Here is a 41852-nt window from a genome sequence, read left to right as displayed (position 1 = left end):
GGAGCCTATCTCTCGTTTGATCGGCTCTGCGCTGAGGTCCATCGCCTGCTCGGGGACTATGGCACGGGACGCACGATTAATTATGCATAATCACTTAGCACTCACAGACCCGGGCTTCCAGGCCCAGCCTGTCCAGAACAGTGATTCGACCGCGATGGTAGGAAATCAGCCCGGCCTTCTGTAGCTTGCCAGCCGACTCGGTAACGCCCTCTCGACGAACGCCAAGCATATTGGCGATCAGTTCCTGGGTCATGATCAGTTCATTGGTCGGCAAGCGATCCAGGCTCAGCAGCAGCCAGCGACACAGCTGCTGATCCAGACTGTGATGCCGGTTACATACCGCCGTCTGGGCCATCTGGGTGAGCAGTGCCTGGGTGTAACGCAGCAGCAGGCCCTGAAGGGGGCCGGCACGATAAAACTCGTCCTTGATCACCTGCCCCTTGACGCGATAGGCGGTCCCGGCACTCTGCACGATGGCACGGCTCGGGGTGGTTTCGCCGCCCATGAACAGCGAGATGCCAACAATACCTTCGGCACCGACGACGGCAATTTCTGTCGAATCACCATCTTCCATGACGCAGAGCAGCGATACGATAGAGTCCGTCGGAAAATAGACATGGCGCATCACCTTCCCCGACTCGACAAGCGAATCTCCCAGCGTCAGATCGACCCGCTCGAGGTGAGGCGCCAAGTTCTCGTATTCATCCCTTGGCAGGGCCGCCAACAAGTGATTCTGACGGGGGTCATGTTGCAGGGTCATGACCAACACTCCCGTATACCGCACGCCACCCCCGACAAACAGGGCATGAAGAAAAGGCGTTTTGGATGATGAAAGATGGCGCGGGGCAGCCGCTCTAACCTTGACGGACTCTCCCCAGCCGCCGACACACCCGCAGGAAACGAAGCAGGCACTTTGTACGCTAACGCACGGAAGCGTCTACGTCACGCGACTAGGCTCTTGCTTGATACAAAATCCAGGCTCCAAGGTCGCAGTTCAGGCAGTTCCATCCCGTTACGCTAACACAGGCGGTAAAGGAATCGACCCATGCGAGTGCCAACCATCCTGTTGATCACGCCTCCTGTCTCACGGACTCGACCGCACCACCGGGCCGAGCCGCTCCTGGCTCACCTCCTGATTCACTTCTGGGCGTGTGACCCGTGGGTCATGCGTGTTTCCAGGCCGAGCCCATGAAAGACGACACAGCGTTTCAGGGCTCTGCCTGGCCCCCGCCACCCGCCGTCTCATGCCACACTGAGGAGTCGTTTCGGCATGATCACTCCTCGAAAGTAGCCACTCTTTCCGAGCGACAAGCGAACAGCGCCTCGAGTCAAGACGTCACAGCCGCTCTGGATGCCGAGAAGGCATGGTCTCGGGTAGCGTTGAACACCATTGGTGATGCCGTCCTGACCATCGATCTTCAAGGGTCGGTCACCTACATGAATCGCCTGGCCGAAACCCTGACAGGCTGGTCGGCATCTGGGGCACTCGGCGAGCCCCTGTCCCGAGTGCTCCACCTTGTCGATGGCAAGACACATCAGAGGGTCATTACTCCTGGCCGATGTGCCATCGAGGAGGACAGAACGGTAGGCCTCGCCCTGGATTGCGTGCTCGTCCGACAGGATGGCAGCAAGCTGGAGATAGAGGATTCGGCAGCCCCCATCCATGATCGGGAAGGGCGAGTCACAGGCGCCGTGATCGTGTTCCACGACGCCTCCCAGTCACAGGCCATGCTGGAGAAGATGGCCTATCTGGCGCAGCATGATGCGCTCACCGGCCTGCCCAACCGCGTCCTGCTGATGGAGCGGATTTCACAAGCCATTGGCCTGGCCCGACGACACCGTCACCTTAGCGCCCTGCTCTATCTTGACCTCGATACGTTCAAATCCATCAATGACTCGCTCGGCCATGCCGTGGGTGACAGCCTGCTCCAGGCCGTTGCGGCTCGCCTTCAAGCCTGCATGCGCAGCACCGACACCCTCTGTCGTCAGGGGGGAGATGAATTCGCCATTCTGCTTGCCGAGATCAGGCAAACCGAAGGAGCCACCAAGGTGGCGGAAAAGCTGCTTGACGTCCTGGGCAAGCCTTACCGTATCCAGGGTCATCAAATCCTGATCACGCTGAGCATCGGCATCAGCCTCTACCCGCGTGATGCCGAGGATGCCGATACCCTCATCCACAATGCCGACACGGCCATGTACCACATCAAGCGAAATGGCCGAAATGGACACCAGTGTTTCATGGCCGAGATGCATACCCTGCCCATTGAACGAAGGCGGATCGAACCCGGCCGACAGTGGTTCTTCCAGCCATCGCAATGCCTATTCGATTTTTAGCCGAAGCTCGAGGGGCGGTGCCCGGGCTCCCGTCTTCCGGAAAGTCTCTGACGCTCTCACCCGCTCCGCATGCGTACACACTCGCGGCACGGGTCAATAGGCCGGTCGCCACTAACGACAAGCGCTACGTACGCTAACGCGCAGATGGAAAGCCACCGATGGCATATCCTCAAAACAGGTGAGGCAAGGAAACAGCAAGGGAACGGCCAGTACAGGGAGTTACACCATGCGTCGCACGGATTGCGGCGCCACTATTACACGAATTATGCCGCAGCATCCTGAGCAGGATAATGCGCCGCAGAGGAGAGTTTCATGAACAACATCGTCTATATCGTCGGCGCAGTCGTCATCGTAATGGTCGTTCTTTCCGTCCTCGGTCTTCGTTGATACAGGCGAGAAACGAACCGACTGGCGAAACAACAGGAAAGATCCAGCGGGCGCCTGCCTCCGAAAGGCGAGATGATCGCCAGTCGCGCAGGCATAGCGGCAGAGAACCAAGTGGACCCCATCGACAAAGCGCCCTCGCTTCATGGAAGCGAGGGCGCTTTGTTGACAATATGGTGGGTCGTGTAGGATTCGAACCTACGACCAATTGGTTAAAAGCCAACTGCTCTACCAACTGAGCTAACGACCCGGTGCTTGCGGAGAAGCATACAGGTTCGGATGTGGTGGGTCGTGTAGGATTCGAACCTACGACCAATTGGTTAAAAGCCAACTGCTCTACCAACTGAGCTAACGACCCTTCCGAACGGGGGCAGATATTACTGATCTGCCCCCGTCATGGCAAGCGCTTTTTGCCGTTACTCTCAGGGCCGCGCCAAGCTCAGCGCCCGCGCTGGCCCTTCGGCGTACGCATCACCTGCACCGGCCTGCGCTTGTGCTTGTCCCGGCTCCAGCGGTTCTTCTCGTCCGGGGTCAGCTCAGGCACCTTGCGCGCCTCGAGACCGGCCGTCGCCGCCAGATCATCGATCTCGTCCTGGGAAAGCTCCACCCACTCGCCGGCCTTGGTTCGCTTGTCGAGGAAGATATTGCCGTAGCGCACCCGCTTGAGGCGGCTGACGGTCAGTCCCTGGGACTCCCAAAGCCGACGCACCTCACGGTTGCGGCCCTCCATGATCACCACATGAAACCAGGTGTTGATGCCCTCGCCGCCGAACTCCTGGACGTCGGTGAAGCGCGCCGGGCCGTCATCGAGCATCACGCCCTCGACCATGGCCTTCACCTGCTCTTTCTTGACGTCGCCCATCACGCGCACGGCATATTCACGCTCCACCTCGGTGGAGGGGTGCATCAGCTTGTTGGCCAGTTCCCCATCGGTGGTGAACAGCAGCAGGCCGCTGGTGTTGATGTCCAGGCGGCCGATGGCGATCCAGCGCTCGCCCTTGAGGCGCGGCAGGCGATCGAAGACGGTGCGCCGTCCTTCCGGATCCTTGCGGGTGCAAAGCTCGCCTTCGGGCTTGTTGTACATGATCACCCGGCGCGGCACCTCCTCGGCGCCGCGCAGGGTCACCGGGCGGTCGTCGACGGCCACCCGGTCGCGCATCTCGATGCGGTCGCCCAGGGTGGCCACCTTGCCGTTGACCTTGACCCGGCCATCGGCGATGGCCGTTTCCATCTCGCGACGCGAGCCCAGCCCGGCGCGCGCCAGGACCTTCTGCAGTTTCTCGGTGGTAGTGCTCATCGCTCGTCATTCTCACTGGGTGTGGATTCCGTCCCCGGGGTGGCGTCCTCGTCGACGCGGTCCCGGGCACGTTCGGACAGGCGGGCCTCCAGATCGGCGAAGCTCAGCCCTGTCCGCTCGGACGCCGTCCCGGCGTGGTCATTATCGTCGGCCCTCCCGGCCGTCGTGTCGGTGGCCTGTGGGGCCACCTCGCCGCCCGACTCGGGCGCGGTTTCGTCTTCTGCCTCGGGCGATTCGTCGACCCCCTCGTCCGCCTGGGCCAGCAGCTCATGCTGGGGAGGCGGTGCCTCTTGCTCCTCCAGAACAGGCTCCTGAAAGTGCTTGAGCTCGTGCATCGGTGGCAGCTCATCGAGAGTCTTGAGACCGAAATCGTCGAGGAAGCTTCGCGTGGTGGCGAAAACCGCCGGACGCCCCGGCACGTCGCGGTGGCCCACCACGCGGATCCAGCCGCGATCGAGCAGGGTGCGCATGATCGAACCGCTCACCGTGACGCCCCGTACCTCCTCGATGTCGCCACGGGTCACCGGCTGACGATAGGCGATCAGTGCCAGGGTCTCCAGCAGCGCCCGGGAGTATCGTTGGGGCCGCTCGTCCCACAGCCGCGACACCCAGGGCGATAGTCGCGGCCGGATGCGCAGCTGGTAGCCCGAGGCGGTCTCGATCAGCTCCATGGCCCCCCGCTCGTGGCGGAGACCCAGGCGCTCCAGGGCCTCGCGTAGATCGCGTCGCGCCGGGCGCTCATGATCATCGAAAAGCCCCTCCAGGCGATCCAGTCCAAGTGGCTCTCCGGCCGCCAGCAGCGCCGCCTCGAGGATATCGTCCAGCGCATCGGGATATTCCATGGCGGTCATGGGGACTTGCTCCCTGCCGGATCACTCAAGGAAGGGTCGTCGAAGGCGCTCTCGCCCCCCGCCTCCTCGAGAAACGCCTCCTCGGGCCCCTCGTCCCGGCCGGCCCTGGCCCGCACATGGATCGGCGAGAGCGACGCATTCTGCACGATCTCGATCATCGCCTCCTTGGCAAGCTCGAGGATCGCCATGAAGGTGACGATCACCCCGGCGCGCCCCTCCTCCAGGGTGAACAGCGCCTCGAAGGCGGTGTAGTGCTCGTGGTCCAGGCGTTCCATGATCGCCAGCATGCGCTCCCGGGTAGAGAGCCCCTCGCGACTGATCTGGTGGGCCTGATTGAGCTCCGCGCGACGCAGGATGCCGGCCAGGGCCCCGAGCAGCTCGTCGAGCTCCACGTCGGGGTGGATCACCCGCGCCTCCAGGGCCGGCAGGGCCGCCCGAGCCGGGAACCAGTCGCGCCCCAGTCGCGGCAGCTCGGCCAGCGACTCGGCGGCGTGCTTGAGGCGCTCGTACTCCTGCAGCCGACGGATCAGCTCGGCCCGCGGGTCCTCCTCCTCCTCGCCATCCCCGCCCTCCTTCGGCGGGCGCGGCAGCAGGGTGCGCGACTTGATCTCGGCCAGCATGGCCGCCATCAGCAGATACTCCCCGGCCAGCTCGATCTCCATGGCCTTCATCAGCTCCACGTACTCAATGTACTGGCGGGTGATGGCGGCCACGTCGATGGCCAGGATATCCAGGTTCTGGCGGCGAATCAGGTAGAGCAGCAGGTCCAGCGGCCCCTCGAAGGCCTCGAGGAAGACGCGCAGCGCCTCCGGCGGGATATAGAGATCCTCCGGCAGCTGGGTGATCGGCTCGTCGAACAGCCGCCCCAGCACTTCGGCATGGCCGGCCGCGGCATCGGTCTGTTCGGGGCTGGCGGTATCGGGGGTGGCGCTCACGCGGCGTGCCTCTCCGGGGACGCAGGATCAACGGGGCAGTCTAGCAAGATGCCTCTTGCGCAGACAGACCCCGTCAGCCGATTGTCGCCTCACCCGTGCTATCGCTTTCGCGGCAGACGCGATCACGACCGGATGTCTTGGCCGCATAGAGCGCCTTGTCGGCTCGCTCCATGGCGCTGTCGGAGGTATCTTTCGCGCTCAATGCCGCCACCCCCAGGCTGATGGTCATGCGGATACTGGCATCATCTGACGCAACCTGCATTACAGCCACCGCCTGGCGGAAGCGTTCAGCCAATGTAACGGCACCCTCGAGCGAGGTATCGGGCAACAGGATGGCGAATTCCTCGCCCCCCAGACGACCTAGCACATCGGGAGTACGAAGCTGCTCCCGCCCTGTGCTGACCAGCGCCTTGAGCATGTCGTCTCCGGCGGCATGACCGTAGGTATCGTTGATGCGCTTGAAGTGGTCGGCATCAAACATCACCAGACAAGCGTCTACCTCATGGCGCTTGACGCGGGTCAGCTCGGCTTCCAGGCAATGCATGAAGTGGCGACGATTCGGCGCCCCCGTCAGCATGTCCACGGTGGCCAGCCGCCGGAAGCGCGCCTCGCTCTCTTCCAGCTCCAGTTGAAGACGCTTGCGCTCCGATACGTCGGAGATGTAGCCGTGCCACATCACGCTGCCATCCTCCAGTCGCTCCGGCGTGGCACTTCCCTCGACCCAGAGTTGGTGGCCCTTGGGAGGGATGACGCGATATTCACAATGCCAGTGCGTCAGCGTCTCGGCCGACGCCTCGATTGCCGCCTTTACCTTGGCCTGGTCGTCGAGATGAATGGTGCTGAAGGCCGCCTCATCGCTGTGTGCCAGTTCGTCGGGGGTTACCCCGTAGATTGCCAGGCTGGCCGGACTGGCATAGGGAAAGCAGCCCTTGCCCTCCGGGGAGAGCTGGTATTGATAGATGAAGCCGGGCAATTGCTCAGCCAGCTTTTCCAACCGCTGGCTGAGGCGAAGCGAAAGGGTGATGTCGAGAATCGCCCCCACGACCTTGACGGGGTGCCCCTCCTCATCGCAGATCAATCGTTTCTCGCTCTGCACCTGAAGGTAGTGGCCATCCTGATGGCGCAGGCGGTAATTGAGCTGGATCGGCCCTTCTCCCGCCAGCATGGCCTTCACCTTGTCCATGATCACGGGGGCATCGTCGGGATGGAGCAGGGCTTGCCAGGCGGGCCGACCCAGGAGTTCGCTGCGTGCGTAACCTGTCAGCCTCTCTACGCTGGAACTGATATAGATCGGGATCAGTTCAGGTGTCGGCTGGCACTCATAGATCACCACCGGGCTCGCCTGGAGCAGCTGATCAAGAGACTCGAAGGCACCGCGACTCTTTCGCTCGGCCTCCTTGAGCGGAGTGATATCACGCGCAATCGCCGCCAGTTCGATAACCTTGCCGGCCGCATCCTCCACAGGCACCAGCATGGTCTGCCAGTCACGTACCCCGGCCGGCAGGTCCAGACGCTCCTCGTATTGGACGGGACGACTGAGCCGAACACATTCGAGGTAATGTGCCTTGACGGCAGCCGCCTGTGACGCGTCAAGCAGCGTATCCGGGGTCTGGTTTCGCAGGGCCTCGAGGGGGATGCCGGTCTGTAACCGGTGAGCAGGATTATTGTAGCGAAAGACGAAGGTGTCGTCCGGCTGCACCCTCACCAGGAAGATGGGGTCCGGGGCACTCTCCATGAAGCGGCGGTGCAGCATCAAGGTGCTGCTCAATCGCTGCTGCTCGGCCATTTCGCGCGTGACATCCCGCGCAATGCCGAACAGGCGCAGCGGCTCAGTGTCTGCTCCTCGCATCAGCCAGGCGCGATCATGAATCCAGACCACGTCGCCCTCGGGCCTGAGGATGCGGTAGCGCCGCTCGGTTTTTCCTTGTTGCAGCAGACACTCGTGGGAAGCCGCCACCTCCTCACGATCGTCCGGGTGCACGATGGTCAACCAGAGATGCGGGTCATCCTTGAACTCCTGAACCGGCCGCCCGAACAGGGTAACGGCGGCGGGGTTGAGGTACTCGAGCTGGAGATGGGGATAACCGACCGCCCAGATCACGTCCTCCACTTTCTCCACCAGGCTCGCGAAAAAATCGTCTGGTAGCACCTGACCCCCATCATCCTGTGACATGAGTCCGCTTGACTCACGGTGGCATTCTACCAACCCTTGCCGCGCGATACCTGGCGACCAACGTATCATCGAGACTCCCCGTTGTCTTACTCGACACCCGTGGCCGTGCGATAGCGCCCCCTGTAGTCGAAGAGCTTCTCGCGTACCTGCCATTGGCGCCCTACCTTGCGGCCCACCACGAAGTCGCCGTCGCCCAGGCGGCGGCGCTCGGCGATCAGCTCGGCGGGGGTGGTGGGGCGGAAGGGCACGCCCGGGGCACGCAGATGATTACGGAGAAAGGCCGCGGCGAAGGCGGCGCGCTGGGCCGGTGTCTCCAGCGCGAACCACTCGGAGAGCGTGGCACCATCCTCGTCGTGATAGGTTACCTTGAGGCGGGCCATGCCGCGGCCGTTGACGGTGGCCTCGAGCTGCATGCCGGCGACGCGCAGCACCCGGGCGTCGCGCAGGCGCAGCGCCTCCTTGAGCTTGTCGTCGGCATCGATCAGAAGCTGCGTGCAGCCATGACAGCTCCGGGCGGCGATATCGTTCTCGGCGCCGCAGCCGGGGCACACCTTGAAGCGAAAGCGAAACGAACATTGCTCCATCGAGGGCATCGTCGACGTTGATTTTTCGCTTTTCGCGCGGGGTCGGGCGCGACTAGAAAGAACCAAGCCCTGGCAGCGGCGGCCGAAGTGCTCGATTACCAGGTCACCGTCACGCTTGCCCCAGAAGAGATTGGCATGGCCGCAGGCCGGACATTCGACCTGCACCGGTTCAGCATCGCTGGCAGGCCTCGGCGAACCCACTTCCGGGGCATAGAGATCCCAGGGATTGCCGGCATAGTCGAGGATCAGGCAGTCGCGCTTGCCCGGCTCGAGACGCAGGCCGCGACCGACGATCTGCTGGTAGAGGCTCACCGACTCGGTGGGGCGCAGGATGGCGATCAGGTCCACGTGGGGCGCATCGAAGCCGGTGGTGAGCACCGCCACGTTGACCAGATACTTGAGCGCGCGGGCCTTGAAGGCGCCGATGAGCCGCTCGCGCTCGATGGAGGGCGTCTCGCCGGTGACCAGCGCCGCCTCCCCCGCCGGCAGGTAGCCGAGGATCTCCTCGGCATGGGCGACACTTGCAGCGAAGAGCATCACCCCCTGGCGGTCGCGGGCGCGCTCCACCACCTCGGCGATGATGCCCGGGGTGGCCCGGTGGCCCGCCACGAAGCGGTTGAGCTCCTCCTCCCGGAACAGGCCGCTCGTCCCTGGCGTGAGCGCCGAGAAATCATATCTCTCCACCGCCGCATCGATGCGCCGCGGCTCGGCCAGGTAGCCCTGCTTGACCATCAGCCGCAGCGGCTGCTCGAAGACACAGTCGCGAAAGAAGGCATTTTCTTCGCCGCGCACCATGCCGTGATAGTGACGGTGGTAGATGAAGCCCTGACCCAGCCGATAGGGGGTCGCCGTGAGGCCGAGGATCTTGAGGTGCGGGTTGGCCGCCCGCAGGCGATCGATCACCTGGCGATAGCTGGAGTCCTCCGCTGGCGACACCCGATGGCACTCGTCGATCACCAGTAGCGTGAAGCTTCCATTGTCGAAGTGCTCCAGCCCGCGCACCACCGACTGCACCGAACCGAAGACTACCTGACGGCCGGCCTCCTTGCGCCCCAGGCCGGCGCTGAAGATGTCGGCCTCCAGGCCATAGGCCCGGTACTTGGCGTGGTTCTGCTCCACCAGCTCGCGCACATGGGCCAGCACCAGTACCCGCCCCCGGGCCAGGCGCGCCAGCTCGGCGATCACTAGCGACTTGCCGCTACCGGTGGGCAACACCACCACCGCCGGATCACTGGAGCCGCGAAAATGCTCGACGACCCTGCATACGGACGCCTGCTGGTAGGGGCGCAGGGTCGGGGGCGCCAAGCCAGAAGGGTCGGAAATCGCCGGCCAGGGCACTTGCTCGCCATGCTGGCCGGCAAGCATCAGCCCAGCCAGACCCGCGCGTTGCGAAACAGGCGCATCCAGGCACCGTCACGGGTCCACTCGGCGGGACGCCAGGAGTTGGTAACTGCGCGCACCACCCGCTCGGGGTGCGGCATCATGATGGTGACGCGTCCGTCGGGCGTGGTCAGGCCGGTAATCCCCGAAGGCGAGCCATTGGGATTGGCCGGATAGCGGGTGGTCACCTGGCCATGGTTGTCCAGGAAACGCAGGGCGACCTGGCTGCTGCCCTGGATGCTGCGCAGGTGGGCGCTGTCACGGAACTCGGCGCGGCCTTCACCGTGGGCCACGGCAATCGGCAGGCGCGAGCCCTCCATGCCAGCCAGCAGGATCGATGGGCTCTGCTCGACCTGCACCATGGAGACCCTGGCCTCGAACTGCTCGGACTCGTTACGCACGAAGCGCGGCCAGGTCTCGGCGCCGGGAATCAGCTCCTTTAACTGGGCGAGCATCTGGCAACCGTTGCATACCCCCAGCGAGAAGCTGTCGTCGCGCTCGAAGAAGGCCGCGAACTGTTCCCGCGCCAGGGGATTGAACAGCACCGACTTGGCCCAGCCGCCACCGGCCCCCAGCACGTCGCCATAGGAGAAGCCGCCGCAGGCCACCAGGCCCTTGAACGCCTCCAGCGACACCCGCCCTTCCAGGATATCGCTCATGTGCACGTCAACCGCCTCGAAACCGGCCCGGTCGAAGGCCCAGGCCATCTCCAGCTGGCCGTTGACCCCCTGCTCACGCAGCACGGCTACCGCCGGGCGGGCCTTGTTGACATAAGGGGCGGTGATGTCATCGTCGACCTCGAAGGTCGGCTGGGCGGAGAGGCCCGGGTCGCGGCCATCGAGCAGGCCGTCGAACTCGCTCTTGGCGCAGTCGGCGTTGTCACGCAGCGCCTGCAAGCGGAAGCTCGTCTCGGCCCAGGTGCGTTCGGCCAGCAGCCGGGTGGTCTCCAGCAGCGGCTCCTCGAAGAGGGTCACTCGCACCTGGTCGTCGTAGCGCGGCCGGGCAATGACGCCGCACGTCTCGATGCCGGCGGCGGCGAACTGGGCCAGCACCGCCTCGGTGTCCTTGCGGTTCACCTGGATCACCGCGCCGGGCTCCTCGGCGAAGAGGGCGTTGAAGGCGTCGACGGGTTCGTCACTCAGCCAGTCGAGCTTGATCTCGAGTCCCGCATGGGCGGCGAAGGCCATCTCAAGCAGGGTCACCAGCAGGCCGCCGTCGCTGCGGTCATGGTAAGCCAGCAGCTTTCCCTCGGCGTTGAGCCCCTGGATCACCGCGAAGAACGCCTTGAGATCCTCGGGATCGTCCAGGTCCGGACACTCGTTGCCTACCTGGCCGTAGACCTGAGCCAGGGCCGAACCCCCCAGGCGATTCTGTCCGCCACCCAGGTCGATCAGCAGCAGGTCCGATTCATCCTGTTCCAGGTTGATCTGCGGGGTCAGGGTCCGCATGGCATCGGTGACCGGCGCGAAACCGGTGATGGACAGCGACAGCGGCGAGGTGACGCTCTTCTCTTCCCTCTCGCCCTGCTCCTCACCAGAGCCTTTCTCTTCCTGCCAGGCGGTACGCATGGACATCGAATCCTTGCCCACCGGAATGGCGATGCCCAGCGCCGGGCAGAGTTCCATACCCACGGCGTGGACGGCGTCATACAAGGCCTGGTTCTCGCCCGGAGAGTCGGCGGCGCACATCCAGTTGGCGGAGAGCTTGATGTCGGAGAGCTTGTCGATGGGTGCGGCGGCCAGGTTGGTGATCGCTTCGGCCACGGCCAGGCGGGCGCTGGCCGCCGGGTCGATCAGCGCTACCGGCGGCCGCTCGCCCATGGCCATGGCCTCGCCGGCATGGGTGTCGAAGCTTGCCGTGGTCACGGCGACATCGGCTACCGGCACCTGCCAGGGGCCAACCATCTGATCGCGGGCCACCTGCCCGGTGATGGAGCGGTCGCCGATGGTGATCAGGAAGCTCTTGGAAGCCACGGCCGGCAGGCGCAGCACCCGGTCCATGGCCTCGCGCAGATCGAGGTTGTCGAGCATCACCCCGGACAGCGTATTGGCCTGGCGGTGAAATTCGCGGGTCATCTTCGGTGGCTTGCCGAACAGCACGCTCATCGGCAGGTCGATCGGCTGGCTCTGGAAGTGGCCGTCGGTGACCGCCAGACGGTGCGCCTCGGTCGCCTCGCCCACCACCGCATAGGGGCAACGCTCGCGCTTGCACAGTGTCTCGAAGCTATCGAGATCCTCAGGGGCTACCGCCAGCACATAGCGCTCCTGGGCCTCGTTGCACCATATTTCCAGCGGGCTCATGCCGGGCTCGGCGTTGGGTACGGCACGCAGGTCGAACAGGCCGCCGCGCTCGCCGTCCTTGACCAGCTCCGGAAGGGCGTTGGAAAGACCGCCGGCACCGACGTCGTGGATGAAGCGGACGGGGTTCTTCTCGCCAAGTGCCCAGCAGCGGTCGATGACCTCCTGGGCGCGACGCTCCATCTCGGGATTGCCACGCTGCACCGAAGCGAAGTCCAGGTCGGCACTGGAAACTCCCGAGGCCATGGAGGAAGCCGCACCGCCGCCCAGGCCGATCAGCATGGCCGGCCCGCCCATCACGATCAGCTTGCCGCCCACCGGGATCTCGCCCTTCTGGACATGGCCATCGCGGATATTGCCATAGCCGCCGGCGAGCATGATCGGCTTGTGGTAACCGCGACGCTCGATGCCGTCGCGCCCCAGGGTGTCCTGCTCGTAGGTCCGGAAGACTCCAGCGAGATTCGGCCGGCCGAACTCGTTGTTGAAGGCGGCACCGCCGATGGGGGCCTCGAGCATGATCTCGAGCGCGGACTGGATACGCTCGGGCTTGCCGTAGTCGAAGGCCTCCCAGGGCTGCACGAACTCGGGGATGCGCAGGTTGGAGACGGTGAAACCGGTCAGACCCGCCTTGGGCTTGCCGCCGATGCCGGTGGCGCCCTCGTCGCGGATCTCGCCACCGGCGCCAGTGGCCGCCCCCGGGTGCGGCGCGATGGCCGTCGGGTGGTTGTGGGTCTCCACCTTCATCAGGATCTGGATCGGCTCCCGGGTGCTGCCATAGACGGCGCGTTCGTCCTGCTTGCCGGTGAGCGGCGCCGGAAAGAAGCGCGGGGCCTCTGAGCCTTTGATCACCGCGGCGTTGTCGCTATAGGCGGAGAGAATGTCGCCGGGCGAGCACTCGTGGGTGTGCTTGATCATCCCGAACAGCGAGTGACTCTGCGCTTCGCCGTCGACCACCCAGTCGGCGTTGAAGATCTTGTGGCGGCAATGCTCCGAATTGGCCTGGGCGAACATCATCAGCTCGACGTCCGTGGGGTTGCGGCCCAGGTCGCGGAACGCCTCGACCAGGTAGTCGATCTCATCCTCGGCCAGCGCCAGCCCCAACTCGGCGTTGGCAGTAGCCAGCGCCTGCCGCCCCCCTTCGAGCACATCGACACTGCCCAGCGGTGCCGGCTCATGGCAGGCAAAGAGCTTGACGGCATCGGAGGCATCGGCGAGCACGCTCTCGGTCATGCGGTCGTGCAGGGCCGCCTTGATCTGCTCGAAGGCTTCCTCGTTGAGGGTGCCGGCGACCTTCACCCGGTAGGCAACGCCGCGCTCGATGCGCTGCACCCTGGCAAGCCCGCAGTTGTGGGCAATATCGGTGGCCTTCGAGGACCAGGGCGACTGAGTGCCGATACGCGGCACCACCAGGAACAGCTGGCCTTCAGCGCGGCCCTGGTCCTTTCGCTCGGGGCCGTAGTCGAGCAGTTGCTCGAGAAGGCGACGTTCGTCGTTCCCCAACTCGCCGTCATGGTCGATGAAATGGACATGGTCGGCGTGCAGGGATTCGACCTCGGGAACGGATGCGCGCAGGGCGTCCAGCAGCTTGGCATGACGGAAAGCAGATAGGGCGGGCGCGCCTCGCAGTTCGAGCATATCCTGGAGCCTCTGAAAACAGGGGAATTCGGGGCCGCGGCCGGCGGCAGCGAGGGCACATGATACTGGAAAGCGCCGAGTGCGAGAAATCGACTCAGGTGACAGCCGCCAGCAAGCTGGTTAATGTTGAGGATCTCATTGCCGCTCAACGCTTATATGCCCGCATTCGCGACCGACCCTGCCCGGCGCTACTGGCGCTGGACCGCCTTCCTGTGCAGCGCTCTCCTGCTAGCGCTCTTGCCCGGACGTTCCGGTACGCCCGAGGGCTCGCACCTGAGGGAGATACTGGCGCGAGACTTCCTCAGCTTGCACACCCGCAACACCCCCACCACCTATTATGAAGGACGCCAGGGCCCCACCGGTTTCGAGTACGAACTGGTGCGGCGCTTCGCCAACCACCTGGGGGTCAGCTTGACCCTGGATGCCGACCACCACATACAGGGCGTGCTGGATGCCGTGCGCGAGGAAGGGGACCTGGGCGCCGCCGCTCTGCCCCTGGACCCGATGCTGGAAGGGCTGCTCTTCAGCCGGCCCATCATGCTGCTGCAACCGCTGCTGGTCTATCGACGTGGCCTGCACCCGCCGGAAACGATCGAAGAGCTCGAGGGACTGGAGATCGGCACCCTGCGCGGGTCCGGCACCGACCGAGCGCTCCGCGAATTACAGGCCAAGCATTCCGGGCTGAGCTGGAAGGAATCCGGCGAACTGGAAGTGGCCGAGCTGCTGGGCCAGGTGGCTGAAGGCTCCCTGGATGCGGCGGTGATCTTCGAACATCAGTTCCGCCTCAACCGTCTTTTCTTTCCCGAGGTCGAGGACGGCTTCACCCTCGGCAAGCCGCTTTCCCTGGCCTGGGCCTTCCCCGCCGGACGGGGCCTGGGGCTGGTCAATGCCGCCAACCGGTTCCTCGATGACCTGCGTCGCGACGGCGAGCTCGACGCCCTGGTGGCCAGCTATTTCGACCATGACGACTATCTCGAGTATGTCGGCGCGCGCACGTTCATCCAGCAAGCCCGCGAGCGCTTGCCGCGCTACACCGAACTGTTCCGCGAGGCCGCTCGCCATTCCGGCTTCGACTGGAAGCTGCTGGCCGCCGTGGGCTACCAGGAGTCGCACTGGGACCCCGAAGCCACCTCGCCCACCGGCGTGCGCGGGCTGATGATGCTGACCAATGCGACCGCCGGCGATCTGGGCGTCGACAATCGCCTCGACTCCGCCCAGAGCATCCACGGCGGTGCCCGCTACCTGCGCCAACTGGTCGAGCGGCTGCCCGAATCGATCCAGGGCGACGACCGCCTGTTCATGGCCATGGCCGCCTACAATGTCGGCCTGGGCCATCTCTACGATGCCCGCAAGATCACCGAGCAGCGTGGTGACAACCCTGACCATTGGGGCGACGTCCGCGAATCGCTACCGCTGCTCCAGGAGCGGGAATGGCACAGCAAGACACGACACGGCTATGCTCGTGGTGGCGAACCGGTGATCTATGTGCGGAACATCCGCCGCTATTACGAGATCCTGGCCTACCTTGATCGCAGCCAGGAGCAGTTTCATGAACTCAATGCTCGCCTGCCGGATGGCATCGACAGCGATGTCTTCCAGCTTATTCCTCCCAACTCCTGATCGAGCTGGACCGAGGTGAGTCGACCTGCCATCAACCTGAATCTTCTGGCGCTACTCCTGGCGTTGCTTGCCTCGCTGCTCGACTGGACGGCCCCAGGGACAGTCCTCTCCCTGACCGGCTCGCTGCCGATTGTCGCTACGGCACTTTGCCAGCTCGCCTGGCATCATCGCCGCCCGGCACTGGCGCGCGGGACAGGGCTGGCGGTTCTGATGGTACTCATCCCCGCCCTGGCCAGCTTCCTGATACCGGAATACTGGATTTCCCATTCCGCCTGGAATCGGCAGGTTGAGGGGTGGACAGCCGGCAGCCTGATCGTCGACTGGCGCCCCCCCTTGCTGGTCATCCTCTGCCTGATCATGCTGATCGCTAGCCTGCTGGTGCGGACCCGCGCCAATCTGGGGGCGCCCCAGCTGCTGGCCATGACCGCGATCCTCCTGGTCATGCAAGGTGTCGAAACCTGGCACGCCACCAATCTGCTCTCGCTGACCGGTTCGGCCCTGGAGCAGGCTGCCCTCTGGAGCCTGCTGGCCGCCCAGCTAAGCGGTGTGGCAGTCAACTGGCGAGGGCATCTTCCTGGCCTGAAGCGCGCCCTACCCGCCGGTGTTCTGCTGGCTTGCCTGACGCTGCTGTTCTGGCACCAGCAGAAGACACTGGTGGAAGGCAACCTCCATGCGGAAACGCAGGCTCAAAGCCAACGCCTTGCGGAATCCCTGTCACTGGAAATCCGCGATCACCTCCAGGCGATGCAGCGGTTTGCCAATAGCTGGCAGTTGCAGGACACCCTTCCCACAGGGGGTCAATGGGCAGCTCAGGCAGCGCCCTACCATCAGGACTTCCAGTACTTCCTGAACATCGCCTTCATCGATACCGATAGCCGAATTCGGCGAGTCCATCCCGCCAATGCGACCAATCAGCGCCTGCTGGGCAGGCGACTCTTCGATGAACAGCCCGCCGGACGCTCTGCGCTTGAAGAGGCTCTCTCCAACGGCGAGATGGGGCGCACCGGCATCATCGATCTCCTTCAAGGCGAGCCCGGCATCATCCACTACCTGCCGGTTCTCGACGATGACTCCCAAAGGCCGCGAGGTGCCGTCGGCATGGTGGTCAGCCTGCCGGCCCTGGCAGACACCCTCTTTCGCCAGACGAATCCGAGCCATTTCGGCCTCACCCTGATGACGCCTGACCGGACACTGGCCGAACGCCAGGCCACGTCGCGCCTAGCCACCTGGCAGCACCGCTCGGCCATCGACCTGGATGGCCTGTCGCTTACCCTGACCAGTCGACCCACCCTCAGCCTGCTGCTCAGCCGACTGTCCCGCCAGCCGGTGGTCAGCCTGACCATCGGCCTATTGCTTGCCTATCTGCTCTTTATGGTGCTCTTCGCCCACCAACATATGGACACCCAGCAGCGCCTGATGCGGCGTTCGAACCGAGAGCTGCGACACGAGGTGCGCAGTCGTACGCGATTGCAGAAGGAGGTCGAGTGGCTCGCCAGCCACGATGACCTGACCAAGCTGCCCAATCGCCGACAGTTCATGTGGGATCTGGAACGCCACGGCCAGACGCGTCCGCTGAGCCTACTCATCTGTGATATCGACCATTTCAAGCAGGTCAACGACGCCTTCGGCCATCTCCAGGGCGACCGCTACCTCAAGAGCATCGGCGAACTGGGAAGAGACATCATCGAGTCGGTCGACGGGGTCTTCGCGCGCTATGGGGGTGAGGAATTCATCGCCTGCCTGCCGGGACATGACGCGATCATGGCAAGAGACATTGCCGAGCGCCTGCGAGTGGCAATACAGCAAATCGACCTGCGCCATGCTGATGGAAGCCCTCTTACCATCAGCATCGGCATCACCACTCAGGTGGGCGGTGATCTGCAGACCGACACTCTCCTGCAGGCCGCCGATGAGGCGCTCTATGCGGCCAAGGCGGGGGGACGCAACAGGGTGATCATCGCGCCGCCGCCCTGACCGTCGATAGAACCGCTACCCTGATGAAGATTCCTCTCGGCGCGTCGCGAAAAACTCCCTGAGCAGTCGGGAGGCCCTGGATGCCAGAATGCCGCCCTGAACGTCGACTTGATGGTTGAACCAGGGCTGGGCGAAGAGATTGGCCTTCGACTCCACCATGCCGCTGCGCGGCTCGGCGGCCCCGTAGAACAGCCTCGCCAGGCGAGCATGGATGATCGCCCCGGTACACATCAGGCAGGGCTCCAGGGTCACGTAGAGAGTGCAGCCTTCCAGCCGGTAGTTGCCGAGACGCTCGCCGGCATCGCGCAGGGCCCGAATCTCGGCATGAGCGCTGGGGTCATGTGCTCCCACCGGAGCATTGAAACCGGCGCCGACGATTTCACCCGTGGCGTCCACCACCACGGCGCCCACCGGCACCTCGCCGGCGGCAAGCCCCCGCCGGGCCTCATCCAGCGCCCGGTGCATGTAGAACTCGTCGCTGCGCAATGTAATGAACTCCCGTAGACTGAATGGCATTGAGACGATCGTATGGTAGCGATGGCCGGCATGCCATCGCCCCGGAGGAGAACGATGAAGCCCGACGCCCTGAACGCCCTGTTGGAACTGCTTTCCCTGGAGGCGTTGGAGGAAAACCTGTTCCGCGGCCGCAGCCAGGACCTCGGCCTGCCCCAATTATTCGGAGGTCAGGTGCTGGGCCAGGCACTCTCGGCGGCCAGCCAGACCGTCGACCCAGTGCGGCAAACCCACTCGCTGCATGGCTACTTCTTGCGCCCGGGAGACCCGCATCGCCCGGTGGTCTACCAGGTCGATGCGGTGCGCGATGGCGGCAGCTTCTCCACCCGGCGTGTCACGGCCATCCAGAAGGGGCGGCCGATCTTCTTCTGCAGCGCCTCCTTCCACGGCGAGGAGCAGAGCATCGCCCACCAGCCTGCCATGCCCGAGGTCCCCCCGCCCGAGGCGCTGGCGGAGGGTGAGGGCCGCCTCGAGCGCTTTCCCGGCCATCCCATCGAATTCCTGCATCTCGGCAATGAGGCCGAAGCGGGCCGTCCGGCACGCAAACGCCTCTGGTTCCGGCTGGCCGGCGACCTGCCCGATGATCAGGCGCTGCATCGCTACCTGCTCGCCTACAGCACCGACTTCAACCTGCTGACCACCGCCCTGGTACCCCACGGCATCGACTTCCGAGATCCAAAGCTGCAGATCGCCAGTCTCGACCATGCCCTGTGGTTCCATCATGACATCAGGGTCGACGACTGGCTGCTCTATGACATGGACAGCCCCTGGGCCGGCGGAGCACGGGGCTTCGCCCGCGGCAGCATCTACGACCGCCAGGGCCGGCTGGTCGCCTCCAGCGCCCAGGAGGGACTGACCCGGCTGCGCCGCTGACGTCTGGCATCGGGCCGCAAGCAACGCTACCATGCCACCGTTGCCGCAATAGCTCAGCTGGTAGAGCAACGCACTCGTAATGCGTAGGTCGGAGGTTCGACTCCTCTTTGCGGCACCAGAAACTGCATGGAAAACGGCTACTTGGCGCATTGTCGCAGTAGCCGTTTTCTTTGCCTGTTCGCCAGTATCCCTGCCGACATCCCCTGATTGGCAATCGCCGGGGCCTGAGAACATACTGATAAGACGTAATATCGGCTACCCTCGACATGGACGCTGAAGAGCATGCGGATTCAACAACCCTGCTGTCAGGGATGGCATTGGATAAAAATAAATATCATTGCGATTAACCACGAACCTATTCCCCTTTTCGGCGTCGACACCCTCGGCGGCCTACCGACTCTGGTCGTCGGAACCCCCCAAGACCGGATAGCTCGACCATGAAGCTCCTGCGCCTCTCCGTGATCAGCATCACCACCTGTGTGATAGGCCTTGTCGCCCTGGTGCTGGTGGGTCTGCACAGCATGGGCGAGATGCAGGAAAAACAGGCAGAGATCAAGACCCTGATGGATCTCCACCATCGTATCGGCGAGTTCTCGGTGGCAAGTGATGCCCTGCTGGTCAATCACGCCGAGCCGCCACTGGTGGAGAGCTATCGTGAAGAGGCCGCCTCCCTGAAGCAGACCCTGACGGCGCTGGCGGAGGATCATCCCGGCGCTCGTCGCGCCATCCACCACATCGACTTCCTGGTCGGTACTATCTCGGCCGTCTATTCGCAATCCGCCAGGATCCGAGAGGAAAGCGACACCCGACGCCAGGCAGACAGTCCCCTGCTCCTGCCCCTGAGTAGCCAGGTCATCATGAATCAGGTGGCCGGCTATGGCGTCGAACTGGACACCGCACTGCGTGATGTGACGAGCCAGCGTCAGACCCAGATCGCCCGCGATGCCAAATGGATCGCGACCGGCTTCGCCGCGGCGGCGGCCGTATTCGGTCTCGTTTGCATCGTCGCCTTCACTCTGATCTACACGCGAATCAATGGTCCTCTTCGGGCCCTTTCCCGGGCCACCCAGCGGGTGGAAGCCGGTGAGCATGACGTTCGCATCCCGGTCTCGGGCTCGGATGAATTCGCCGATCTTGCCCGAACCTTCAACCAGATGGTCGACCAGCAGGACACCATGGTCGAGACCCTCTCCGGTGCCCTGGCCACCCGCAGGGCGCTGATCGATTCGCTCCCCGCCCATATCGCCCTATTGGATGACGCGGGCAAGATCCTCGACGTCAACGACCAATGGCGGCACTACGGCAAGACCAATGACCAGCGGGACGCCACCTTCGGGGTCGGCAGCAACTACCTGACGGTGTGTCGGAACGCCGACGGCGACTGCGCCGCAGAGGCGAGTGAGGCGGCCGATGGCTTGCAGGCCGTGCTGGAGGGCGATCGTGATGCTTTTTCACTCGAATATCCCTGCCATTCTTCGGACCAGCTTCGCTGGTTCCGCATGATGGCGACTCGGCTGGCATCTGGCTCCGAAGCCGACGGCCTGATGGGCGCCGTGGTGATGCACGTGGATATCACCGCACGCGTGCTGGCGGAACAGGAGCTAAAGCGGCATGCCTACCAGGATCCGCTGACCGGTCTGGCCAATCGACTGGGCTTCACCCAAGCCTTTTCACAACACATCGAACGACATGGCTGGAACCCGCGGGACATCATGGCCCTGCTGGATATCCGCGAGATGCGTAACATCAACGATGCCCATGGCTACGACATCGGCGACCGCCTGCTGATCGAGTTGGCGCGCCGCCTTGAAGAGCGCCTTTCTGCGAACACCCTGGTCGGGCGTATCAGCGGTGACCAGTTCATCCTCCTGCTGCCCGATGACGACCTCTCCCCACCCCGCCAACGCCTCGATGAACTGGTTCAGATCGTGCATCAACCCGTATGCATCCTGGAACTGGTCATCGAGGTCGCGGCCCGCGGTGGCTATACCCTGCTGGGCGAGGAGGCGCGCAGTGCCGAAGCCCTGCTCCACGAGGTGGAGATCGCCCTGCATGAGACCCGCCTGCGGGACAACAGCCCGTTCTATTGCTATGACCGGGAGATGGATCGGCGCGCCCAGCAGCGCATCGAGCTGACCCGAGACCTCCGCCGGGCCCTGAACAATGACGAGTTCGAGCTGCACTATCAGCCCAAGGTGGACCTGGCGACCGGCACGGTGATCGGCTGCGAGGCACTGATTCGCTGGATGCATCCGCAGCACGGCATGCAGATGCCCGGCCAGTTCATCCCCGTCGCCGAACAGAGCCGATTGATCGGACCGATCGGCGACTGGGTGCTCTTCCAGGCCTGTCGTCACCTGCGTGAGTGGCAAGAGGCTGGCCTCGACTTGGTCCGGGTCTCGGTGAACGTCTCGGTGGACCAGTTCCACTCGGGCAACTTCGCCCGTACCGTGCAAGAGGCCCTCGAGACCTATGCCATCGATCCCGCATCGCTGACACTGGAGATCACCGAAAGCGTGTTCAGCGAGGAGTCCGCGACGCTGCGCCAACAGATCGATGATTTGCATGCGCTGGGGGTACGGCTCTCCCTCGACGACTTCGGCACCGGCTATTCGTCGCTGCTCTACCTCCAGCAGTACACCTTCGACGAGATCAAGATCGACATGGGCTTCGTTCGGCAAATCCTTGACGACCCCTTCAACCGCAACATCGTGTCCATGATCCTGGGCATCAGCCAGGTGCTGGGCGCCGACACCGTGGCGGAAGGCGTCGAGACTACCGCCGTGCGCGACGCCCTGCTCGAGCTGGGGTGCCGGATCGGCCAAGGCTACTATTACAGCATGCCGCTGGAAGTGGAGGACTTCCGCTGGTTGCTGGAGAAACGCTCGCGTCTGCCCCTGGCGCTGCCCACTGACACTCCCCCCACCCCGGGGATGTCATGACGCGACCCGGATGACGAAGGCACCTTGCTTCCAGGAGAGACGATGAACGACACGGAGACGACAGCGGATCACGGACTCGTCAAGCGCCCCACCGGTATTCGCAACCTGGATACGGCGACCCACGGTGGGCTGCCGGCCGGCGGCGCGACCCTGGTGGTCGGCGAGCCGGGCTGCGGCAAGACCATCATCGGCCTGCAGATACTGGCCAGCGCCCTGAAACGGGGGGAAGGCGGTATCTTCATGAGCTTCGAGGAGTCCCGCGACCAGATCCTGCGCCATGCCGAGGCCTTCTGTTGGGGGCCGCCACTGCGCGAGTCATCGCGCTGCGAGATCCTCGACGGCCAGTCGATGCGGCATGGCGAATTCGCCGGCGCCTTCGACATCGAGGGACTGCTTGCCGTGCTGGACCTCTGTGTCCAGCGCGTGGCGGGCAGCTGGATCGTCCTCGACGGCATCGACCAGCTGCTGCGTCGCCAGCCGGACAGCCAGATGGCCATCGACCAGATCGCCCAGCTCAACGACTGGTGCATCGCGCGTGGCTATTCTCTGCTGCTGACCGGCAAGCACACCGGTAACGACCGCCCCCAGCCGGATCACCTCAGCGGTATCGAATTCATGCTGTCCACTATCCTGGTGCTGTCCAGCATTCTGGTGGACAAGCGCCTCAATCGGCGCTTTCGCATCGCCAAGTACCGCGGCACCCGCCACAACCCCGATGAGCTGGCGATGCTCATCGACGACGCCGGCATCCACCTTCCCTATGCCGAGCCCTTCGACGCCGAAGCGGTGCCGGCCGCCGGCGAACGCCTCGGCACCGGCATCGAGCGCCTCGACAGTATCCTCGATGGCGGCGTCTATCGCGGCTCGATCACGCTGGTTTCCGGCCAGCCGGGCACCTCCAAGACCACCCTGGGCACGGCCTTCGCCGCAGCCGCCGCCAGGCGGGGCGAGCGGGCGCTACTGATCAGCTTCGATGAATTTGCCCGCCAGATCGTGCGCAATGTCGCGACCCTGGGCATCGACCTGCAGACGCCTATCGACAGCGGCCACCTGAAGGTCGTTGCCCGCGCGAGCTGGGACAGCCTCGTGGAAGAGCACTATATGGCCCTGCTGGCGCTGCTCGATGATTTTCAGCCGGACTGCCTGGTCATCGACCCGGCCTCGGCCCTGCTCAAGTCGTCGGGCGCCGAGAGCGCCTTCCTCGCCCTGGAACGTCTGCTCGCCATGACGCGCACCCGGGGCATCACCACCCTGCTCACCTCGCTGTCCGAGGCCGATGACCCCTTCAGCGAATCCAGCCTGAGCCATGCCTCGACCCTGGCGGATACCTGGATCGTGCTGCGCTACCAGATCAACGCCGGGGAGCGCAATCGCTCGCTGTCGATCGTCAAGTCGCGGGGCACGGGGCACTCCAATCAGGTCCGGGAGATGCTCCTGACCGACCAAGGCGTCGAGCTTGCCGACACCTACCCCTTCGGCAGCGAGGTGCTGATGGGCACGGCGCGCTTGCAGAAGGAAAGCGAGGAAGAGGCGGCACGACAGCACGAGGCCCGGGAGCGACGTCGCCGGCAACAACGACTGGAACGGGAGATCAACAAGACCCGCACGCTCATCCAGCAGGGCCAGGAGGAACTCGAACGCCTGCAGGAGGAAATGATGGCCGAGCATCACGAGCATACGGCGAGCGATCACGAAGCAGACCGTCACGAACGCAGCGTCCTGCGCCACCGGGCACCCGATCAGGGAGGGCTCGACCAGTGAACCGCCCACTCGCCGACGATTCCTGCCCGCAAAACACGCCTCTCATCCTTCTCGTGACCGGCGATGCCCCCCGCTCTCGCCGCGCCCATCGCAACCTGATGGCCGCCCTCGACGCCAGCGGCCTGGATGACACCTCGGTCCACGAGATCGACCTGCTGCAAGAGCCGCAACAGGCCATCCGCTACGGCATCTTCGCCACCCCCGCCCTGATGCACATCGACGCCTCGGGGAACCGCCAAGTGCTCTATGGGGACCTCTCCGATGAACTCAGGCTGAAGGACTTCCTATCCGCGCTCTGATACGGACACGCCTGCGCAACCGAATCTGACGCCATCACCCTGGCCGGACATTCACGACCAGGCCAGGGCAAGGCTCAGGACTTGCCGGCAGTGAAGCCACCGTCGACCATCAGGGTGGTGCCGGTAACGAAGCTGGCCTCGTCGCTAGCCAGGAACAGGAAAGCGTTGGCCACCTCCTCGGCGCGCCCCAGCCGGCCCATCGGATGCAGGCTGATCAGCCCCTCGATCATGTCGTCATCCAGGGCCTCGAGCAGCGGGGTGTCGATATAACCGGGCCCGATGGCGTTGACCCGCACGCCCTTCGTCGCCGCTTCGATGCCCAGGGTGCGGGTCATGTTGACCACCCCGCCCTTGGCGGCGGTATAGGCGGCAGTCTGGGACTGGCCGAAGACCCCGAGGATGGAGGCGCAGTTGACGATGCTGCCGCCGCCCTGGCGATACATCACCTTGAGCGCCGCGCGGGCCACCCGGAAGACCCCGTTGAGGTTGATGTCGATGATACGCAGGAAGTCCTCATCGGTGACTTCGTCGGAGGGAGTGATGCCGCCGATACCGGCATTGTTGAACACCGCCTCCACACTGCCCAGCTCGGCAACGGTCTCCTCGAACAGACGATCCACCTGGGCGGTATCGGTGACGTCGCATGCCTTGAACAGGCAGCGTCCGTCGTAGCGGTCATCGAGTTCGGCGGCCCTTGCCTGCCCGTCGCTGCCCTCCAGGTCGGCGATGACCACGCTGGCACCCTCCTGCAGGCAGCGCTCCACGCTGGCCAGGCCGATACCGCTGGCACCGCCGGTGACGATGACGTTCTTGCCCTTCATGCGCATGGGTCTTCTCCCTGTCGATGACCTTCCGGCACGACGAACGGCCGCGCCGGTGCGCCTCCAGTGTAGTCAATTGAACCACCGCGGAAACCCTGCATTGCCACGGCTTCGGGCACTTTTTCAGCGTGTCTTGACCCGCATCAACTCGTCCCAGCGCGTGGTATAGCGCGAGGTACGCCGTTCGCAGCGCAGCGCCCAGGCGGTGCCCTGGCGAGGCAGGCCGAAGCGCACGGTATCGCGGCCCATCTCGCGGTTGAGCCGGTCCACCGTCGCCATCAGCCGCTGGCTGCGCCCGCGTGCCACCTCGCTGCGTGGTGCCAGCAGCGAGAGCTGGTGGCGGTCGGCCTCCACCAGGTCAAGCAGCATCACGCCGCACTTCTGGTAACGCACCCCGTCAAGGAAGACCGCCGCGAGCCCATGGGCGGCAGCTTCGAGCAGCTCGCGGCTGTCGTCGCTGGGGGCCGGCAACGGCACCACCACGCTGTTGCGGTACTGGCGCTCGCCGGCCAGGTGCGGGTTGGTGCGCACAAAGACCATCAGCGCCCGGGCCTGGCTGCCCTGGCCGCGCAGCTTCTCGGCCCCGCGGGCGGCGTGCTGGCGCACGGCCTCCTGCAGATCGGGGAAGGCACCGGTCAACCGCCCGAAGGAGCGCGAGACCATGATGCGCTGGCGCGGCGCATTGATGTCGTCGAGCAGGATGGCCGGGCGACCGCGCAGTTCCCAGACGATGCGCTCCAGCACCACCGAGAAATGGCGCCGGACCTGCTTGGGATCCGCCTGACGCAGCTGCCAGGCGGTGTGGATCTCCATCAGCGCCAACCGTTCGGCGGTGCGTCGTGCCACGCCCCACAGCTCGGTCACCGGCAGCCCCTCGAGCAGCGCCCGAGTGGCGGGCCCGTCGGCCTCGAGCAGGCAGACGCCCTCATAGGCAGGAAGCTTCTTGGCTGCCCGGTTGGCCACCTTGGCCAGCACCCGGGTGGGTGCCAGCCCCACGCAGACCGGGATGCCGGTATCGCGGCGTACGGTCTCACGCAGCCGCTGGCCATGGGCCTCCAGGCCGGCCGGGGCGAAGCCGGAAAAGCCCACGAAGCTCTCGTCGATGGAGTAGACCTCCACGTCCGGCGAGAATTCGGCCAGGATCAGGTTGACCCGCCGGCTCATGTCGCCGTAGAGCGCATAGTTGCTGGAGAGCAGGACCGCCTGGCGGCGGATGGCCGGCGGCAGCAGATGCATCGGCGCCCCCATCGCCACGCCCAGTGCCTTGAGTTCGTTGGAGCGCGCCACCACACAGCCGTCGTTGTTGGAGAGCACGCCGACCGGCCGCCCCTCCAGGCGCGGGGCGAAGACCCGCTCGCAGCTGACGTAGAAGTTGTTGCAGTCGACCAGGGCGATCACGGCTCGCCTCCCGGCAAGGCATGGAGCACATGGGTGACCACGCCCCACACCTCGCATTCGCGGCCCGCCAACGGAATCGGCGCGAAGCGCGGATTGCTGGCCATCAGGAAGGTCTGCTCGCCGCGGCGTTCCAGGCGCTTCACGGTGGGCTCGCCATCCACGGCGATCACCACCACCCGCCCGGGCAGCGGCTCCAGGCTGCGGTCCACCACCAGCAGATCGCCGTCGTGGATGCCGTCACCGACCATGGAGTCGCCCTCGGCCCGCACGAAGTAAGTGGCGGCAGGACGCTTCACCACATGGGCGTGCAGGTCGATCTCCACGTCCAGGTGGTCGTCGGCGGGGCTGGGGAAGCCCGCCCGAACCCGGCAGCCCATCAGCGGCTGAGCGTTGTCGCCGGGAAGCAGCACGGCGCGGCCGATCACCCGGGCGGTGGTGGACAGCGACAACATCATGGGCTTCTCCCTCGAATACTATATATATAGACAGTATTCGACACTTCTCCCCCGCCTGGCAAGCCCTGCCGGCACGCCATGGCGCGTGCTACCGTGAAGGAACCATCACAAAGCACCCCCACCAGGACGCCCGCCATGCCCCATCCGCTGCTCTCTCGCCAGCCCTTCAACGAGAAAGGCAAGGTAGTTTCCGCCCGCGAGGCCGTGAATCTGATCCGAGACGGCGACGCCCTGGCGACCGGCGGCTTCGTCGGCATCGGCTTCGCCGAGGGGCTGGCGGTGGCCCTGGAGGCGCGTTTCCTGGAGACCGGTGAGCCCCGCGACCTGACCCTGATGTATGCCGCCGGCCAGGGCGACGGCAAGGAGCGCGGGCTCAATCACCTGGGCCACGAGGGGCTGGTGGCGAAGGTGATCGGGGGCCACTGGGGGCTGGTGCCCGCCCTGCAGAAGCTCGCCATCGAGGGGCACATCCAGGCCTGGAACCTGCCCCAGGGGGTGATCTCGCACCTCTTCCGCGACATCGCCGCCGGCAAGCCGGGCACCCTCACCCGCGTCGGCCTGGGCACCTTCGTCGACCCGCGCCTGGGCGGCGGCCGGATCAACGACGTCACCCTCGAGGAGCGCGTCTCGCTGCTGCCCATCGACGGCCAGGAGTACCTCTTCTACCGGGCCCTGCCGCTGCAGGTGGCGCTGCTGCGCGGCACCACCGCCGACACCCTGGGCAACGTCAGCATGGAGCGCGAGGCGCTGACCCTGGAGGCGCTGGCCATCGCCACGGCGGTGCGCAACTCCGGGGGCGTGGTGATCGTGCAGGTGGAACGGCTGGCCGAGCACGGCACCCTGCACCCCAAGGACGTCAAGATCCCCGGCATCCTGGTCGACTGCGTGGTGGTCTGCGAGGATCCGGCCCACCACTGGCAGACCTTCCGCACCGCCTACAACCCGGCCTTCTCCGGCGAGATCCGCGCGCCCATGGCGACGCCCGAGCCGCTGCCGCTCTCGGCGCGCAAGATCATCGCCCGGCGCGCGGCCTTCGAGCTCAGGCCCAACAGCGTGGTCAACCTGGGGATCGGCATGCCCGAGGGGGTGGGTGCGGTGGCAAGCGAGGAGCGCCTGCTCGAGCACCTGACCCTGACCGCCGAGCCCGGGGTGATCGGCGGGCTGCCGGCCGGCGGGCTCGACTTCGGCGCGGCGCTGAACACCCAGGCGATCATCGACCAGCCAGCCCAGTTCGACTTCTACGACGGCGGCGGGCTCGACATCGCCTTCCTGGGCATGGCCCAGGTGGACGGCGCGGGCCACGTCAATGTCTCGCGCTTCGGCCCCCGGCTGGCCGGCGCCGGCGGCTTCATCAACATCAGCCAGAACGCCCGCAAGGTGGTGTTCATGGGCACCTTCGTGGCCACCAAGGAGGCGCTTGCCATCGTCGACGGACGGCTCGAGGCGCCCCCCGGCGGCCAGGGCAAGTTCGTCGCCGAGGTGGAGCATCGCACCTTCAGCGGGACCCTGGCCGCCGCGGACGGCAAGCCGGTCTGCTATGTCACCGAGCGGGCGGTGTTCGAGCTCACACCGGAGGGGCTCACCCTCACCGAGATCGCCCCGGGGGTCGAGCTGGAGCGCGACATCCTGGCGCTGATGGCCTTCACGCCGCGGATGCCCGAACCGCCCCGGCTGATGGACGCGCGGATCTTCCACGAGGCGCCCATGGGGCTCGCCGAGGAACTGCTCGACCGGCCACTGGCGCAGCGCTTCAGCCTCGACGAGGAGGCCGGCATTCTCTTCATCAACTTCGAGCACCTGCGCGTCGCCTCCCGGGCGGACATCGACGCCATCGAGCAGGAGGTCGAGCGCCGCCTCGCCCCGCTGGGTCACCGGGTCCAGGCCATCGTCAACTACGACCACTGCCGTATCGACGACAGCCTACTCGCCCCCTATACCGAGATGGTCCGCGGCCTCGAGGAGCGCTTCTACACCCGGGTGACCCGCTACACCACCAGCGGCTTCATGCGCCGCAAACTCGGCCACGCCCTGGAGGCACGCGCCGTCTCGCCGCACATCTACGAAAGCGCTGAGGAGGCCCGCCAGCACCTGATGGAGTGACCTCGGAAGAGGCCGGCACTGAACAGGGCAGGGGCCGGCCGGGACCTACATTGCCACTTCAACCGGCTTCACGAGTCGATCGAACACGCCGAAGGCGAGCTGCATGACCTCATGGTGGTTGCCGGCACTGAAGCCGATGATGTCGGCTTGAGCCAGGTGCGGCGAGACGAAGACCTCCAGGTCGAAGAGATTGCCGAAGGGTGGCATGGCGCCGGGCTCGCAGTCGGGGAAACGATCGCTGAACTCGCCCTCCTCGGCCAACTCGACGGACTGGGCGCCGAGAGATTGGGCCAACCGGCGCAGGTCGACCCGGTCGGTGGCCGGCAGCACCGCCAGCGCGAGGCGGCCATCGATGTTGACCATGACGCTCTTGGCAAAATGGCGGCCGGGCACATGGGCCACTTCGGCGACCTCTTGGGCGGTATAGGCCGGGGAATGCTGCTGAATGACGTATTTCACGCCGTTTTCGTCGAGAAAGTCTGTAACGCGTTTCATGGACATGGGAATCATCCTCCCGCGAGTGATTCAAGGGCCTAAAGACCAGTCTAGTTCAGCCTCGCACCCCTTGGGGAAGCCACGCCTGAAGGCGCGCACCGTCTCGCCGCACATATACGAGAAGGTACCGCCCGAAAAGCGGTGGCCTTTCGGACGGTGCCCGTCTCCTCGCGGGGTATCTCACGCCTCGTGGTCGTGCTCCTCGCCATCCTCGTGCTCCCCGCGTCCCTCGGGCGGGCCGCCGCCTTCCTCGCCATCTTCATGGTCATGATCGTCGCCATCCTCGTGGCTATCCCCGCGGTCGGCCGGCGGGCCACCGCCACGCTCCGGGTTGTCGCGATCGAAACCCTCGTCGCGGAAGATATCGGATTCCGTCGAGTGGCCGCCGATTGCGATTGCCGAGTCGCGTTCAGTTCTATTCGGCGTCAATGGCGTCATGCGCCATAGGAGGGAGTTACCCCACGGCTTGACTTGCATCAATCCGAAAAGGGAAGCGAGGTTACCGGCTCCGGCCACCCGAACAGGTAACCCTGGAAGGCCCGACAGCCATGAGCCATCAGCCAAGCCAGCTGGGCCTCGGTCTCGACACCCTCGGCAATCACATCCAGCTGCAGGCTATGAGAAAGGGCGATGATGCTGGCAACGATGGCCGCGCTCGCCTCGTCCTGCAGCAGGTCATGCACGAAGGACTGATCGATCTTGAGCTGGTCCAGGGGCAGGCGCCTGAGGTAGGAGAGCGACGAGTAGCCGGTGCCGAAGTCATCCAGGGAAAAGGTCACGCCGTGCTCCCTGAGGAGCCGCATGGTCTCGCGAGCCTCGTCACGATCATCGACGAACAGGCTCTCGGTCACCTCGAGCTTGAGTTTCTCGGGGCGAGCGCCGGTAAGCTCCAGTGTCGCCAGCACCCGCGCAACGAAATCGGTCTCACGAAACTGCTGTGGGCTGACGTTGACCGAGACCATGAGGTCGGCCGTAGCGGGATTCTCGGCCCAGGCGGCCAGCTGCCGACAGGCGGTCTCCAGTACCCAACCGCCGATAGGCACGATCAGCCGGTTCTCCTCGGCCAGCGGAATGAACTCGCCTGGAGAGACCAGGCCCCGCTCCGGATGCTGCCAGCGCAGTAGTGCCTCGACCCCGATCATGTTTCGGTTGGCATCCACCTGGGGCTGGTAATAGAGCAGGAACTCATTGTTGGTCAGCGCCTGGCGCAGACCCGCCTCGAGCCGGACACGGGCATGAATCTGTGCCTGCATGGCCGGATCGAAGAAGCGCAGGGTATCGCGCCCGGCCTGCTTGGCCTGGAAGAGGGCCATATCGGCCTGCTGGAGGATCTCGTCGAGGGTCGTGGCGTGATCGCGGTAGAGGGTGATCCCGATGCTGCCGGTCATCGTCACCGAGCTCCCGGCCAGGCTGAAAGGCACTCTGAGCGTCCCGAGCAGCTTGTGGGCGATGCGCTCGACGAGGGTCGCCACCCGCTCTGTATTGCGGCCCAGGTCGTGGAGCAGCACGGCAAACTCGTCACCGTCCAGTCGAGCCAAGGTGTCACTCGCACGGAGCGATCCACCCAGCTGGCTAGCGATCTGCTGCAACAGCTGGTCGCCGGCATGATAACCCAGGGTGTCGTTGACCTGCTTGAAGTTATCCAGGTCGAGATAGAGCAATGCGCCAAACTGGTTGCTGCGATAGCTGTCCTTGAGCGCACCCTCCAGTCGGTCCAGCATCAGCCGGCGATTGGGCAATCCGGTCAGGGGGTCGTAGAAGGCGAGCTGGTGGATCTCCGCCTCGGCGGCCTTGTGCTGAGTGATATCGCTAAAGGTAGCCACATAGTGCGTCAGCTTGCCGGCCTCGTCATGCACCGCGCTGATGGTCAGCCACTCGGGGTACACCTCGCCGCTCCTGCGCCGGTTCCAGATCTCGCCCTGCCAGCTGCCGTTTTCGTTCACGCACTGCCATAGGTGTCGATAGAAGTCCTCGTCATGGCGGCCGGAGCTGAGCAGGCTGGGGTTGCGGCCCAACACCTCGGCTTCGGAATAGCCGGTGATATGGGTGAAGGTATCGTTGACCTTGAGGATCCTGGCCTGATCATCGGTGATGACCATGCCCATGTGCGTCTCGAAGGCAGTAGCGGCGATACGCAGTTGGGCCTCGGTAGCACGGAACTGGGTCACTTCACGCACCACCGCCAGTATCCCGCTGTAGCCGTCCCCCTCCTCGACCAGCGGACTGAGGATGGCCTGGAAGTCGCGGGGCACGCCGGCCAGGGTAACGCGATACTCGGTCTCCACCGGTTCGCCGGTGGCCTGAAGCTCGACCAGGGCCTGATCGAATCGCCGCGCCACCGCCTGGGGCAGGACCTCACTGTAGTGGCGCTGCAGCAGCGACTCGGGGGCCTCCAGCAGCTGGTCCCGGTCCACGGCATGGACATAGACAAAGTGCCCCTGGGCATCGAACACGAAGATCATGTCCTGGATCGAGCCGACCAGGGCCTGCAGCCGCGCCTCGCGATCCTGAACCGTCCGGCGTGCCTGCTCGCGCTCCACCAGGCGCTGGCGCAGCTCGCCTTCCAGCCGCAACCGGCCGAGGTAGTGGCGCAGCAGCCACCAGCCCAGCACCGCCACCACCAGGAAGATACCGCCCTGCAGCCAGAGCCGCTGCCACCAGCCAGCCAGCAGCACCTCGAGCTCTTCGCCGACCACCACCATCAAGGGCAGGTCCCCCACCCGCTGCAGGGCATAGAGACGTTCCTCGCCATCCAGCGGTGAATCCGCGCGCAGGGTGGTCGATGCCTCGCCACTGTCGAGGAAGGCCCGGGTCAGCGGCTCGCTGACCGGGGTGCCGAGTACCTCCATGGCACCCCCCTCATCGAAGGCCGGCCGGCGGGTGATCAACCGCATTTCGGTATCCAGGATGGCAATACTCTCGCCTCGGGTCATGCCCAGCCTCGCCAGCGATTCGCCGAAGATGGCGGGATTGAGCCGCACCAGGGCCAGCCCCAGGAACTTGCCGTCAGGCCCCTGCAGGCGAAGGGCATGGACGAGATGGTAGGTCTGCCTGAACGGCGACCAGTAGAGCGGCGTCACCAGGGACTCGAGGCTGGCATCTTCACGGAAGGCGAGATAGAAGGGGCGGGTGCTGACATTGAAGCCCGGCGGCCAGTAAGACGCAGATGACGCGATGACACGGCCCGCTGCATCGACCAGGCTCAGCTCATCGATGAAGGCGAGACGGTCACGCTGGCCGGCCAGCAGGGCCTCGAAATCAATCGGCGCGGGCGCAAGCGTCCTCACTCCTTGCTCCGGAGGCGCATCAAGCAACTGCGAGAGTCCTCCCAGAGCATGCTCACTCACGGCGAACGTCGTGGCCACCCATTCCGCTACAAGGTCGGCCCGAGCACTGGCATGCTCCCGGCCCACCTCGAGGTCACGCTGGTGCTGCTCCAGCAGGATACCGGCGAACAGCAACAGCAGGGCCAGCATAGCCAGCACGTAGAGGGCAATGGCGTGACGGCGTGTATCCCGATGAACGCTCTCCGACAACGCCGCGGGGGGTAACGAATCGCCACTCATGTCATGGGAAATCCTTGCGTTGAATATAGAGACAGAACGTAACCTCCTGACCCCAAGCATGCCCCCAGCCAATGACGGGACGCTTTTCTTTATTAGCCATTGAAGCAGACGTCGCCCCGGGCCACCATGAAAGAGTTCGCCGAATATAGGACGGCGCCGGGAAAGCCTGCCCATGGATGATGTCGCCAGCCAGTTCCTCACCGCCAACGAACCCTTCCTCCGCCTGGGCGTGGCGCTGCTGCTGGGTGCCCTGATCGGCATCGAGCGCGGCTGGGTGGCCCGGGAGCAGAAATCCGGCGAGCGCATCGCCGGTATCCGCACCCACGCGCTGGTCGGGCTACTCGGCGGTATCGCCGCACTGCTCTCGGAAACGGTCAGCGACTGGGCCTTCCCGCTGATCTTCGTGGCCGTAGCGGCCATCAGCCTGGTGGCCTGGTGGGCAAAGCTGGCCGAGCAGCATGACTACAGCATCACCGGCCTGGTAGGCCTGCTGCTGACCTTCTGCTTCGGCGCCGTGGCCGTGTCGATTGACCTGGCCCTGGCCGCCGCCGGCGCGGTGATCACCGCGGTGATCCTCGACAACAAGCACGAGATCCATAGCCTGCTGAACAAGCTGCAGGCTCACGAGCTGGATGCCGGCCTCAAGCTGCTGCTGATCACCGTGGTGATGCTGCCACTGCTCCCCAACCGGGGTCTGGGCCCCGGCGAAGTGCTCAACCCCTACGAGATCTGGTGGATGGTGGTGATGATCGCCACCATCTCCTTCGTCGGCTACTTCGCCGTGCGCCTGGGCGGCGCCGAGAAGGGCATCCTCTTCACCGGTCTCTTCGCCGGACTCTCCTCCTCCACGGCGCTGACCCTTCACTTTGCACGGATGTCGCGCAAGAGCCAGGATATCGAGGCGATACTGGCCGCGGGTATCCTGCTGGCCTGTGGCACCATGTTCCCGCGGATCCTGATCTATGCGGCGGTGATCAGTCCCGGGCTGTTGCCCCAACTGCTGCTCCCGGTCACGGTGATGGGGATAATGCTCTATCTGCCGGCGCTGTATCTCTGGCGTCACCACCGCCAGGCTCTCAGAGTCGATAGCTCGACCCCGATCCAGAACCCCCTGGAACTGCGCACGGCACTGCTGTTCGGCGCCCTGCTGGCAGTGATCATGCTGCTGGGCGAATGGCTGCGGGAGTGGCTGGGTACTGCCGGCATCTACCTACTCTCCGCCACCTCCGGTATCGCTGACGTCGACGCCATCACCCTGTCGCTGACCCGCATGTCCCTGGAGCGCATCGACCCCTCCACCGCCGTGCTGGCCATCATCATCGCTGCCAGCGTGAACAACCTGATGAAGGCCGGCCTGGCCGCCGGACTCGGCACCCGGCCACTCGGCCTGCAAGTGGCCATGCCGATGGTCCTCTCGATGATGGCGGGACTGGGAACCGTCCTGGCGATGTGATGCAGCGGCCCTGCTCAGGGAATCTTCGACAGCAACTCACCCAGGAAGCGCGGCCCCAGCCTGGGCTCGAGCAGTAGCATGAAGACCACCCCCCAGGCACCGCCCCAGAGATGAGCGCTGTGGTTGATGTGACTTCCCCCGCGGTGGCTGGCGTAAACTGAATAGGCCACGTAGATGACCGCAAAGACGATCGCCGGCACCGGCAGGAAGAACACGAAAAGCAGCGACCAGGGCTGCAGCAGGATATAGGCGAAGAGCATCGCCGACACTGCACCCGATGCCCCCAGGCTCCGGTATCGGCTGTCGCCACGATGGCGAAAATGGCTGGGCAGGATGGCGACGAGAATGCCCGAAAGATAGAAGAGCAGAAAGCCCAGGGCGCCGATGCGTGGCGTCAGGACCTGCTCCATGACCCGACCGAAGAAGTAGAAGGTGATCATGTTGAAGAGCAGGTGGGTGCCATCAGCATGAATAAAGCCATGGCTAAGCAGCCGCCACCACTGTCCCTTGGCCACGCCGGGCGGCCAGTAGATCAGGGAACCGAGAAGGGAAGACGACCGCCAGGCCATCAGTGACACGATGACGGTCAGGGCGATGAGGGACAGGGTGATCATGAACTCCAGGGCCACGAGGCCCTTGCAGGTGGATAGCCGATCGTTAGAGGAAATGACGGCAGGAAACCTCCAACGGACCCCGGGTCAGTTGGAGGAAGTCGGTACGGAGGGAGCTTACTGCTCCTGATAGGGCCGAGACTGAACCTCATCGGGTTCGTGGCGTTTGAGGACCTCTTCTACCTCCGGCTGCGACGTATCGGGAACGATCACCTTGACCTCGTTCGTCTCCTTGTCGAGGAACAGCTTCTCTCGAGGAAACCCCTCGGAGACCAGTTCATCAAAAGCGTTGGCGGCCTTATCGATACTGCCATAAGCAGCGGTTACGGTCTGTGTCATGACACCCTCCAAAACAGGGATATGGACTGACCGGCGCCGGAGGCACCGGGTCGAAGCGAGAGGGAAATGCTCCCCTCCCTTTACAATGTAGTTGTAGTGAATCCCACGCAACCGGCAACTGCTCCACCCACTTGTCACAGATCAAGCCGGCGCCTCCTGAAACGAAAGGCATCCTGTCAGCCATCTACCTGACATGCGCGTCAGCGCATTTCCTTCAGCTGCCAGTCGTTATCGGTGAGCGGCTGCCCCCCCTCGGGGGTGACCCGCACGGTGTCGCTGAGCCCGATGCCCCACTGCCCCGGAAGTCGCAGACAGAGCGGCAGATGGAAGACCATGTTGGCGGCGAACTCGCGATGCTGGCCGCGGGCGATGTAGCCGGTGCCCTCGACCCAGCTCGGCGGAAACTGGGCCCCCACCGCATAACCGAACACGCCCGAGAAGAACACACGCTCGGCGTGGGGGGCGAGCACCGCCTCGGCGGCCCGGGCGGCATCATCGAAGGTGCGGCCGGGACGCATTGCGGCGGTCAGCGCCTCGAACATTTCGCGACAGACATCGCGCAGCGCCTGCATCTCGGTGCTGGCCCGGCCGGCCACGGCGGTGCGCATCATCGGCGCGGTGTAGCGGTGAAAGGCAGAGCCGAACTCCAGGAACACCGGTTCATCCGCAGCGATCGCGTGGCGCTTGTGGTTGACGTGGATCACACTGATGCGCCGGCCGGTAGTGACGATGGGCTGCAGGCTCATGAACTCGCTGCCGGCCGCCAGCAGCGCCCGGCTGCCCTCCGCCGCGACGTCGTTGTCGCTGACACCAGGCGCAATGACCTCGATGGCCGCCCGCAGCCCCGCGGACGTGATCCGCGCGCTCTCGCGCAGGCAGTCGAGCTCCGCGGACGTCTTCACGAGGCGGATGCGATCAAGCAGTTCACCGCCGTCATCGCGGAAGCGTCCGCTACCTAGGCGCGCCTGCAACTCGCGGATGACCCCGTGGCGCAGGCCGGCCCCGAAAACATCCAGTCCGATCGACGGGAAGGGGGCCAGGATCTCGGCCAGCGGGGCGATCACCTCCTCGATGCCTTCCCAGCGATAGCCCAGAATCTCATCCACCGTGGCGGTTACCACGGCGGGGCCGGTCTCGATGGAGGGTACCTGCAGCACCATCCGGTCGGCCGAGACAACCAGGCAGGTGTATACCGAGACCTCGAAGGTGTGGTAGCCGGTCAGATAGAAGATGTCGGCGGGGTCGGTCAGCAGCAGCGCGTCGAGTCCGGCGGCCTGCATGGCCTGCCGCACGCGGCGCCGACGCGCCGCGAACTCCTCGAAGGCAAAGGGCAACTCGCTCTCGGCAAGGCAATCGGCCAGTGCATGGCGGTAGGCGTGATGATCCATCGAATGACGCTCCAGCGTGAATGAGACTCCCTGGCAGTGTAGCCATGACGACTGTCGGGTCCTGTACAAATGACGAGAAAATATCCCTGTTCGCCTCCGCCCCGGTTTCGTAGAATCCAGCCTCGTATTTCAACGCCACAGGACAGTGCAATGGGCAGGGCCTTCCAGAACCGCAAGGAATCCATGGCCAAGACGGCCGACGCCAAGACCAAGGTCTACAGCAAGTACGGTCGCGAGATCTATGTCTGCGCCAAGCAGGGCGGCACCGACCCTTCGGGCAATCTCTCCCTGCGCGGGCTGATCGAACGTGCCAAGAAGGACCAGGTCCCCAGCCACGTGATCGACAAGGCCCTGGACAAGGCGTCCGGCGTGGGCGGCGAGGACTTCTCGCCGGCCCGCTACGAGGGCTTCGGGCCGGGCAACTGCATGGTCATCGTCGAGTGCCTGACCGATAATCCGAACCGCACCTTCGGCGACGTGCGCGCCTGCTTCAACAAGGCCAAGAGCAAGCTCGGCACCCCGGGCAGCGTCAGCCACATGTTCGACCACTGCGCCATCCTCGCCTTCCCGGGCAATGACGAGGACGCCACCCTCGAGGCGCTGATGGAGGCCGATGTCGACGTCACCGACATCGAGAGCGAGAAGGACCAGATCACCGTCTTCGCGCCCCATACCGAGTATGCCAAGGCCAAGCAGGCGCTGCTTGATGCCTTCGGCGAGCTCGACTTCGATATCGACGAGATCCAGTTCGTGCCCCAGACCGTGACCCCGATCGAGGGCGACGACGTCGCGATGTTCGAGAAACTGCTCGATACCCTCAACGACCTGGACGACGTGCAGAACGTCTTCCACAGTGCCGAGCTGCCCGATTAGTAGCGTGTCGCTCAGCCGGCGGCCACCACCAGACGCAGCCAGAGCCACAGGGCCAAGGCCAGCGAATAGAACGCTGTCAGACCCAACAACGCATTGAGGGCCGCGCCGTCGCGGCGCCGTATCTCGCGAACTAGCCCCAGCGCCGCCAGGCCGGTGACCCCCCAGGTCACCCAGGCCCAGCCCGGGAGCGATGCCGGCGTCGTGACCGCCAGCGGCCCCAGCGTCAGAAGTGCGAAAAGCCGGCGGGTCGACACCTTCCCCCAGCGTACCGCCAGGGTCAACTTGCCGGCCCGGGCGTCGGTATGACGGTCGCGCAGGTTATTGACCACCAGGATGGCGGCCACCGGCATGCCCACCAGGATACCGGCCGCCACCGCCTCGAGGGTGATCGGGCTGTGCTGGGCGAGCAGACTGCCGAGCACCGCCACCGGGCCGAAGAAGAACCACACCGCCGCCTCGCCCAGCCCCCGGTTGGCGTAGGGGCGCCGCCCGCCGCTGTAGCCAAGCACACCAAGCACTGCCAGGCCGCCCAGCAACCACAACAGCCAGTGGCCGAACAGCACCAGCCAGAGTCCCGTTACCACAGCAACGCCCAGGGTCACGGCGAGGCCCGCGCGAAGCTCGGCGGCGCTGAGCCAGCCCGCCTGCAAGGCACGGGTAGGGCCCAGGCGGTCTGGCTGGTCAACGCCGGAGAGGCCGTCGAAGAGGTCATTCGCCAGGTTTACCGCCAGTTGCAGCGCGTTCGCACAGAGCAGGCAGAGAACAGCCGTCAGCCAGCTGAAGTGGCCGGGCACGACCAGCGCCTGACCCAGCAGCACCGGCCCGACCGCTGCCGGCAGCGTACGCGGGCGCAGCGTCTGAACCCAGAGGGTCACCTTGTGGCTCACCGCCGCGGACATTGTCTTCCTCCCTGAAGGCGCTATCTGTCTTCGCTGCAGTGCATGACATGGGGCATACTCTGTGGCGTATCCCATGCCCCTGCAAGGAGAAAGGATGTCCACAGCCTGGTTGTCCCAGGTGGCCCTGCCTTGGGTGCTGGCCAGCGTGATGATGGCCATGGGCCTCAGCCTGATCGGGGCCGACTTCGCTCGTACCTGGCATCACCCGCGTCGGGTGATGCTCGGTATCGCCCTGCAGATGCTGGCACTGCCGCTGCTCGCCTGGGGGCTGGTGCTGGTACTTCCCCTGCCGCCGCTGGCAGCGGCCGGCCTGCTGCTGGTGTCGCTGGTGCCGGGCGGGGCCACCTCCAACATGTTCAGCTACCTGGTTCAGGGCGACCTGGCCCTGTCGGTCACCCTGACCGCCATCGCCGCCGTGCTGGCTCCCTTCACCCTGCCGCTGGTCATGGGCTGGAACCTAGAGCTGCTGGGTCTCACTACCGGCGGCCTCGCGCTGCCCTACTGGCACACCGTCGGCCAGCTGCTGCTGGTCACCCTGCTGCCGGTGCTGGCCGGCATGCTGTTGCGTCGGGCCCTGCCGTCTACCTGGCACGAACGTATACTGCCCGGCGTAAAGGGATTCACGGGAGTGGCGATGGTCTCGGTAGTGGTGGCGCTCTTCGTCAGCCACGCAGAACGGCTGCCGGCCCTGATAAGCATCGAGACGCTCGCCGTGCTGCTCCTCTGCCTGCTGAGCATGCTGCTGGGACACCGTGTCGCCCGGCGGCTGCGCCTGCCTCACGCCAGCGTGCGCGCCATCACCGTGGAGGTAGGCGTGCAGAACGCCGGTGTGGCGATGATGGTGGCCTTCGTGTTATTGCAGCAGCCGGCCATCGGCCTGGTGCCGCTGCTCTACGGCCTGCTGATGAACGTGCCGGTATTCGTGTGGATGTTCGCCTGCCTGTGGCGCGACCGCCACCCGGCATCCGCAGTCACCCAGAGGCGATGACTGCGGTAACTGACGGCCGGCAATCCTACTCCACCGTGATGGTAATGGCATCGGACGTTACCGGCGGGTCGAAGCTGACATGGCTGGCATCCATGAACAGCAGCTGCAGCGTATGCTCACCGGGCTCGAGCTCCAGCGTGGTCTCGGTCTGGCCGCCGCCGAAGTGACGCATCGCGTCGTTGGCCGGCAGGGGCTGGTCGAGGTCGACCTCGTTCAGCGGCGTGTCCACCAGCAGGTGGTGGTGGCCGGTCGCCCCCGCCTGGATGCCGGCGGGCGCCACGCCCATGCCCTTGAGCCCCATGCGCACGGTCAGCGGGCTCTCGACGGTAGCGCCGTCCTCGGGCGAGATGAAGTAGACCTCGGCACCCTCCGGGGCCGAGGCGCGTTGCATCTGGGCCAGGGCCGAACCGGCCAGCAGCACGCCACCCGCCAGGGCCAGGCCCATCATCCACTTGTTCATTGCCGTCTCCTCATCGTTGACCAGGGGTACCCGCGTCGGGCGCCGCTCGCCTTCAGCGTAGACGAGCCGGACGTCAGGCGTCACGACTGAGCGGGCGCCTTATCGAGAAGGTCGCGGATTGCGTCGGCCTCCAGGGTTTCCTGCTCCTCCAGGGCCGAGGCCAGGGTGTCCAGATCCTTCCGGTGGGTTTCCAGGAGTTCACGGCCGTGCGCTTCGAGCTCGGTCAGCAGCCGATGTATCTCCTCATCGACTAGCCCCGCCATGGCTTCGCTGTGCTCGCGAGACTGGGCCATCTCCTTGCCAAGAAAGACATGCTCCTGGCTCTGGGCGAACATGACCGGTCCGATACGTTCGCTCATCCCCCAGCGAGCCACCATGCGACGTGCCAGCTTGGTGGCCTGCTCCAGGTCATTCTCGGCGCCGCTGGACACTTCTCCGAAGACAATGGATTCCGCCAGGCGTCCGCCGAACATCACGGTGATGCGATCACGCAGATAGGCTTCGCCATGGTTGTAGCGCTCCTCGTCGGGCACCTGGGCCGTCACGCCCAGAGCCCGGCCGCGAGGCAGCACGGTGACCTTTTCGAGGGGATCGGCCTTGGGCAGCAGGTAGGCGAGCAACGCATGGCCGGATTCATGATACGCCACGATGTGGCGCTCGCTGTCGGAGAGACCGACATCCTTGGCCTCACCCAGCAGCAGGCGATCACGAGCCGCCGAGAAACAGGCCCAGTCCACCTCCTGCTGCTCATTGCGACCCGCCTGAAGGGCAGCTTCGTTGGCCAGGTTGGCCAGATCCGCCCCCGAAAAACCGATGGTGATCTCGGCCAGCCGCTCGAGATCGACGTCATCGGCCAACGGCACGTCGCGCGTATGGACGCGCAGGATATCGCGGCGCGCCTCGCGATGCGGATTCTCCAGGGTGACCTTGCGATCGAAGCGCCCCGGCCGCAGCAGGGCTGAATCGAGCACGTCCGGACGGTTGGTGGCGGCCAGGACAACGACAGACTCATCGGCCTGGAAACCGTCCATCTCGGAGAGAATCTGGTTGAGGGTCTGCTCTCGCTCATCGTGACCGCCCCCCATGCCGGCGCCTCGGGAGCGGCCGATGGAATCCAGCTCGTCGACGAAGATCACCGACGGCGCCTGCTCCTTGGCCTGCTTGAAGAGATCACGGACCCGCGATGCCCCCACACCCACGAACATCTCGATGAACTCCGAGCCACTGATGCTGAAGAACGGCACGTCGGCCTCCCCGGCGACCGCCTTGGCCATCAGCGTCTTGCCCGTACCCGGGGGGCCCATCATCAGGATGCCACGCGGAATCTTGGCCCCCAGCGCCTGAAAGCGCGCCGGCTCCTTGAGAAACTCGACCACCTCGAGGACTTCACGTTTGGCGTTCTCCGAGCCAGCCACATCGTCCAGGCGGACATGGCTCTCTTCACTGCTCACCTGGCGCGCCTTGGACTTGCCCATGTTGAAGAGCCCACCGCCCGACATGGCCCGCTGCTGCATGCGATTCCAGAACCAGAACAGCAGACCCAGCATGAGAATCCATGGCAGAGCGCCGACGAGTACGCGCTGCCACCAGGGCGGATCAATGGGCTCGGCGTCGATTCGCACGCCGTTCGCCTCGAGGCGCTCGAGCAAACGCTCGCCCTCGACGTCCGGCCGTGTGGCCTCGAAACCCTCCTCGGTTTCTCCGAGCTCTCGTGCCTCACGTCCTGTTTCGCTGAAGGCCCCTTCCACCGATTGACCGCGCAGGGTGACCGCATCAACGTGCCCCTGGTCGACGGCCGTGAGGAATTCGGAATAGGTCAACTCGACCTGCTGGTGGCGCTGGGCCGAATCGAGATAGTGGAACAGTAGCAGGATGGCCAGGGCGATCCAGATAAAGGACAACCACTGCCGGCGGGAGGGCTGAGCTTCTTCGGGGTACCAGAGCGGCGAACGCTTGGGCTTATCGCGCTGCTGGTCGGATGAGGGATCGTTATCGTGTCGGGACATCTTGGTCTCGGCGATGATGGCAAATCACTTAAAGTGCCGATCCCTATCGGGGATTACAAGGCCAGCGATCATCGCTGCCTCGAGTTCGGGGATGAAAGACGATGATGGCGCGGGCCTCAGCGCTCGCCATGGGACTCCCGCCAGGCCT

32 protein-coding genes, 3 tRNA genes and 1 pseudogene (1 of these 36 only partly in view) are annotated in these 41852 nt (G+C 65.0%); 13 read left to right on the top strand and 23 right to left on the bottom strand.

What is annotated here, in order from left to right; translation table 11 throughout:
* Window positions 1–94: 94 nt before the first annotated feature.
* Window positions 95–760 (bottom strand): Crp/Fnr family transcriptional regulator, encoded by a 666-nt coding sequence (locus HALO32_RS10505; protein WP_151443807.1) that lies wholly within the window; start codon window positions 758–760, stop codon window positions 95–97.
* 428 nt (window positions 761–1188) lie between these two features.
* Here HALO32_RS10505 and HALO32_RS18300 point away from each other — a divergent pair.
* Together HALO32_RS18300 and HALO32_RS18120 are read left to right on the top strand one after the other, a co-directional pair.
* Window positions 1189–1716 (top strand): annotated as a pseudogene (locus HALO32_RS18300) (PAS domain-containing protein); the annotation flags it as partial.
* 12 nt (window positions 1717–1728) lie between these two features.
* The gene (locus tag HALO32_RS18120; RefSeq protein WP_225809925.1) at window positions 1729–2334 is read left to right on the top strand and encodes a GGDEF domain-containing protein; all 606 of its coding nucleotides are present in this window, start codon (window positions 1729–1731) and stop codon (window positions 2332–2334) included.
* A gap of 558 nt (window positions 2335–2892) precedes the next feature.
* Here the strand turns inward: HALO32_RS18120 and HALO32_RS10495 are convergent.
* The 8 genes from HALO32_RS10495 to purL all read right to left on the bottom strand — a co-directional run bounded on the left by HALO32_RS10495 (window position 2893) and on the right by purL (window position 13870).
* Window positions 2893–2968: transfer RNA gene (locus HALO32_RS10495), tRNA-Lys, on the bottom strand.
* Between the two features lie 32 nt (window positions 2969–3000).
* Window positions 3001–3076 (bottom strand) — tRNA-Lys (locus HALO32_RS10490).
* A gap of 81 nt (window positions 3077–3157) precedes the next feature.
* Window positions 3158–4015 (bottom strand): 23S rRNA pseudouridine(2605) synthase RluB, encoded by an 858-nt coding sequence (gene rluB, locus HALO32_RS10485; RefSeq protein WP_151443805.1) that lies wholly within the window; start codon window positions 4013–4015, stop codon window positions 3158–3160.
* Window positions 4012–4866, bottom strand: coding sequence for an SMC-Scp complex subunit ScpB (gene scpB / locus HALO32_RS10480; RefSeq protein WP_151443804.1), 855 nt, complete (start codon window positions 4864–4866; stop codon window positions 4012–4014). Before scpB ends, rluB begins: the two co-directional genes overlap by 4 nt.
* The gene (locus tag HALO32_RS10475) at window positions 4863–5801 is read right to left on the bottom strand and encodes a segregation and condensation protein A (protein WP_151443803.1); all 939 of its coding nucleotides are present in this window, start codon (window positions 5799–5801) and stop codon (window positions 4863–4865) included. Before HALO32_RS10475 ends, scpB begins: the two co-directional genes overlap by 4 nt.
* A gap of 73 nt (window positions 5802–5874) precedes the next feature.
* On the bottom strand, window positions 5875–7974 hold the full coding sequence (locus tag HALO32_RS10470; RefSeq protein WP_192576484.1) for a PAS domain-containing protein: 2100 nt from the start codon (window positions 7972–7974) through the stop codon (window positions 5875–5877).
* Between the two features lie 86 nt (window positions 7975–8060).
* On the bottom strand, window positions 8061–9923 hold the full coding sequence (locus HALO32_RS10465; RefSeq protein WP_151443801.1) for a DEAD/DEAH box helicase: 1863 nt from the start codon (window positions 9921–9923) through the stop codon (window positions 8061–8063).
* Window positions 9923–13870, bottom strand: coding sequence for a phosphoribosylformylglycinamidine synthase (gene purL / locus HALO32_RS10460; protein WP_151443800.1), 3948 nt, complete (start codon window positions 13868–13870; stop codon window positions 9923–9925). The genes HALO32_RS10465 and purL overlap by 1 nt, the downstream gene beginning before the upstream one ends.
* Before the next feature lie 156 nt (window positions 13871–14026).
* Between purL and mltF the strand changes: the two genes are divergently transcribed.
* Together mltF and HALO32_RS10450 are read left to right on the top strand one after the other, a co-directional pair.
* Entirely contained in the window at window positions 14027–15490 is a 1464-nt protein-coding gene (mltF, locus tag HALO32_RS10455; protein ID WP_151443799.1) for a membrane-bound lytic murein transglycosylase MltF, read from the top strand.
* Window positions 15491–15505: 15 nt separating this feature from the next.
* Window positions 15506–17464 carry a GGDEF domain-containing protein gene (locus HALO32_RS10450; RefSeq protein WP_151443798.1) on the top strand — a complete coding sequence of 653 codons (1959 nt, stop codon included), beginning with the start codon at window positions 15506–15508 and terminating at the stop codon, window positions 17462–17464.
* A 15-nt stretch (window positions 17465–17479) separates the two neighbouring features.
* Here HALO32_RS10450 and tadA read toward each other — a convergent pair whose 3' ends face one another.
* The gene (gene tadA / locus HALO32_RS10445) at window positions 17480–17950 is read right to left on the bottom strand and encodes a tRNA adenosine(34) deaminase TadA (protein ID WP_151443835.1); all 471 of its coding nucleotides are present in this window, start codon (window positions 17948–17950) and stop codon (window positions 17480–17482) included.
* Between the two features lie 84 nt (window positions 17951–18034).
* Between tadA and HALO32_RS10440 the strand changes: the two genes are divergently transcribed.
* The 5 genes from HALO32_RS10440 to HALO32_RS10420 all read left to right on the top strand — a co-directional run bounded on the left by HALO32_RS10440 (window position 18035) and on the right by HALO32_RS10420 (window position 23852).
* Window positions 18035–18850, top strand: coding sequence for an acyl-CoA thioesterase (locus HALO32_RS10440; RefSeq protein WP_151443797.1), 816 nt, complete (start codon window positions 18035–18037; stop codon window positions 18848–18850).
* A 42-nt stretch (window positions 18851–18892) separates the two neighbouring features.
* Window positions 18893–18968 (top strand) — tRNA-Thr (locus HALO32_RS10435).
* A 319-nt stretch (window positions 18969–19287) separates the two neighbouring features.
* Complete coding sequence (locus tag HALO32_RS10430) at window positions 19288–21792, top strand: putative bifunctional diguanylate cyclase/phosphodiesterase (protein WP_151443796.1); 2505 nt, start codon at window positions 19288–19290, stop codon at window positions 21790–21792.
* A 42-nt stretch (window positions 21793–21834) separates the two neighbouring features.
* Window positions 21835–23553: an ATPase domain-containing protein gene (locus tag HALO32_RS10425; protein ID WP_151443795.1), complete on the top strand. Its 1719-nt coding sequence runs from the start codon at window positions 21835–21837 to the stop codon at window positions 23551–23553.
* A complete protein-coding gene (locus HALO32_RS10420; RefSeq protein ID WP_151443794.1) occupies window positions 23550–23852 on the top strand; it encodes a circadian clock KaiB family protein in 303 nt (100 codons plus the stop codon). The genes HALO32_RS10425 and HALO32_RS10420 overlap by 4 nt, the downstream gene beginning before the upstream one ends.
* A 74-nt stretch (window positions 23853–23926) precedes the next feature.
* Here the strand turns inward: HALO32_RS10420 and HALO32_RS10415 are convergent, their stop codons facing one another.
* The 3 genes from HALO32_RS10415 to HALO32_RS10405 form a co-directional block, all read right to left on the bottom strand.
* Complete coding sequence (locus tag HALO32_RS10415; protein WP_151443793.1) at window positions 23927–24679, bottom strand: SDR family NAD(P)-dependent oxidoreductase; 753 nt, start codon at window positions 24677–24679, stop codon at window positions 23927–23929.
* Between the two features lie 117 nt (window positions 24680–24796).
* On the bottom strand, window positions 24797–26071 hold the full coding sequence (locus HALO32_RS10410) for a Y-family DNA polymerase (protein WP_151443792.1): 1275 nt from the start codon (window positions 26069–26071) through the stop codon (window positions 24797–24799).
* Entirely contained in the window at window positions 26068–26526 is a 459-nt protein-coding gene (locus HALO32_RS10405; protein ID WP_267902494.1) for a LexA family protein, read from the bottom strand. The genes HALO32_RS10410 and HALO32_RS10405 overlap by 4 nt, the downstream gene beginning before the upstream one ends.
* Before the next feature lie 135 nt (window positions 26527–26661).
* Between HALO32_RS10405 and HALO32_RS10400 the strand changes: the two genes are divergently transcribed.
* Window positions 26662–28626 (top strand): acyl CoA:acetate/3-ketoacid CoA transferase, encoded by a 1965-nt coding sequence (locus tag HALO32_RS10400; RefSeq protein ID WP_151443791.1) that lies wholly within the window; start codon window positions 26662–26664, stop codon window positions 28624–28626.
* A gap of 45 nt (window positions 28627–28671) precedes the next feature.
* Here the strand turns inward: HALO32_RS10400 and HALO32_RS10395 are convergent, their stop codons facing one another.
* The 3 genes from HALO32_RS10395 to HALO32_RS10385 form a co-directional block, all read right to left on the bottom strand.
* Window positions 28672–29127, bottom strand: a complete 456-nt coding sequence (locus HALO32_RS10395; RefSeq protein WP_151443790.1) for an aminoacyl-tRNA deacylase — start codon at window positions 29125–29127, stop codon at window positions 28672–28674.
* A gap of 174 nt (window positions 29128–29301) precedes the next feature.
* Window positions 29302–29550, bottom strand: coding sequence for a hypothetical protein (locus HALO32_RS10390; RefSeq protein ID WP_225809916.1), 249 nt, complete (start codon window positions 29548–29550; stop codon window positions 29302–29304).
* A gap of 47 nt (window positions 29551–29597) precedes the next feature.
* Window positions 29598–32687 carry a bifunctional diguanylate cyclase/phosphodiesterase gene (locus tag HALO32_RS10385; RefSeq protein ID WP_225809914.1) on the bottom strand — a complete coding sequence of 1030 codons (3090 nt, stop codon included), beginning with the start codon at window positions 32685–32687 and terminating at the stop codon, window positions 29598–29600.
* A gap of 172 nt (window positions 32688–32859) precedes the next feature.
* On the opposite strand from HALO32_RS10385, the gene HALO32_RS10380 reads away from it, so the two are divergent.
* Complete coding sequence (locus HALO32_RS10380) at window positions 32860–34140, top strand: MgtC/SapB family protein (RefSeq protein ID WP_151443789.1); 1281 nt, start codon at window positions 32860–32862, stop codon at window positions 34138–34140.
* 14 nt (window positions 34141–34154) lie between these two features.
* Here the strand turns inward: HALO32_RS10380 and HALO32_RS10375 are convergent, their stop codons facing one another.
* From HALO32_RS10375 to HALO32_RS10365, 3 genes are all read right to left on the bottom strand, one after another.
* Entirely contained in the window at window positions 34155–34754 is a 600-nt protein-coding gene (locus HALO32_RS10375) for a rhomboid family intramembrane serine protease (protein WP_192576483.1), read from the bottom strand.
* 114 nt (window positions 34755–34868) lie between these two features.
* Window positions 34869–35090 carry a hypothetical protein gene (locus HALO32_RS10370; RefSeq protein ID WP_151443787.1) on the bottom strand — a complete coding sequence of 74 codons (222 nt, stop codon included), beginning with the start codon at window positions 35088–35090 and terminating at the stop codon, window positions 34869–34871.
* Window positions 35091–35290: 200 nt separating this feature from the next.
* A complete protein-coding gene (locus HALO32_RS10365; RefSeq protein WP_151443786.1) occupies window positions 35291–36478 on the bottom strand; it encodes a M24 family metallopeptidase in 1188 nt (395 codons plus the stop codon).
* A 150-nt stretch (window positions 36479–36628) separates the two neighbouring features.
* On the opposite strand from HALO32_RS10365, the gene HALO32_RS10360 reads away from it, so the two are divergent.
* Entirely contained in the window at window positions 36629–37351 is a 723-nt protein-coding gene (locus HALO32_RS10360) for a YebC/PmpR family DNA-binding transcriptional regulator (protein ID WP_151443785.1), read from the top strand.
* Between the two features lie 11 nt (window positions 37352–37362).
* Here HALO32_RS10360 and menA read toward each other — a convergent pair whose 3' ends face one another.
* On the bottom strand, window positions 37363–38250 hold the full coding sequence (gene menA / locus HALO32_RS10355) for a 1,4-dihydroxy-2-naphthoate octaprenyltransferase (protein WP_151443784.1): 888 nt from the start codon (window positions 38248–38250) through the stop codon (window positions 37363–37365).
* Window positions 38251–38344: 94 nt separating this feature from the next.
* Between menA and HALO32_RS10350 the strand changes: the two genes are divergently transcribed.
* Window positions 38345–39238: a bile acid:sodium symporter family protein gene (locus tag HALO32_RS10350; RefSeq protein WP_151443783.1), complete on the top strand. Its 894-nt coding sequence runs from the start codon at window positions 38345–38347 to the stop codon at window positions 39236–39238.
* 25 nt (window positions 39239–39263) lie between these two features.
* On the opposite strand, the gene HALO32_RS10345 is transcribed toward HALO32_RS10350, so the two are convergent.
* The 3 genes from HALO32_RS10345 to HALO32_RS10335 all read right to left on the bottom strand — a co-directional run.
* The gene (locus HALO32_RS10345; protein WP_151443782.1) at window positions 39264–39698 is read right to left on the bottom strand and encodes a DUF4399 domain-containing protein; all 435 of its coding nucleotides are present in this window, start codon (window positions 39696–39698) and stop codon (window positions 39264–39266) included.
* Window positions 39699–39778: 80 nt separating this feature from the next.
* A complete protein-coding gene (ftsH, locus tag HALO32_RS10340; protein WP_151443781.1) occupies window positions 39779–41704 on the bottom strand; it encodes an ATP-dependent zinc metalloprotease FtsH in 1926 nt (641 codons plus the stop codon).
* Window positions 41705–41820: 116 nt separating this feature from the next.
* On the bottom strand, window positions 41821–41852 hold the 3' portion of the coding sequence (locus HALO32_RS10335) for a PA4780 family RIO1-like protein kinase (protein ID WP_151443780.1). Its footprint extends 871 nt past the window's final position; the window shows 32 of its 903 coding nt (coding positions 872–903); the start codon falls outside the window, past its right edge; it ends in the stop codon at window positions 41821–41823.

The organism is Halomonas lysinitropha, from assembly GCF_902500215.1.
Classification (GTDB): domain Bacteria; phylum Pseudomonadota; class Gammaproteobacteria; order Pseudomonadales; family Halomonadaceae; genus Halomonas; species Halomonas lysinitropha.
This window is presented reverse-complemented; position numbering and strand designations above follow the sequence as displayed.

Coding starts and splice junctions, on each gene's coding strand:
- HALO32_RS10375 (WP_192576483.1), bottom strand. CDS start 34,754: ATGATCACCCTGTCCCTCATCGCCCTGACCGTCATCGTGTCACTGATG.
- HALO32_RS10405 (WP_267902494.1), bottom strand. CDS start 26,526: ATGATGTTGTCGCTGTCCACCACCGCCCGGGTGATCGGCCGCGCCGTG.
- HALO32_RS10345 (WP_151443782.1), bottom strand. CDS start 39,698: ATGAACAAGTGGATGATGGGCCTGGCCCTGGCGGGTGGCGTGCTGCTG.
- HALO32_RS10505 (WP_151443807.1), bottom strand. CDS start 760: ATGACCCTGCAACATGACCCCCGTCAGAATCACTTGTTGGCGGCCCTG.
- HALO32_RS10385 (WP_225809914.1), bottom strand. CDS start 32,687: ATGAGTGGCGATTCGTTACCCCCCGCGGCGTTGTCGGAGAGCGTTCAT.
- purL (WP_151443800.1), bottom strand. CDS start 13,870: ATGCTCGAACTGCGAGGCGCGCCCGCCCTATCTGCTTTCCGTCATGCC.
- mltF (WP_151443799.1), top strand. CDS start 14,027: ATGCCCGCATTCGCGACCGACCCTGCCCGGCGCTACTGGCGCTGGACC.
- menA (WP_151443784.1), bottom strand. CDS start 38,250: ATGTCCGCGGCGGTGAGCCACAAGGTGACCCTCTGGGTTCAGACGCTG.
- HALO32_RS10400 (WP_151443791.1), top strand. CDS start 26,662: ATGCCCCATCCGCTGCTCTCTCGCCAGCCCTTCAACGAGAAAGGCAAG.
- HALO32_RS10395 (WP_151443790.1), bottom strand. CDS start 29,127: ATGTCCATGAAACGCGTTACAGACTTTCTCGACGAAAACGGCGTGAAA.
- ftsH (WP_151443781.1), bottom strand. CDS start 41,704: ATGTCCCGACACGATAACGATCCCTCATCCGACCAGCAGCGCGATAAG.
- HALO32_RS10440 (WP_151443797.1), top strand. CDS start 18,035: ATGAAGCCCGACGCCCTGAACGCCCTGTTGGAACTGCTTTCCCTGGAG.
- HALO32_RS10470 (WP_192576484.1), bottom strand. CDS start 7,974: ATGTCACAGGATGATGGGGGTCAGGTGCTACCAGACGATTTTTTCGCG.
- HALO32_RS10365 (WP_151443786.1), bottom strand. CDS start 36,478: ATGGATCATCACGCCTACCGCCATGCACTGGCCGATTGCCTTGCCGAG.
- HALO32_RS18120 (WP_225809925.1), top strand. CDS start 1,729: ATGCTGGAGAAGATGGCCTATCTGGCGCAGCATGATGCGCTCACCGGC.
- HALO32_RS10415 (WP_151443793.1), bottom strand. CDS start 24,679: ATGCGCATGAAGGGCAAGAACGTCATCGTCACCGGCGGTGCCAGCGGT.
- HALO32_RS10430 (WP_151443796.1), top strand. CDS start 19,288: ATGAAGCTCCTGCGCCTCTCCGTGATCAGCATCACCACCTGTGTGATA.
- HALO32_RS10350 (WP_151443783.1), top strand. CDS start 38,345: ATGTCCACAGCCTGGTTGTCCCAGGTGGCCCTGCCTTGGGTGCTGGCC.
- rluB (WP_151443805.1), bottom strand. CDS start 4,015: ATGAGCACTACCACCGAGAAACTGCAGAAGGTCCTGGCGCGCGCCGGG.
- HALO32_RS10380 (WP_151443789.1), top strand. CDS start 32,860: ATGGATGATGTCGCCAGCCAGTTCCTCACCGCCAACGAACCCTTCCTC.
- HALO32_RS10425 (WP_151443795.1), top strand. CDS start 21,835: ATGAACGACACGGAGACGACAGCGGATCACGGACTCGTCAAGCGCCCC.
- scpB (WP_151443804.1), bottom strand. CDS start 4,866: ATGACCGCCATGGAATATCCCGATGCGCTGGACGATATCCTCGAGGCG.
- HALO32_RS10370 (WP_151443787.1), bottom strand. CDS start 35,090: ATGACACAGACCGTAACCGCTGCTTATGGCAGTATCGATAAGGCCGCC.
- HALO32_RS10360 (WP_151443785.1), top strand. CDS start 36,629: ATGGGCAGGGCCTTCCAGAACCGCAAGGAATCCATGGCCAAGACGGCC.
- HALO32_RS10465 (WP_151443801.1), bottom strand. CDS start 9,923: ATGCTTGCCGGCCAGCATGGCGAGCAAGTGCCCTGGCCGGCGATTTCC.